The organism is Rhizobium sp. BK176, from assembly GCF_024808055.1.
This window is the reverse complement of sequence record NZ_JANUBV010000016.1, coordinates 1-56,300: the sequence shown is the minus strand read 5'-3', so window position 1 is coordinate 56,300 and position 56,300 is coordinate 1. Positions and strand designations below refer to the sequence as shown.

The window sequence follows — 56,300 nt, the reverse complement described above, 5'->3', positions numbered from 1 at the left end:
CGAAACTCAGCCGGATGATGGCCGAGCGTTCCTCGGGCGTTGCGTCGTCGAACTGCCGGCTCTGCAGCTTCTGCAGCAGCGCCTGGTAGGTCGGGATGTCATCTGCCGTCATGAAGGTCAGCTGCTGGAAGAACGGGTGGTCTGGCGGCAGGTCGTGGAAGAGCTCGACCGCGTTCTCCGCAATCTCCAGGCCCATTTCCCACAGATCGTTGCTCAGCCCGGTCTCCCGGAACAGCGTCTGGAAATAGGGATGCGCCGCTAGCCTGCGGTTGTTCATCAGCGGCCGCTTCATCGATCCGAACAGAAGGTTTTCGCCGACCGTCGCCTGGGGATTGTAGGCATCGAAATCAAAGGGCACGACGATGTTGCCATTCTCGGACTCCCGCATGCGCTGGCGCAGCGTCTCCCTGAGTTCAACGATGTGCTCGGCAAGCGCGACATGGACCGTGGTGTCGACGGTCGAGCGCAACGCAAGGTCGAGAATTTCCTGCGAAATCAGAACGGCGTCGAGCACCGGGCGGATTGCCGTCAGAATGTCGTTCGGACCCGTCGCACCGGCGGCGTGGTAATCTACCCAGTCGCTGTTGATGTCCATCGTCGGATTGCCGGCCTTGATGGCCTCCTCGGCATGCCACTTCGCCTCCTGGGCGGCCTTGCCATCGTAGTCAGGCTGCTTGAGCGGCGCGTGCTTCAGGCCGTAGAGCAGGTTGTCGCGCAGTGTTCCGTGGAAAAAATAGGCATCGGCGGACGCGTAGGAAATCCGTCGGCCGGTTACGGCCTCCGGCAGGTCGAGGAGATCCTTGCCGTCGATCGTGACGCGGCCTGAATCGGGCCACACCAGTCGACCGAGCGCTTCTGCGAAGGCCTCCGCCCCGCTGGAGTTCGGGCCGACCACGGCAACCGTCTCGTTCGGCTTGATCTCGACCGAAACGTGGTCGACCAGTCGCGCGCCACTGTCGTCGCTGACGGTCAAATTGGTGACGACGAGTGGCGCCGTCAAAGCGCCAACCGCCTCCGGCGATAGGTCCTGGATCCTGCCCTCGATCAGAGGCTCGACATTGAACTGCTCGTAGACCTGCTGGTACTTGACCTGCACGTCCTGGCGCATCTGGTCCCAGTCGATCAGTTCCTTGAGCGGACCCGGCAGGTCCTTGTAGGCGCTGATGACGGCGACGAGCTGGCCGATATCGAGCCGGCCCTGCAAGGCAAGATAACCGCCGATGGCGTAAAACAGGAAGGGTGTTACCTGGGCAAGAAAGTTGTTCAGGAACTTGACCAGGAACTTCCACTGGTAGAGGTCGTAGCGGATCGAGAAGATCAGGCCTAGGCGGGCGGCGATATCGGCGCGCTCGTAGTTCGACGTGTCGTTGCCATGGATCGTTCCGATGCCATCTACGATCTCGCCGACACGACCCGACAGTTCACGCGCCGTCAGCTGACGCTGGCGACCAAGCTCGAGCAGCCGCTTTCTCATGCGCGGGATTACGACCGCCTGGACGCCGACAATGGCAGCCGCAATCATGCCCAGCCAGAAGTTCTGGACGATGATGAAGGCAAGCGCAGTCACAGCCTGACCGCCAAGCAGGGCCGGCGCGACGAAGGCGTCACCGGTGAAGCCGCCCATCGGTTCGACCTCGTCCTTGATCATCGTCGCGATCTCGGCCGACTTGACCCGCTTGAAATGCGATGGCGGGAATCGCAGGACCCGGTCGATCAGCTCAAAGCGAATACGCCGCAGCATGCGCTCGCCAAGCCTGCCCTTGTAGGTGTTGATGTAGAATTTGAAAAGCCCGTTCAGAACCACAAGCGCCAGAAAGACGAGGCTCAGCCCCATCAGCATCTGCAGACGGTCAAGTTGAACGCCCTTGAAGAATTCCACCTCGCCGAAGAAGGGCAAGGTATAGGCGATCCGCATGAAGGTCTGCGTCGCGCCCTCGCCCTCGAAGCCCGCCCCCTGAATAGGACCGTTGACGATCTGTTTCGGCAAGTCAAAAGACAGGAAGTACGGGATCATGGAAATCGCGACAACCGCCAGGATCCAGAGCTGCTGCAGCCGCGTGTTCGACCAGATGTAACGCGCGAGGCTTTTTTCCATTGCTAACCGTCAATTGCCTGGGAAATCTGGGGGGCAATGGACCTGCGGCAGAACGATGAGGAATGCCGAATAGGGACCATGCAACCGGACCGCCGGATTTCAATATGAAAACAAGGCGAATCGACGTGCCGTCGTCATGTCGATTCTCGCCGGGATGTTTTTTATATCACATGACTTTCGAAAAGTGCGAGGGTTTCAGCCAGCCAGTGAACGAATGATTGCCGCCGTCTTTTCTGCTCCGGCAAGGTCGAGAGCCATAGGACCGCTCCGGAGCGCCGACAACGCGGTCTCGACGGCCTCGGCAACGATCCCCGGCGTCAACCCGGCCTCCGGCAGGATATCGGCAAGTCCAAGCGCCCTCAGCCGCTCGGCGCGCACCGTCTGCTCTGTCTCGCCGCCGGCAACAAAGGGGACGAGGATTGCCCGGCAGTCCGCCTGCAGGAGATCGCCGACCGTGTTGTAGCCCGCCTGCGAGATCGAGACACGCGCGCCCCGCAGAAGTGACGGAAAGTCCTTGCGGAAGCGCTGGAGCGTGACATTCTGAGGCGCAGCAGAGGCAAGCTCTGCAAAATCACGCTCCGGAAGATTGGGACCGCTGATCAACAGCCAGCGCAACGTTTCCGGAAGCCTTTCCGCCGCCCCGCTTGCCGCCCGAAGCAGGTCGATGCCGACAGCACCACCACCGGCTGACGCGATCACATCGAAGACCTCGGCCGGTTCTGCGGCCCGGGGGGCTGTCACCATGCCGGTGTAGTGCACTTTCGCGGCAATGTCGGCAGCCAGCGGAAATGTCTCTTCCAGCCGCACGAAGCCGGGGTCGCCGTGCACCAGCACACCATCGAAATGATCCCGCACGAGGGCTGCAGTCTCCTCGTTGCGTCCTGGCTTGCGGTTTTCCTGCAGGATATCGCGAACCGAACTCAACAGCTTCGGCCTTGGATGCGACTGCTCGATCGCCCCGATGAGCGGCAGAAGCTCGAAGCGCATCTGGCGCCTGCCGAAGGGAAACGCCTCGACGATGACGATATCGGGCTTCGCGCGATCGTAGGCCGAGAGCAGCATATCCCGACGCCGGCCAAGAAACGCCTCGTCCGCTGCAACCCCGTTTTCATCCGCAAGTCCGGTAAAACCCGCATTGCTCGCCACGACTGGCGGCAGTTCCACCGTGGTGACGCCTTCACCCGGAAAGCCCGGGACCGGCAGGCCGCCGGTGACGACGGTGACGTCGAAGCCGTCGCGAACAAGGGCGGACGCAATGCGGCTTGCCCGGGCAATATGCCCGATGCCAAGCAGGTGCTGGACGTAGAAGAAGACGCTTTGTCTGGTCATGAGGCTTTTCGCCACTCCTCCTCGAAGAGCTGTCCAAGCTGGTCGATGCTTGCCTGGTGATCGAAATGCTCGCGCACGCGCCGCTCTGCGGCATCGCCAAGCTGCATGCGCCTTGTAGGATCGCCAATCAGCGCAGCAAGCGCCGCCGCAAATGCCGCTGGATCCTCCGGCGGCACGACCATGCCGTTGACGCCGTCAATCAGAAGCTCCGGAACTCCCGATACCGATGTCGACACGCAGGGCAGGCGCTGGCTCGACGCCTCCACCAGCACGTTCGGCAGGCCGTCGCGGTCGCCGTCTGAGGCAATGCGACAGGCAAGCGCGAAGACATCGGCCCGCCGGTAATGCTCGAGCACATCTTCCTGGGCAAGCGCCCCTTTCCAGGTGACCCGATCGCCTACACCGAGTTCTCTCGCAAGCGCCTGCAATCTTGAAAGCTTGTCTCCCCCGCCAATATGCTCGAAGCGCCAATTGAGATCAGGGGGCAGCAGGGCAAGCGCTCTCAGGAGCGTTTCGTAGCCCTTCTTCTCCACCGCGCGCCCGACGCTCAAGAGAAGCACGGGATCAGCCGGGTCGCCGCCGTCGCGCCTCGATCGCGCGCCAGCGAAATGGCCGAAGCGTGCGAGATCGAGGCCATGGTAGCTCAGATGCACCGCATCCTTGCGCGGCGTCAGGGTGCGCATGTGGTCATATCCGCTGCGCGTGCAGGTCACCGTCCAGCGGGCGCTGCCGAGTTTTTCGTGCAGGTCCCAGTCAGGCGAGGTCCAGATATCCTTGGCATGCGCCGAGCAGGTCCAGGGAACGCCGGTCAGGATGCTCGCATATTCGGTGACCGAGGCCGGCGTGTGGATGAAATGCGCATGCAGCCAGCCGCCGTTGTCAGGCCATTCACGGCCAAGGACGAAGGCCTGCCCAAGCCGGCGGAAGCGATTGCGCGACACATCGCGTCCGAGGTCCTTCAGGAACCGCTTCCAAAGCGCCTTTATCCCCGGCTTGCCAAAGCTCGCAATAAGGCCCTTCAGGACGCGCAACGGCTCCTCGTGGAGGTACTCCGGAAGGTAGATGACGCGGGCCTTGATCTCGTCATGGACCGGATGACGCTTCTTGTCCGTGGGCCGACGCATCGAGATCAGCGTCAGGTCGAAGCCGGCCTTCTCCAGGCCGAGCAGTTCCTGCGCGATAAAGGTTTCCGAGAGGCGCGGATAGCCTTTCAGAACGACGAGAATCTTGCGGCGTTGCATCAGGATCCTGGACTTTACTCGGCCCCGACGACCGACAGGTGGCGGCCGCGGCCATCCAGCCAGCGACCGACGGTCTCAGAGATGTGATCAAGGCCCTGGAGCTGCAGGGTACAGCCGCTTTCTGAAGGCGGTGCGCGATTTGGAAGGCGCTTGAGCGCTTCGGACATCACGGCCGGATCCGCGGACTGGTCCGGCAGAAGCATGTCGATGAGACCAAGTTCGCTCGCCCGCTGGGCGCGCAGCAACTGCTCCTCGCGCGGCTTCACGCGGGGCACGATCAGAGCAGGCTTGTCGAAGGACAGGATCTCGCAATAGGTATTGTAGCCACCCATGGCGACGACACCGGTGGCACCGACGATCAGCTCTTCCATGTGATTGTCGAACTCGATGACCTCGATATAGGGAATGCGCGAACCCTTGGCGACGAGCTTGGAACGTTCGGCCGCCGGCATGTACGGCCCGAGGACAACGAGCGCCTTCAACTGTAGGCTGGCGTCCTGCTCGTAGGCGTTCATGACATCGTGAACCAGATCCGATCCGTCGCCGCCCCCGCCTGTCGTGACCAGGATGTAGTTGTCGGAGCGCGCATTGATCGACGTCTTGCTCGACGAGACGCTGCGCTGGAGGAAGCCGACGAAATCCATTTTCCGGCGCACACTCGCGGGCACGTCGAGCCCAATCAGCGGATCGTAGAAATCCGGCGGGCCGTAGACCCAGACGGAATCATAGTACTGGTCGATCTTCTGCATGATGCCGTTGCGCTTCCACTCGGCATCGAGCAGGTGCGAGGCATCCATGATCTCGCGCAGGCCAAGCACCAGTACTGTGCCGCGGGCCTTGAGATAGGCAAGCGTTTCCTCGACTTCACCCTTCAGTCCCATCGGCTCCTTGTCGACGATGAAGATGTCGGGCTGGAAGGTTTCCGCAGTATGGCGAATGCTCGATTCGCGCATCTTGAGCGTTTCGTGCAGGTCAATATGGCTCGCCATCGACGTATATTCGCCGTTGCGAAGCTTGATGACGCTCGGAATTTTCACGAAGTCAACGCGTGCACGGTAATCAAACGCACCCGCAATCGTCGCCCCTGAAATGATAAGAATGTTGAGACCGCGATAATCCTCGACCAGGGCATGCGCGATGGCCCGGCACCGACGCAGGTGACCGAGCCCGAACGTGTCGTGGCTGTACATGAGGATACGGGCATCTTCCAGGCGCCGGGCCATGGGCGCTCCTTCTGCGCTTGATGTCATACTAGCACCGCCGGTTTCCGCTCGCAGTCAGCAGACAGAGCGGTGCTCCGCCGGGCTGGCCGCTATTTGTAGGGATCTGCCGCATCACGCAAGCCGTCTCCCAGAAAGTTGAACGCCAAAATTACCAGAACGACCGGTATAATCGGAAATAACAACCATGGATAGAACGCGATGACACTTACGCTCTTCGCCTCGGTCAGGAGAATACCCCAGCTGGTGATCGGCGGGCGCAGACCCAGTCCAAGGAAACTCAGTGCCGTCTCGCCGAGAATCATGCCCGGGATCGAAATCGTCGCCGAGGCGATCAGATGGGACATGAAGCCGGGAACCAGGTGCCTGCCGATGATGCGGGGCGTGCTCGCTCCCATCAGCTGGGCAGCCTGGACATAGTCTTCCTCGCGCAGCGCCAGAAGTTTCGAGCGCACGGCACGCGCCAGTCCCGTCCAGTCGATGATCCCGAGAATCACGGTGATCCCGAAATAGATGACGATCGGGCTCCAGGTCACCGGCATGATTGCCGCAAGCGCCATCCAGAGCGGCAGGCTCGGCAGCGACTGCAGCACCTCGATCAGGCGCTGGACGATCAGGTCGAAGATGCCGCCCCAGTAGCCGGCAAGTCCGCCGATGATGATCCCGAGGCAGAAACTGATGGCAATGCCGATCAGGCCGATCGTCAGCGAAATCCGAGCCCCGTACAAAATGCGTGAGAGCACGTCGCGACCGAGGCGATCGGTGCCAAGCAGAAACATCTGCCCGCCGACCGCCGGGCAGACCAGATGCCGGTCCATGCTCACCAGTCCCCAGAACTTGTAGCCGTCACCGCGGCAGAAGAAACGGATCGGCTGCACATCGTCAGGCTTGTCGGTGTAGATCCGATGGAGCGTGTCGAGGTCGAGCGACATGCTGCGGCCATAGACGAACGGGCCGACGAAATTCCCGTTGTGGAAGAAATGCACCCGCTGTGGCGGCGCATGGATGAAGTCGACATTCTTGGTGTGCAGCCCGTAGGGCGCAATGAATTCGACGATGATGATCATCAGATAGGTGCAAAGCAGGAAGACGCCCGAGGCGAGCGCCAGCCGGTGCTGCTTGAACTTCCACCACATCAGATGCTTTTGCGAGGCGAGATGGATGCGCGACTGCGCAGCCCCCATTCCCTCCGTCGCGGTGGGATCGAAGGGCGCCGTGGAGACGTAGTGTGGCATGGGTGCGCCGGGCGGTGGCAAGGGCGACATCTATTTGGTGCTCCTGCCTTGCAGGCGAATACGCGGATCGAGGAAGCCGAGTGCGATGTCGGAGACGAGAACCCCGATCACGTTGAGGAAGGCGAGGAACATCAGGAACGAGCCTGCAAGATACATGTCCTGGCTCTGCAATGCCTTGATGAGCATCGGGCCTGTCGTTTCGAGAGACAGGACGATCGCGACGATTTCCGCGCCGGAAATAATCGATGGCAAAATCGACCCGATGTCGGCAACGAAGAAGTTGAGCGCCATGCGAAGCGGATATTTCACCAGCGCCCGCAACGGGTGGAGACCCTTGGCACGGGCGGTGACGACATACTGTTTCTGCATCTCGTCGAGCAGGTTGGCCCTGAGGCGCCGGATCATGCCGGCTGTCCCTGCCGTGCCGACGATGATCACGGGTATCCACAGATGCGACAGGATCGATCGCGCCTTTTCCCAGCTCATCGGCTCGTTCAGGAACTTCTGGTCCATCAGGTGCCCGATCGAGACGCCGAACCAGATGTTGGCGAAGTACATCAGGATCAGCGCCAGCATGAAGTTCGGGATGGCGATGCCGAGAAGGCCGAGGAATGTCAGGCCGTAATCACCCCAGCTATACTGGTGGGTTGCCGAATAGATGCCGATCGGGAAGGCGATCAGCCAGGTAAGCAGGATCGTCGAAAAGGACACCAGCATCGTCAGCCATAGGCGATCGCCGACCACCTCCGAGACGGGCAGCTGGTATTCGAAGGAGTAGCCAAAGTCGCCGTGCAGCATGCCGCCGACCCAGTAGAAGTAGCGCAGGATCTCGGGCTTGTCGAAACCGTACTGCTTGCGGAGCTCCTCGATTTCCTGAAGGTTTGCGCTTTCCCCCTGCGCCCGCAGTTCGGCGATCTGGCTTTCGAAGAAGTCGCCTGGCGGCAGCTCGATGATGGTAAAGACGAGTGCCGAGATGATGAACAGCGTCGGCACCATCGCGGCAATGCGCCAGAGGATATATTTCAGCATTCCTCAGGCCTCCTTGAACCAGAAGGAATCCGGCATGTAGAGGCCGAGATAGGAGGTCGGATCGAAGCCATAGAGCGCCTCCGTCGGCACGTTCTGGAGCTTTGCCGAGCTCAGGATCGGCTGCAGGGTGCTATTGATCAGGCCGATCGAGAAGACCTGCTGGGTATAGAGCGACAGCATCTGGTGCCAGATCACCTCGCGCTCCTCGAACCGCATGGTATCGCCCCAATGCTTCAGGAGATCGACGAGCTGCTGGACCTCGGGCAGGTCCGGCGGACTGCCTTCCTGTCCGGCCGAGAGGTAATGCATTCCCCAGAGTGGCCATTGCAGCTGGTCGTCCATGGTCGGCGCGAGCTGGCCCGGGGACATGTCGGCGGTTGCGACACCGTTTTCGATGCCGTACCAGATCGACATCATGATCGTGCCGCTCATGGCGCGGCTGCGGAACACATCGCGCTGCGAAGTGCGGGTGTAAAGCGCGATGCCCACCTCGCGCCAATGATCGCGCACCAGCTCCAGGACATCGGTATCGAGGTTGCTCTCGCCAGCCGTCTCGACGGTGATCTCGGCGCGGCGGCCATCCGGCAGGAGACGGATCCCCTCGTCGTCCCGGTCCTTCAGCCCGACCTCGTCAAGGAGCTTGTTTGCCTGATCCTTGTCATGCGCGATGAACGCATCCGCATATTCCTGCCGGAAGAGCGGGCTGTCGGGCAGTACGGTGTCGGCGCTTGCCTTGCCGAGACCGTAGAAGGCTACCATGTTGATCTCGTGCCGGTCGATCGCGAGCGACAGGGCGCGCCTTACGCGAGTTTCGCGGAAGAGCTTGCGCCAGACATCGTCGGCACAGTTTAGGTTCGGCAGCAGCGCCACGCGCGACCCACGCACCTGCTTCCAAAGGTTGACCTTTACGGGGAACCGCTTTTCTGCATCCTTCAGGAAGGTGTAGTCGTTGAAGTCGACGCCGGTGGCCTGCAGGTCGGATTCACCGGCACCCGCCTTTGCCGCGATGATCGAGGACGAGCTGACGTTCAGGATGAACTTGTCGATATAGGGAAGCTGTACTCCGTTCTCGTCAACCCGGTGGAAGAAGGGATTGCGCACGAACACGAACTGTTCCGAGGGCAGGGGGGTGGTGTTCTGCCATGGATCGAGCGTCGGCAGCTCGGGATTCTCGGGGCGCGATGCCCGCGACATCTTGATGTGCAGGTCCGCCCACTTCTTGACCCGGTTCTGCTTCATCAGCGCCGAGAGACGAAAATCGTCCTGGTACTTCTTGTGAAACTGCTTGAGGTAGTGGCCAGGCCCGAAAATCACGAGAGGCAGCGGGCCGGCGAGGGCCGGCATGAACATCGGGTTCGGCCGCTCCCAGCTGTATCGTACCGTCAGGTTATCGACGACCTCGAATTTCGGCAGGTTGCCATGCGGCCTGAGCTCGAGCGCGCCACCGCCCGGTGTCAGGTTCTTGTCGAGGATCACGTCCTCCCACCAGTATTGGAAATCGTCGACCGTGAACGGGTGGCCGTCGGACCAGCGATGTCCCTCGCGCAGGTGGAAGGTGAAGACCGTATCGTCGGTCGATTCAAAACCAAGCAGGATATCGGGCTGGAACACCAGGTGCTTGTCGTAACCGACCAGGCGGGAATAGCCATAGACGGTCATGTAGCGGATGTCCTTCTGGCTGCCGATGATCGTGCGCACCGTGCCGCCATAAACGCCGGGTTGCCGCCCCGCCGCCCTCATGTTGACGATCCGCGGATGTGCCGGCAGCCGGTCCGCCATGGGAGGAATGCGACCGGCCCGTAGCCAGTCCCGCAAAAACTCCGGCTCTATGTCACGGTCTTCCGAGGCCGCCTTCACGGCAGCGGGAAGGACGGTCGAGCCAATCAGGCCAGTCAGAAATGTGCGTCGCGTTACCATGAGCGGAGCTCCTTTGCGTCCGCACCCTTGCGGGCCCTGACAAGGTGACCGTTGCCGAGATCGGCGTAGTCGAGCTCGGAAGCGTCGTCGTGTTCAGCCGTAAAGGTGACACCCCAGTTCTGCTTGTCGGCGGCGCCGTTCCTTCGCAGCGCCTCGAAGTCGAGTGGCCGGTCGAGGTCGGGGAAGGGAACGGCTGCCAGAAGCGACTTCGTGTAGGGATGGACAGGATCGCGCAGAATGATCGAGCGGGGCGCGATCTCGACAATGCGTCCCTTGCACATGACGGCGATCCGGTCGGCCATGTAATCGACGACCGCAAGGTTGTGCGAAATGAAAAGGTAGGTGAGCCCGAGTTCCTTCTGCAGGTCCTTGAGCAGGTTCAGGATCTGCGCCTGGACCGAGACGTCGAGCGCCGACACAGGCTCGTCGAGGATGATGAGCTTCGGCCCGAGCGCCAGTGCGCGGGCAATGCCGATGCGCTGGCGCTGGCCTCCGGAGAAGCTGTGCGGATAGCGGTTCAGGTAGCGCCGGTCCAGTCCGATCGCCCCCATCAGCGCCTCGACGCGCTGCTTGCGCTCGTCGCTGTTGCCGCGGTCATGGATCTCCAGCGGCTCGCTGAGGATGTTCCGGACCGTCATGCGCGGCGACAGCGAGGACACCGGGTCCTGAAACACCATCTGGACCTTCGTACGCAACTCCTGCAGGTCGTCGCCGTTGACAGAGAGAACATCGATGACGTCCTTGCCGTCGTTGAAGATCACCGAACCGCTATCGGGTGTCACGGCCCGCATCAGGATCTTGCTGACGGTCGTCTTGCCGCATCCGGATTCGCCGACGAGCCCGAGGCATTCACCCCTGCGGATGTCGAAGCTGACATCATCGACCGCGCGGACGACAGCAGCTTGGCGGGTTCCGAACAGGCCGCGATTGCGCGTCTTGAAGCTCTTCGAGAGATTGTTGACCGAGAGCAGCAATTCCGGTCCCTCGGCCTTCACCTTCTTCTTGCCGATCAGGGATTCCAGATTTACGGGAACATCCCTGAGCGCCTTGAGGCGCTCGCCTTCCCGCATGTCGAAATGCGGCACTGCAGCCATGAGCCCTTTGAGATAGGGATGCTGCGGGTTGCGGAAGATCGGACCGACCGGTCCCGCTTCCATGATCTCGCCGTGGTAGATCACCACGACCTCGTCGGCCATGTTGGCGACGACGCCGAGGTCGTGGGTAATCAGAAGCATTGCCATGCCGAGCTTGTGCTGCAGGTCGCGCAACAGCTCGAGGATCTGCGCCTGGATTGTCACGTCGAGCGCCGTCGTCGGCTCGTCGGCAATCAGAAGCGCCGGGTTGCAGATCAGGGCCATCGCGATCATCGCGCGCTGCCGCATGCCGCCCGAAAGCTCGAAGGGATACATGTCGAAGGTTCGCTTCGGATCGGCAAAGCCAACGAGGCCGAGCATTTCCTCGGTCTTCTCGCGAGCCTCCTTCTTGTCGGCTTCCGTATGGATCAGAAGTGCTTCACTGATCTGGTTGCCGACCGTGTGCAATGGCGACAGCGATGTCATGGGCTCCTGAAAGATCGTCGCCATGCGTCGACCGCGCAGGTCACGAATTTCCTCGCTGTCGCGCGAATACCTCAGGATGTCGGTGGTCTTGCCGTTCAGGGGGTCGGTAAACAGGATACGGCCTTCAGCCGTCGCGGCATTCGGGAGGATGCCCATGACGGCCTGGCTGATGACGGATTTTCCAGAGCCGGATTCTCCGACCAGGGCCGTCACCTTGCCTGGCAATATGCGAAGATTGGCGTTTCTTACGACGCGCAGTCGATCGCCGAAAACCGAGAATGAAATGTCGAGGTTCTCGATGCGCAACAGATCCGAGGCGGACGCCATACCAATGATATTCCCCAGTTTTTCTTTGTTCCCGTGCAGGCACACTACCGTACCGCAATGAGGGTGTCCAGTTGATGACGGACACGCAAAAAATGGGGCGTTTCAAGGGATTGAAAAGGCCGGCGACCGGCCCTTTACCGCGCGTCGGGACCCTGCTGGACGAACGTCTCGACAGCAGGCTTCACGGCCTGCCGGCGTGCGTCGCGATGAAGCATGATGACCTGCTCGGCTTCCGAAAGCGCTGCCGGCGCCACCTCGTGAAAGCCTTCCTCGACATGGATCGCCGGTGCCGCAATGCGGGGCTGCAGGACGGTAACCTTCTGGCGGACCCCGCGCAGCTTTTCCTCGCCGAGCGTATGCCATTCGCCGCCGCAGTAGCCGGCAAAAGCCTGGCTCGCCACGACCTCGCTCGAATATTTCTTTGTCAGCGACTGCAGGCGCTGCACTTCGTTGACCGCGGAGCCGAAGGCCGAGAAGGTCAGCCGGTCCTTGAGACCGACATTCCCGAACATCACGTTGCCGACGTGCAGGCCGATGCCGTAGGAAACCTTGCTGAGGCCCTGCTCGAGACGCTCCCTGTTCAGCTCGGCGACACGCGCCTGCGCCTGGTGAACAGCCGTCAACGCCGCCTGGCAGGCAATCTTGGAGGGGTCCTTGTGCCGGCCACAGGGATAGACCGCCAGGAACCCGTCTCCGAGGAAGCTCAGGATTTCGCCACCATTGCGGTTGAAGGGCGCGGCGATTGCGTCGAAGAACTGGTTCAGCGTGTCGATATAGGCCTGCCGGCCCTCCTTCTCGGCATAGACCGTCGATTGCCGCATGTCGCCCATGACGAGCGCGGCGCGGATCGTCTCGCCGTCGCCGCGCCGGATCTGGCCGTTCAGCACCCGCTTGCCGGCATCGCCGCCCAGGTAAGTGGTCAGCATGTTATTGGCGAGCTTGCCGAGGACGGCCATCTTCGCTGCGACGGCCAGGTGGTTCTGCATGCGCAGGAGCGCCTCGATCATGTCGTCGGAAAAGCCTACATGGCTGTCCGTCGACCATGACCCCATCATCCCCTGCACCGACCCGTCGCCGAACGGCTGGACGAAGGCGAGGTAGTCGGTGATCCCCTCCTGCCTAAGGTCGATGAACACCGGAAATTCCGCCGGACCCTCGGCCGGGATGCGGCGTCTTATGTGCTGCAGGTTGTTGTCGAGGAGATAATAATACGGGCTCTGCAGAAAGCGGTCCGGTTTCTGGCCGACGGTGTGGCGATAGCCTTCGATCGTGACGCCGCTCGCACGCCGCCAGGTAAAGCTCAAGGCATCGTAGAGCGGGTGCAGCATCGAGAAGGTCAGGTGCACACGCGCGATCGGCAGGCCAGCGGAGGCGATCCGCTCACAAAATCCGCGAACGATGGTCTCGAGATCATCGCCGGCAAGGGAGGAATTGGTTAGCCATTCGGCAACCCGGTCCAATAAAATAGACGAGACGCTGGATTCGATCGTGCCCATTCTCGGTAATATCCTCATAGAGCACGTCCAACCCAAAAAAACGCCAGAAACCCTGCCTGCAGCATCTTTTGCGCAAGAGGGGGAGGAGGATGGACGAGCGGTAATATAGTGTCAACGATCTGCCGGGAGCACGGCAGTGGCACCTGTCAACCCGTTGATGTGATGGGCAGGGCAGGCAATCCTTTCTCGTTTCGTTACTCCACGTAAATAGGCAGCGCGCAGGTTTCGAACAATGGTCTTGGCGCAGTTTTTGAGGCCCGACCGAATCTCCCGGGACGGGCTGAGTCATTTTTGTCACACTCACCGCAGGCGACAGGATCATCTCGCCGCCCCGGCGCAAGGCCTGTCAGAGTGGCTCTGTCAAAGCCGGTTTCCGGCATCGAACCATGTCGATTGAAGGCGGGTTTCAATTGCCACGGTCTTCCATTAGATCAGGAGAACCTTCAGCATTCACGCGAGATCTTCCTTGCCACGTTCCCCCGCCTATGACGCCCTTTCACGCAAGATTGAAGCACGCACCGCCCGGGCTGGTGTCATCGGGCTCGGCTATGTCGGCCTGCCGCTGGCGATCGCCATTGCCCGTAGCGGCTTTGCCGTCACCGGTTTCGACATCGACCCCGCCAAAGTCGTCTCGCTCGACGCGAAACGCTCCTATATCGATGCCGTCACAAGCGGCGACCTTGCGCTCGCGATCGACGAGAAGCGCTTTTCGCCCACCATAGATTTTGGAGAGCTTGCCGGCTGCGACGTCATCATCATCTGCGTTCCGACACCGCTCACCCGCCACCGCGATCCTGATCTTTCCTTCGTCGAGGCAACGGCCCGGTCGATCGCAGTGCATCTGAGAAGCGGCCAGCTCGTGGTGCTGGAATCGACGACCTATCCCGGCACGACCGACGATGTCGTCAAGGTGATCCTGGAGACCACCGGCCTCAAATCGGGCACCGACTTCTTCGTTGGTTTCTCGCCGGAACGCGAGGATCCGGGCAATCAGCACTTCAACACAGCGACCATCCCGAAGATCGTCGCCGGCGACGGCGCGGATGCCCTCTCGCTGATGGTTGGGTTCTACAGCGCCGCGGTCAAGACCGTCGTTCCGGTCTCGTCCAACGCAACGGCCGAGGCGGTCAAGCTGACGGAGAACATCTTCCGCTCCGTCAACATTGCCCTTGTCAACGAATTGAAGACGGTCTACGCCGCCATGGGGATCGATGTCTGGGAGGTCATCGACGCGGCCAAGACCAAGCCGTTCGGCTACATGCCATTCTATCCCGGCCCCGGCCTCGGCGGGCATTGCATCCCGATCGACCCCTTCTACCTGACCTGGAAGTCGCGCGAATACGAACTGCCGACCCGCTTCATCGAACTTGCCGGCGAGATCAACTCGGCCATGCCGCGCTACGTGGTCGCCAAGCTCGCCGAGGCGCTCGACATGCGTGCCGGCAAGGCGCTCAGCCGCTCGCGGGTGCTGGTTCTTGGTCTCGCCTACAAGAAGAACGTCGCCGACATCCGCGAAAGCCCGTCGCTGCGCTTGATCGAGGTCATCGAGGAGCGTGGCGGGAAGGCTGACTATCACGATCCGCTGGTCGGCGAGATTCCCTCGACACGCGAATATCAGCATCTGAAGGGCCGCGCGTCGGTCGACCTCACCCCCGAAACCATCGCGTCCTATGACGCAATCCTCGTCGCGACGGATCATGACCAGCTCGACTATGCAGCGATCACCCGCAACGCGCCGCTGATCGTCGATACGCGCAACGTCTTTGCGCGGCTCGGCCTTGCCGGAGACCACATCATCAAGGCGTAATGTCGGCGGGGGAAAGCGTCTTGCCTGAGATCTGGCTTGCGGCGACAGCGTAGCCGCCGCTGGCCCCATCGATGAAATGCACGTGGTCGTGCGACATCGGCGTCGGCACGAAGCAGGTCATCAAGGCGGAGGACTGGCGATGCAGCCCATAGCGGGCCACGCCCTTTGCCTCTCCCTCCTCGAGCAGCGCCTCGATCCGGGCAAGGTGCGAAGCATCGACGTCGATCGTCATTTTCAGGCCGTCGTCGAACTTGCGGAAATCGGAATTGCCGGACACCTCCTCGGTATAGCGGCGGGCGTCGAAACGGCCAAGCTTCAGGCCGAACGTGTGCAGCAGGACGATCATGATACTCTGGAACAGGATGAAGAGCTTCGTCCAGAGCCGCTTTCCAGGCGCTGCCAGGGCACGTGCCTCGCGATCGAAACCCTTGAACGAAAAGGAAAACTCGGGGCCACCTGATGGAACCGGGTGGCCGCCGCGCCCCTGTTCTGCCGCCAGCGCAATCACCTCCGTCACGAGCTTGCGGAATTCCGGGCTCGGCCTGCCATCTTCTGCCGGTATGGCTATGATCGAGACGATCTCGCCGTTGTGGGCCTTGATCGGATTCCACCGGCAGGACAAGCCGGTCAGATCGGGCCGAGCCCCTGATGGCGCCGGCTCGATGCCATAAAGACCGTTCTTCATCTGCCGCTCGGCCCAGGACGCGCCGCCGCCGGCAAACATCGCATAGGCGACGTTTTCGCTCGCCGCATGGCGCGCCACACGCACGTCGAGACCCTCCTTGCGAATATCCGCAAGCGGCACGATCGCGATTCGCAGCGCAAGGTCGAGTTCTTCATCCACCCATCGCTGCGTTGCCGCCAACGCGGCGCGCGCTGCCGTCTCGAACTCCTGTGGGAGTGCGACAACGGCACCGTCGCCGCCGAACACATAGGGATAGTCGCCCCTGTCCACCGCGTTCAGGACCGCGGAAATGACGCTGGCGCCGGCCATGTTCACGTCCTTGTAGCGGCCAGCGCCGATGGCCTTGGTCGATCCGACAATGTCGGCAACCGCCAGGAACCAGCCCTCCGGCAGCGGCCGGTAATTGCTCGTGTCGGTCACCCGCTCGAAGTCGGCAAAGACTGGCACGTCGGCGTAGAATCGATCGTTGGAGAGGTCGCTCATCTTCAAAAACCTAGCACAGACCCATGCTCTCACCGCAATGCGATTTTGCATCTACGGCAATCGACGGCCTGGGGTTTCATATGATAGCACCAGACCGAAAATTTAAGTGAATGGACAAGGGCATAGATGAGCCGCCTGGACAGTTTCATCCGCCGCCTGACGGCTCAGCGCGACATTTTGAATGCCGTGGTCGACCTGGTGAACGGGGCACAGGGCCCTGTGCTGGAATTCGGCCTCGGCAACGGACGGACCTATGATCACCTGCGCGAGCTTTTCCCCGACCGGCGCATCATCGCCTTTGACCGCGAGGTCCGCTCCTATTCCTCCTCGACACCACCGGAAGAAAATATGGTGACGGGCGATATCCGGGAGTCCGGCCAGGCCTTTCTCGGCATCGGCGCAGCACTGGCGCATGCCGACATCGGCACCGGGCATGACGAGATCGATGCCGTCACACTGACATGGCTGCCGCAGCTGATGGTGGGCGTGCTTGTCAAAGGCGGGATCGCTGTGAGCGGCCTTCCGCTTGACCGGCCAGAACTCGAGCCCATCGCACTGCCGACTGGTGTCAAAGAGGGGCGCTACTACCTTTACCGACGGATCTAATTAGCGCTGCTGGTTTGAAACTGTCGAGACGCCGCCGGATCTTTGCCATATCTGATGCCCGCCGAAGGTGTTCGGCGAACTCGCAAAGTGCAGCCGCGAGGGTATTACTCAAGTTCCAGCGTGGCAGCACGATGCCACTTACAATCAAGATGAGTTTGCAGGATAGTTCGCAACATCCACAATCGCCCCGGCACCGGTCTTAACCAAACGCACCGGGAGCGTCGATCGCTCGTCCTGGATCAGGGAAGGAAGAGTACGTCGTACTGCTCGACGCCGCCGGGGAGATCGACGACACGCATCTCGCGGGGCAGTTGCTCGTCGTCGAAGAAGACGAGGCAGGTCTCGTAGTAGCCTGCGAGCATCTCTACGAATTCTCCAGTCTGCTGCGGGCCGTAAAAGAGCGGCGTGAACTCCATGTAGAATGGCACGCGCCGGGACAGGAGAGGTGTCATGGACCGGCAGGCGACAGGTTCGTAGCCTTCAATGTCCATCCAGACGAGACCGACATCGGCAGGATTGATCAAAAGCTCCTGGAGAACCTCAGTCACCGGCCTCACCGGGACACTGATTTTTCGGTCGCTGGGGCTTTTCCTGAAGGCACTGCTCTTGCCGTGGTTGTTTTCGTTCATGAAGAAGTCGATCCGGCCCGTGGTCGCTCCCGCGGCACAGTTGACGACCGTCACCGTCCCATCGAGGCCGTTCTGGTCGATATTCTTCCGAAGCAATTCGACGTTGCGCGGGTCGGGCTCCATGCTGACGATGCGCCGGTAAGCCCCGCTGAGCGCGAAGTAGACGGTCTGCGTGCCGATGTTGCCACCGATCTCAAGCAGACAGCTTGGCTGGTGCGAAAGTCCGCGTTCCCGCAGCACCGCCAGCAGCCGGTCGACATGCTGGCGCTCGAAATGTCCCTTGCGAAACACCTTCCGCCCGATGTAGTCGGCCGGCGAAAACGTCATCAGATGATCGCCAGCATCAACCGTCATCGACACCACTCGCGGGCCGATGTTCTCGATCAGCAGCCGCCGTCCGGTGCGGGTGTCGAAAAGCCTGGTCAGGACAGCATTGCGCGCCTTGCGAAGGCGCCTGCTCCAGAATTTCGCCGTCAGCCAGACGCGGCCGCTCATCTGTCTTTTCCTTCGATGAGGTTGACGGCCTTGTCGCTCGAAATGACGTAGACTTTCAAGGGCAGGGCGCGGCCGCGGACGCTGATTTCGCGGCTTTCCGCATGGGTGGTGTCGGCACCCGCAAGGCTTGCGACCGCATCGGAAATGACGATCGCAGCGTTGAACTCCTTGGCAGCAGTCTCCAGGCGGCTTGCGACATTGACCGTATCGCCGATGGCCGTGACGCTGCGCGTTCGGCCATAGCCAAGGGTTCCGACAACGGCGGGCCCGGTATGAATGCCGATAGCAATGTGAAGTGGCATGATGAGCTCGTCTCTCAGCTCCGCATCGAGCTTTGCGATGTCACGGACGATCGTGGCAGCCGCTTCGATCGCCTGGCGACACGCGTCCTCGGCCGAGTTGCCGATGCCGAAAAGCGCCATGGCGCCATCACCAATGAACTTGTCGATGCGCCCGCCAGCCTTTTCGACGGCATTGCCGACCAGCGCGAAATACCGGTTGAGCAGAAAGACGATATCGAAGGGAAGCCGTGTCTCGGTGAGCGAGGTGAAGTGGCGGATGTCGCAGAAGAGCACGGTGATCTCACGCTCACGCCCCGGGCTCGTCTCCTGGGTGTTGGGCGGTAATGTGTTTTCCGGCGCGGCCACCAGCAACGGCGCGACGGTGATGTCGTGTGTGGGCCGCAACTGGCAGGCAAGACGCACGTCAGAGGCCGCCTTGATCCTCTTGAGGGTCGACTGCTCCAGCTTATCGGGAGGCGGCAGGTCGTTGTCGTCGCTGAGGATCTGGACGCGGCAGGTCGAGCATTGCCCCTTGCCGCCGCAGACAGAGTAGTGCGGAACTCCGCCAAGACGGCTTGCCTCCAGAACCGTGAAGCCGCGCGGGACGCTTATCGCCTCGCCATCTGGATAGCGCACGGTGATCTGGTCGACGCGCTCGCGCCACCGTCTCAAGGTCCTGGCACCGACAACGATCAGGAGCGCTGCGGAAAACGAGCCATAGAGACCGGCCCGGATCATGGCGATCGTCTGCTGCGCCTCGGGGTTGGAGTAGTAGCGCGTGTTGAGGTTGTCGCGATAGCGATCGGTATTGACCATGCCCTCGTAGGCCGGCTCGGCGATCGTTCGACCCATTTCGATAAAGCCGAGAATGGCGAGTACCGGCAGCAGGATCGCGACGGCTAGGAGCATCGCGGCGACACGGTCATACCAGGGCCGGTAGCGCAGCCAGAAATGCAGGCCGATGCATCCGTGGGTCCAGACGAAAAGAAGGGCGACGACCTGTCGCCAGCCGGCGCCCGGAGAGGTGACCCAGAGCAGGCGAACGATCGTCTCGTAGTCATCGCGGTAGTGGAAGAGGGTATGGGCGATCCGGGTACCGATCACATGGTCCATCAACAGCAGCGGAATGGCGAGCCCGAGCACCATCTGCGCCATCTCCGCTGCCGGCATGACCAGGCTGCGGCGCTTGTAAACGGAGCGAAGGACAAGGCAGATATGGACGAACACCGCAGTGTAGAACACGAAGGTGCCCACGGGGTTGCGCCAGATCGCCAGGAAGATGCGTCGCCCGTCGTCTGCGGCCGACACTGAAATCAGTCCGAGCGCGTGGTTGGATAGATGCAGCAGGACGAACAGGAACATGACAAGCCCGGAGCCAAGCCGGGCCCTTCTGATCGAGCGCTCTGAAAAAATACCGGTGGCAGCGACTGTCGCCATTCATTCCCGTTCTTGAATACCAGGTGCCAAATACAATAGAGATGACGGAATTGAGGTTGAATTGCCGCCGCTGCGATTGCGAACGCCTTTCACTCTATCAGCAGAAAGCAGGCATGCTGACAATAACGTATTTTCCGGCGGCAGGCCCGGGCATCTGTTGTAAACAGTGTGTCTCGGCGGAGACATGGTGATGCGGGTTGCATTCTACGCGCCGCTGAAGTCCCCGAACCATCCCGTGCCTTCAGGCGATCGCCTCATGGCACGCCTCCTTGTGCAGGCTCTCGCGCTCCGCGGCCATTCCGTCGAGGTCATCTCCGAATTTCGGAGTTTTTGCGCGACCCCGGAAGAGACCGTCAAGCGTCAGGCTGCCGCGCGCCAGGAGCTGGCGCGATTGCGCAATGTCCTGTCTGGCGGCCTTCGGCCCGATCTCTGGTTCTGCTACCATCCCTATTACAAATCGCCGGATCTTTTCGGACCAGTCCTTTGCCGGGAGTTCTCGATCCCCTATGTCACGGCCGAGGCGTCTTATTCGAAAAAGCGCGACGAGGATGCATGGGCCTCGTTTCAAAGGCTGGTTATCGATGGTCTCGGACAGGCTTCCGTCAACATCTCGCTGACCGAGCGTGACAGGAGGGGCCTGTCGGAGGCTTTGCCCTCCGGTTCGTTTGCCATTCTGAGGCCCTTCATCGATACCGCACTTTTCCAGGGATCGCCGCATGCCCGGGAGCCTGGGCGTCTGATTGCCGTTGCGATGATGAGGAGCGGGGACAAGATGCGCAGCTATGTCATGCTTGCGCAGGCACTGGCCGGTCTGCAGGACCGTCCCTGGACACTGGCGATCGCCGGCGACGGGCCGATGCGCAGCGAGGTCGAGCAGCTGTTTTCCGGCTTCGGTGAGCGCATTGAATGGCTGGGACAGCTTGGAGCCGAGGAAGTTGCCCGCGAACTGTGCCGCTCCGGTCTCTACATATGGCCGGGCGCAGGGGAGGCCTATGGCCTTGCCTATCTCGAGGCGCAAGCAGCCGGCCTTCCCGTGGTCGCCCAGAAGACGGCGGGTGTTCCCGAGGTGGTCGTCGACGGCGAGACGGGCCTGCTGACAGCGGACGGCGACATCGAGGCGGTTTCTGCAGCGATCGCAAGGCTGCTCGACGAGCCCGACAGGCAACAGGCGATGGGCGCAAATGCCCGCCGCTTCGTTCTTGAAGAGCGGTCGCTCGAGATTGCGGCGCAAATGCTTGACCAGATCCTGCAGACCTGTTTGACACGACAGTCATGAGCGATGACCAAACCTTTGCGGCCTTGCGCCAGGAACTCGACCGCTGGCGGTCCGCCGGCCGGACAGCGCGCCTGTGGCTGCGGGACGACGATGCCGTCGAGGTTACGGGCGCGCTGGAACAGTTGCTCGATACCACCAGGCAGGCCACCGTTCCGCTGACCCTTGCCGTCATTCCGGCCTTCACAGGCGAGGCGCTGGTGGCACGGCTTGCACGGGAAGATCATGTGCTTGTTGCCGTTCACGGCTGGTCGCATGAAAATCATGCGGGTCCAGACGAAAAGAAGCAGGAACTCGGAAGCCATCGGCACGCCGACGTCGTGTTGGCACAGCTCCGCAACGGTCTGGACAGGCTCCGGCTCCTTCACGGTCCGAAGCTTGTTCCCATGCTGGTGCCGCCATGGAACAGGATCAGCGCGGAGCTTGTCCCGCGCCTTGAAGAGCAAGGCTTCGAGGTGCTGTCTGTGTTCGGCAGAATGAGGGACAATAGCCCGATCCGGCTCCTGAACACGCATGTCGACGTCGTCAATGCCCGGGGCCAGCGGGGCGACCGACCGCATGCGGATCTCGTCAGGGAACTGGTTGGCGAATTGCGGACCCGTTTTGCCGGCGGAGAGGACCCTTGCGCGCGGGAGCGGCCCGCCCCGGTTGACGAGCCGATCGGCATCCTCACCCACCATCTTGTCCATGGCGCCTCAGAGCGGGCGTTCCTTGCCCGTCTATTCGAAGAGACGGTGGATCATTCGGCCGTGTCCTGGATGTCCGCGACGGATCTGGTCGGCGGGCTGGGCCTTCCACAAGGGCGGGTAGAGTGAAGGGGAAGCCACGCCCATATCGGCCTTTCTGTCGATGTGCCTTCGGGCATGGGGTAACTATCCGGTCAGGACCGCAGCAGCCTGGGCACTTTGCCGTGCCTTTTTTGACACCGGCTCCCGCGGAGTCGGGTCGCAAATGCCACGTGTGTTGCGAACAATCTGCTGAAGGGATCCCGCATTGGGTGAACAGGATTATGTGCTCGCTGAGCTCGGAGGCCGGATAGTCGTCATATGCACAGAAGCAGCCGTCTTCAGAAAACATCTCAATCAAACATTCCCGCAAAAAGCCTTCGTCCTCATTGAGCATCGCTGCAACGTATTTCAGGGTAGGCTCCAGTCGCGGTAGTTCATGCTGCCCTGCTCCTTGAGATTTGATCAGTGCTGCCGGTTTTTGCTCTTCGCGAAACCAGCTTTTCCAAGCGTCCGACGGCGAGCGAGTTTGCCGATTTGATCCTGAACGCGATCAATGCTGATGTCTTTGGGGTCAAAGTCGCCTCCGTACCAGCGCTTCAATCGTCGGTGCTCCGGATGCCTTGGCTTCGCCATCACCTTCAGGAACTCCTCGAACCCTGATGTGCTGCCGACATCCTCGGGTGGCGCTCTGCGCTCTCCATTTATGAAGCGCGGATATTCGAGCAATGGATCAACCTCCTCAACGGCTTCGACCGTGATTGTGTGTTCCCAGTTGTCACCGAAATCATATGTGTAACGAAAGGTCGAAATCCCGCGCTCGATCAGCGCGGCGATCCGGGCGTTACTGGCGGCGTAAGTCTTGCGCCCATAGAACTCTTCCGGATCCGGCACATCGTAATACCGCCCACCAGCCTCGAACTCGAAGAGATGATAGCCTTCGAACAGCATTACCGCTTGAATGACATCATGCAAGGCTTTGAGGCTGCTTGTCAGAGGGACTTCGACCCTTCGCCATATTGGAGGTTCGAGATCGTTCAGCTGAATATGCAGCCTGGCAATTCGATCGGCGCTCATGGTGTCATGGCCGCTTTCTGGCGCAGTTCGTCGCCACGTTGGCGGTCGAGACAAGCCGCCGCAGGTCTTTGCCTACCCCAAGGTTCGTTCGGCAGTTCCGACTCCATCACTTAACTCGTTCCGGTCTTCAGTGCAGGGTACATCGATCGAGTTGACCAGAGAAGACTGGAGCAGAGGGTTGCTAGGCGGATTTGAGCGCACGCTGCATTTGAAGAGGTGAATCTGGTGAAGCGGTGCATCTGGTCTGTTCGCCTGGGCGGCCGCGCAGGTACCGGCTCGCGCCTCGCCGGAAAGTGCGACGCCCACAACCCAGAACGGACGGATTCGGCTGTCCCTTAAGCTTATCCGCATTCACGTTCCAAACGCTCGCTTGCCGCGCGAGTTCAATTAAATAGCAAAGTGATATTCCCGCAGCTCCGCTACTGTTTTAGGAAGCCCCTGGCGCTCGAGGGTTTCCAAATACTCTACTGCAGTCCTCGGTGGATTTTTTAGCCGGGCGCGACAGCGTTGCGCTGCGATTATTACACCAGCATTGTTCAGGCCGAATTGGTGAAAGATAAAATCGTCGGGGTGAAGGACTTCGATACCGTACTTGGAGGCGGCCTTCTTAGGAAAATCAGAGAGATTGAACGTTACGATGGCGTCGCTCGACGAGACTATTGCTGCGGCTAGAATGTGCCGATCGTCGGCGTCGGGAAGCGAGAGAGCGGGTACAAGGTCACCATAACCCTCAACGACACTGTCCGGCACCGCTGAGTTCATAAGTTCCTTTGTGCGGTTGAGCTGTTCGAGCGTTAAATCCTCGCGGTTCTTAAGAACATTGCGGATCCATTCATCATGGATCTGCTCTGACCACTTCGCTCGGAACAGCCCTGCCGCCGCGAGCTCCATGAGGAAATCTCGCAGCGGCGCTGGATAAAGGACGCAAGCGTCCAGGACGACGGTGTAGCTAGACTTCTTAATAGCCCATCCCCAAATCTTGGGCCTGGCTCGTCAGCTCGTCCATGAGCCGCTTTCTTTCGTCTTCGGTCTTTCGACGGTAATCGTCGAGGTCGCTGAATTTAATACGGCGATGGCTTCCGACCATATGGAAAGGGATTTTTCCTTCTTCCAAAAGCTTGATTAGGTAAGGGCGCGACACGTTGAGGTGATCTGCTGTCTCCTGAGTTGTCAGCTCAGCATGTACCGGTATCAAAGTTACAGCATTGCCCTGAGCCATTTCGGTCAGGAGGTGATACAGCAACTCACTGACAGCTTTGGGGAGCTTTAGGAGCTCTCCGCCGTCAACTTGGACTCGAAGTTCGGCACCTTCGTGCTTCGCGCGCGAAATGTAGCGACTAGCCTCAGCGGCCAATTCAGTATCGTCAGCCGACGGCAATATTGGGCGTTCTAGTAGTTGCGACATTGGTGACATCCTTCTTTTAATTTTTAGGAGGATATAGCAGTGTGAATCACTATTCGCAATATCCGCAACGACTGCAATATTCGCAACAAGTAAACTTTTTACGATGATGTTGGTTCCGCGAGCATCACGGCGGCTTTGGCTCCAAACGCGACGTAACGAAACATTAAACTGTCCGGGCCGGAACAGGTCTGGGGTTGCGCACGGCCGGAGAGCGAATCTCGCCCACGCTTCGCCGGTGCTTCCCCGAGAAGATGGGGACCTGACGCCAAGCGGGATCGAACCACTGGCCTCTTGCATGCCATGCAATGGGCCATCGTTTCCGGGTGTTTCCGTATGCCGTCGCACGTTGCCGTAACACCATCCATTTCAATGAAAATCTAGCACCATGCCTCCGTACGTTTCCGCTGGTTCCGATTTCGTGCTGTCGGCGGGATTATGGCTGAGATAGCCAGTTTCGTTCAGTCGTCATAAACCTTGCCCCGAAGTCGGTTGCCATCCACGTCGCTGATCTCGACAAGGTGGCCTCATGAACTCGCACATCCGAGTCCTTCAATTCAGCCGCAAGGCGGTAGAGGCTAAGATTGAGGAACTTATCGCGGCTCCTCGATCAACTCGACGGCGATGTGGATCTTGAACACGGCGCCGACAATGAACCATCTGTCGGCTCTGCATGGGTAGGAAATCGAGTGGTAGACGACATTGAGTTCGACGAGGCGGAGCGAGGCATCGCTGATAAGGACGCGCTTGAACTTTTCCAGAGTGATGGTGGGTTCGGGGAAGGGTTCCACTTCGACGGTTCCGGGCAGGCGATAGCGCGTCAGATGCTTGCAGGTAATCGTTAGCATCGACCTTGACGCCCCTTCCTTTCAGTGTCAGTTCGCTCTGGCGGCACTGAGAGGAACGAATGTCCAAAGACCAGAAGCCGCCGCATATCCACCTTGCCGTCGAAAATGACCGACTTGAACTGAATCGGCGTAATGCTGAGTTTGATCTACGCTGGCCTCTCAAGAGGTTGGCCGCCAACGTCCTTCGGATTGTGCGAGGCGCTGGCCGCCCGGAAGAGCTTGGGCGCCAGTGTGCTGAGGTAGTGAAAGCCTATCGCGACTATCATGATGCCCTGGGCGAATGGCCCAGTTCCTTCCTGATCTCTGACATTCTCCCCCTTCGCCATCGGGAGTATCACGCGCAGACCGACCGAGCGTGGGAATGGGAGGATGGGGTTCGGCAAATGGTCGCCGGGGTCTGCAGATTGCTGCGTCGCAACTGCTGGCTCAGAATACCCAGGAGCGCGCTGGGGAGAGTGAGATGTTTGATAGGCTGCGTATTATCGAAAAGCAGCGAAGTGAGAACGCCGCCGCTCGTACTCCCAAGCTGAGGAAGCCCGCAAAGCTCAAAGCGAAGCCGCAGGAGGGCCGCGGCTCCTAGAAGACCACAGATCGACTAATCCTAGGTTCCTGAAAGTTAAAGGTATCGGCACTCAGAAACGCGTCCAGATCAGCAACTAGGGACAGAATGGGTGCGCTTTCTGCGTGGTGTTAGCCTGTGGCCTCGTTCAGAGAAGCTGCTATGTCCTTAGTCGGCAGAATGAGACGCCGCTCCATGTTCTTCGTCTCCTGAAAGCCGAATTTTTTATAGAAAGTGACGGCCTCATCATCGAGAGCGTGGATTATCACGGCGCGAAAAGCGACTACTTGCGCGGCGGACACCACACTCATGAGCGCGTTTCTGAGGAGCGCTTTTCCAAGGCCATTACCTTGATATTCGGCATCGACCGCAAGTCGGGCTAGAACTGCAATCGGAATTTCGGTGGGAGCTTTTGACCCCTTCACCGATCGGGAAACATCGCTTCGGTGTATCATGCCCGCACAAACCGAATGGTAACCTACGACTTTGAAGTTTTCGTCCGCAATTACAAATGTACGGGTGTATCCCTGCTCCTGATTATGTAAGGCCATTTCCTTTAGCCACGAATCCAAGGAGGGCTTCCCCGACGAGAAGCCCTCAATGATGTGCTGATTTGCAATAGGGCAAGGTTTCCGATACGGCAAACGTCAGTCCATCCAATCTACTTTGATCTGAAAAAGCTTGACCAAGTTGTCTCTGGCGACGCCTGGAGCAGCAAGCTGCTCACTTACAGCTTCAAACACGTCAGCGGAAACGCCTATGAATCGTTGATCTAGCAACTCTTCTTGCGCGGCATACACAGAGGCTTCGGTCATGAACGCAGTTATGCTCTTTCCACAAACCTCAGCAGCACGTGCAATTAGATCATGCGTTTCCGGTTCAATCCGAAGATTGACGGTTTTGGTTTTCCTAAGAGCGGACATCATACTTCTCCATCAATCGCACAGTTGATTTTGATTTGTGCGACGTACTTGATGAACGTTCGAATACGATCATGTGTAGTCAATGTACATACGTTTCTATAATTTTCAATTACTGAAAAGCTTGCATTTCCGCTAATGCGCTGAATCCATTTCTGGATTTTTGTCATTCCGTAGCTTCGCGCGCCGACTATATGAGCACAGAGGAGGATACTGATTTCAGACATCAGCGCTTGTACTTCCCTGGTGCTTCCCCGGAACGAAGTCAATTTTTCGTCACGACCCAAGCCAATCCATATGGAATTGATTTTACAGGCAAGAATTTGGTGGAGCTAAGCGGGATCGAACCACTGGCCTCTTGCATGCCATGCAAGCGCTCCCCATCGATACCGACCAGCGAACGGGTCCCGAGATGCGCCGCGCGCTTTGATTAGCTCAGATCTCGACGAGCTGATTGTCATGCGCCGCAAAGGCGCCCGAAAATTCCGCCCTGGCATCGCATTCCATCTGATCCAGCTGTGTGTCCGTGCGCGAGGGCGCATGATGGAAAAGCGCGAACTTCTTGGCGCCCGCCATCTTCGCGAGTTCGACGCCGTGTTCCCAGGTGGAATGGCCGAAACCCTTGAAACGCTGCATCTCGTCTTCGTTGTAGGTGCAATCGTAGACGACGAGGTCGGCGTCCTTCATCATCTCCAGCGCAACCGGATCATGAACGCCCGGGATATGCTCGATGTCGTAAATCAGTGCGACCGAGCGACCGTTCCACTCGACGCGGTAACCGATCGCCCCACCCGGATGGTTCAGTGTGTAGGTCTTGATCTTGACGCCGGGACGCGGTTCCAGCGTCTGGCCGGCATGAAAATCGCGGAAGTTCATCGTCGCCTGGCAGATGTCGGTCTTCACAGGGAACCATGGCGGGCTGATGAACTGCTCGATCATCTCGCGCGTGCTCATCTTGCCGTCCAGGTGCCCCGACCAGATCGTCAGATCGATGGTCGGGTAGTAGATCGCCTTGAAGAACGGCAGGCCAATGATGTGGTCGTAGTGGCAGTGGCTGAAGAACAGGTCGACGTTGTGGACGTCCTCGCTGAGCATGGCAAGGCCGGCTTCGCGTACGCCCGATCCGGCGTCGAAGATCATCCGGTATTCACCGCAGCGGATTTCGATGCACGAGGTGTTGCCACCGTAGCGGACGAATTCGGGACCCGAGACCGGGATGCTGCCGCGAACGCCCCAAAACTTTACCTGAAACTGATCTTTACTCATCGCGTTTTCAAAATGGGCCGACCTAACAACGCTATCGTAATCCTATCACGATTAGCAAGCGACGCGTTGTTTTCCATGGACTTCCCTGTGTCGTTGGTACCGTTTCTAACCCTATCCGGTGAAGTGGTAGATTTTCCTAAGCAATCTGTTTTCGTTCCGGAAAGCAACTGCCTATGGTTTGTATTCGGTAAACGGACCCTGATGCCCGGCAAGGGACGCGGCAGGGTTCCGCAGCCTTCCTGCATTAAATGGTTGCTCGGCCCTGAAAATACAAATCCCGGCTCCTTACCCATTCGTCTTACCGGATCACGGCAGTATCGATCTTCGCCGGATGCCGCCGTCGTCTCAGTGCAACCCGCCGACACCTAGAAGACGCTCAACTGCATCCTGATCCTCAAGCAACGTTTGCGGCGCACCGGTAAACGCCAGGCGGCCGCGTTCGAGGACGATCACATGGTCGGCAAAGTCAAGCGCGCTCTGGATCCGCTGCTCGACAAGCAGGATTGTCATGTCGCCCGTGCGTGCCAGCTCGGCGAAGGCCGTCATCAGCTCCTCGCAGATGACGGGCGCCAGCCCCTCAAGCGGCTCGTCGAGCAGAAGCACCGACGGCCGGCCGAGAATGCTGCGTGCCGTCGATAGCATCTGCTGTTCGCCGCCCGAGAGCTGACCGCCGAGGTTGCGGCGCCGCTCCTTCAGGCGTGGGAACATCCCGTAGGCTTCCTCCAGTGCGCTTCTCGGGCGCCCCTTCAATCCGACGAAAAGGTTTTCCTCCACGGTCAATGTCGGGAAGATGCATCGTGCCTGCGGCACGTAGCCCAGTCCGGTGTGGGCGCGTGCTGCACTCGCCATTGCGGTCACATCGGTAGCACCGATGCGGATCGTGCCCGCGTAGCGCCTGGTCTGGCCGGCAAGTGTGGCAAGCAGCGTCGTCTTTCCCATGCCGTTTCGACCGAGGATCGCAAGGCGTGCGCCGGCCGGAACCTTGAACGAAACGTTTTCGAGGACGCGGGTCGGCCCATAGCCGGCCGACAGGTTCTCGACGTCAAGCGGCGTGGCTGGCATTGGCATAGCTCCCGAGATAGGCCTCGCGAACGCAGGCATCCTTGGTGACGTCAGCGGGCGACCCGTCGAAGATGATCGCGCCTGCAGCGAGGACGACGACGCGTTTGGCGAAGCGGAAGACGAGGTCCATGTCGTGCTCGATCATCAGGACGGCGAGATCGGCGGGCAGGTCGGCGAGCGCCTGCTCGATCCGTCCGGTATCGCTTTGGGGAACGCCGGCCGCCGGCTCGTCGAGGAGCAGTACCTTCGGCCTGAGAGCCATGGCAACGGCGATTTCGAGAAGCCGTTGCTGGCCATAGGCGATCTCGTTCACCCTGCGGTGCATCAGATGCGCAATGCCGAGTGTGGAAAGAAGGTCATTCACCTCGTCCATCACATCAGGCATGGAAAGGAAATTCCCGAACATGCGACCAGAACGTCTGCGGCGCTGGAGGATGGCAAGGGCAACGTGCTCGGCGGGCGTCATCTCCAGGAACAGCCGGGTGACCTGGAAGGATCTAACCAGGCCACGCTGGACGCGGCCGTTGGCGCCAACCCTGGTGACGATTTCGCCAGCAAGCCGGACATCTCCGGAATCGGGCTTCAGATTGCCCGTCACCAGATTGACGAAAGTGGTCTTTCCCGCGCCGTTTGGTCCGATCAGCGCCACCCGGTCGCCTGGCTCCATCGACAGGGAGACGTCGTTCGTCACAGCAAGCCCGCCGAAGGACTTCCTGAGGTTGATGACTTCGAAGACGGCGCTCATTCTCCCGCCTCCCTTCTGCGGCCGAGCAGGGCTGCAACGGAACCGTAAAGCCCCTTCGGCGCAAACAGGACCACCGCGATCAAAAGCACGCCCACCATGGTCAGCCAGTGAAACGGGTTTGCCGCCGAGACATAGTCCTCAAACAGCATGAAGATGACGGTTCCCGAAAGCGCGCCGAACAGCGAGCCCGTTCCACCGAGGACAAGCATGACCAGCGATTCGGCCGACAGCGTGAAGGAGAGACTGTCCAGACCAACCACCTGCGTGGTGATGGCGTTCAATGCCCCTCCGACGCCCGCAACGGCGCCGGAGACGACGTACATCTTCAACAGCGCTGCCTTCGGCGAGGCACCCATGGCGCGGATGCGCACCGGATCCTCCTTGATCCCGCGACACAACATGCCGAAGGGCGAGCGTACGAGAAGGCGCAGAAGCACGAAGACGAGAACAAGCAGGACGATCGCGAAAACATAGGCGGTGTGGCCGTAGAGATCGAATTCGAACGTACCGAAGATCGGGTCAGCGGAAATGCCGGACAGGCCATCACTGCCGCCGGTCCAGCTTGATGTCTTGTTGGCGAATTCGTGGAAGAGATGGATGAGGGCGATAGACAGCACCAGTTGGGGAAGGCCATGGCCACGCAGGATGACCACGCCGCTGACGAGCCCGGCGAGCGCGCCGCCGAGGACGCCTGCCAGCGTCATCAGCAGGGGATCATTGATGCCGTAGTGCGCCGACAGGATGCCGGCCGCATATGCGCCCGATCCGAAGAGGGCTGCATGGCCGAGCGTCGCGATGCCACAATAGCCGGTGACGAGGTCAAGCGACAGGACAAGCAGGGCGACTGCGACGATGCGGGTGAGCAGGGCCAGATTGTCTGGGAAAAGCAGGTAGCCGATGACGGCAGCAATGGTAATGACGGCAACGCCCGCCAGATCCCGTCCCGCCTGACGGCGCGGGCGGGCTTGAGCAAGCAGGGCTCTTTCGGTGTTCATGACGGCAGCCAATCTATTTCATCCTCCCCGCAAGGCCACGCGGAAAGATGCAGATGATGGCGATGACCGCGAGGTAGAAGAAGAATTCGCCGAATTCCGGCATGAGGTAACGCCCGGTCGTGTCGACAGCACCGAGAAGCAGGCAGGCAATGAGTGCGCCGGGGATCGAGCCCGCGCCGCCGACCGAGACGACGACAAGGAAGGTCACCATGTACCTCAGGGCATAGTAGGGTTCGACGGGCAGCAGTTCCGCGCCGACCACGCCGCCGAAGGCGGCAAGGCCGACGGCAACGGCAAAACTTAAGGCATAGATGATTTCGGTGCGCACCCCGAGTGCAGCCGCCATGGCGGCATTGTCGACGGAGGCGCGCAGCTTGACCCCGAAGCTGGTTCTTTCAATCGCATACCAGAGACCGGCGGCGACAGCGAGCCCGCAGAAAATCGCGAAGAGTCGGTGAACGGGAATTGTCCGGAACCCGAGATCGGCCGAGCCCTGAAGATCTTGCGGCAGGGGGATCGTCTTCAGCGTCGGGCCGAACACATAGTTGGCAATGCCTATGATGCAGAAGGTGATGCCGATGGTCATCAGCACCTGCGTCAGCTCAGGCGCTCCGTAGATGCGCCGGTACAGAAAGCGTTCGATAGGAACCGCGATAATGACGGTGCCGACAACCGCCAGAAGGACAGCGATGCCGTAGCCAAGCCCGAGGTCGCGCGCAGCATAGGAGGCAATGTAGCCGCCGATCATGGCGAATGCGCCGTGCGCGAGATTGACGACCCGCATCAACCCCATCGTCACCGACAGACCGATCGAGATGACGAACAGTACCATGCCATAGGCGAGCGCATCGACGGCTATGCTGAAGACAGTTTGCATGAGGCTATCCCGATGCTGTTTGGGCGCGGCAGGCAAGCCCGCCTGCAGCTTTTGCGCTGCAGACTTTCCTCTCCGGCCGCAGGATCAAAGGCCTTTACTTGGCGGCCGCAAGGCCAGGGTCGCCCTGCTTTTCGAACGTCTGGATCTCCTTGTTGTAATAGGTGCCATCGTCGGCCTTCGTCACCTCGCGCAGGTAGATGTTCTGTGTGATATGGCGGCTCTCGGGATCGATCGTTACCGGACCGCGCGGGCTGACCCAGGTCAGGCCTTTGACCGCTTCGACGGCCTTGGCCGCATCCTGCTTGCCGCCGGTTGCCTCGATCATCTTGTAGATGACATTCATGCCGTCATAAGCACCGACGGCTGGAAAGGAGAGTTCCGCCTTGTTGCCGATCGCCTTTGCCGCAGCCTCGACGAAGGCCTTGTTCTCGGGCGAGTCGTGCGAGACGGCATAATGGAAGGTCGTCTTGATGCCGAGAGCGGCATCGCCGAGGGCCGGAAGGTCGGATTCCTGCGTCAGGTCGCCAGGAGCAAAGAACTTGATGCCGGCAGCCTTGAGGCCGTTCTCGTTGTAGGCCTTGACGAAGCCGAGCGTAGTCGGGCCTGAGGGCAGGAACGCAAACACCCCTTGGGCGCCCGAGTCCTTGATCCGCTGCATGATAGGACTGAAATCATTGGTCGAGAGCGGCATGCGGATCGCCTCGACGACCTTGCCGCCTTCCTTCTCGAAGGCAGCCTTGAAGGCGTTCTCGGCATCGACGCCCGGACCATAATCGCTGACCACCGAAATAACTTTGCTGACGCCGTCGTCATGGGCAACCTTGGCGATCGGTGTCGAGGTCTGCCACGTGGTGAACGACGTGCGCACCACCAGTGGGCTCTTCGTGACGATGGCCGATGTTGCCGCATTCATGATCACGAGCGGCGTGTTCGCCTGCTTCAGGATCGGTGCCACGGCCATGGCGTCGGGCGTGAAATAGAAGCCAGCGAGGTACTGCACCTTCTCCTTGACCACCAGTTCCTGCGCCAGGGCCTTCGACTGCGCGGGATCGGCGGCCGGCAGGTCGCGATAGATCACCTCGACGGTGTTGTCTGCGACCTTGGCGCCGTTGATCGCCATATAGGCGTCAATGCCGGCCTTGAAATTCTTACCCTGCAGGGCAAACGGACCCGAGAACGGACCGACCACGCCAACCTTGATGGTCTCTGCATAGGCCCCCGTGCTCATGACAATCGCCGCGACGGCAGCCAGGACAAACCGTTTCATAAAATCCTCCCAATAACGATGGCGCACTCCCACGCCGGATTAGCAAAGAGCCAAAACCGTGGCGATAGTGTCTCACCCAAAACGGTGATGTAAAATGAAATAAAAGCCGCAAATCATAGTTCAGGGGTTATGGTTTCGCGCCGATCCTTTCGATAGTTCCTGCCAGTTGAAGGCCGAGCCGAAGGGATGCGGCCGATGCCATAACCATTTGCGGCAGGATCAACCATTCCAGCATCCAGGCAGCACCCGAGCGCTCCTGTTCGTGCACCAGCGACTGGTGGCATCCAGACAGCAGGGTTGCATTGAACCGCGCAAGCGCCACCAATGCTTCCGCAGCCACCGGGTTCTGCTTGTGCGCCATGGCGGAGGAGCCGCCTCCGCCCGAAAGCTCGATCTCGTCGCCCGCCTGCGCAAGCAGCGCGACATCCTGGCCGAACTTACCGAGGCTGCCCGAGATCAGCGACAGCAGACCCGCATAGTCGGCAATGACAGCGCGCTGGCTTTGCCATTGCGGGATGTCGGAAAGGCCGATTTCCCTGGCAAGGGTCGCGCGGATCGCATCTGCCCTGTCATCCAGCCTGTCCAGCGTGCCCGCGGCACCCCCGAACTGCAAGGGCAGACGCTGCTCGGTCAACCTGTCGCGATAGCAGTCGATGGGTGCCCGCCAGGCGCAAATGCGATCCGAAACGATAATCTTTATCGCCGCCTGCATGCGCGTCCGCCCCATCAGCGGATTGTGTCCAAAGGACCTGTCGAGATTGTCAAACGCGGTCGACAGGTCAGAGAGCCGGTTGGATAGCAGGAAGGCGACAGCCTTCAGGCGGACCATGAGGCTGGTGTCGATGACGTCCTGGCTGGTGGCGCCGAGATGCACGAACTCGGAATAGGGATCGCCAACGACCTTCCGGAGCTGTTTGACGAGATCGGCAACGACCACGCCGTCGCGGGCTGTCGCGACCCTCAGCTCCAGAAAATCCGGCCTGAAGGTCTTGCAGGCGTCGCCGATGTGGTGGGCAGCTTCATGCGGAATGAGGCCCTCGGCCGCTTCGGCCTTTGCCAATGCAGCCTCGAAGGCAAGCATGGTGCTGATATCGGTCTCTACCGAAAAATAGTGGCCAATTTCTTCGTCGCCGAGAAGCCCGGACAGTAAAGGGTGGTCAAAGGCTGAGACGGTCATCTGTGGTTCCCTTCCTCAAATATCGAGGAACACGGTCTCCCGCTCGCCCTGGAGACGGATATCGAAGGTCAATGTCGACCCCTCCCTCGTCGCGATCAGTGTATCGACACGGTCCCGGTGCTCGATGCGCAAGAGCAGCGGGTCTGCCTGGTTCGCCTCGACCTCCTCGGGAAAATACATGCGCGTGTGCAGGCCGATGTTGATGCCGCGAGCGACAATCCAGACGGTTAGGTGCGGTGCCATCTTTCGTCCGTCCTTGAACGGGACGACACCTGGCTTGACGGTTTCGAAGGTGAAGACGCCATCCTCCGCGCGGGTTGCGCACCGGCCCCAACCGGTAAAGTTCGGATCGGCAGTGCCGCGCATTTCCGAGGGGCTGTTGTAGAGGCCGGCGCTGTCGGCCTGCCAGATTTCGATGACGGCATCGCGCACCAGCGCGCCCGCACCGTCGAACACGCGGCCTGTCACCGTGATGCGCTCGCCGAGCGTCTTGTCGTTGACCATGACCGTGCCGAGGTCGGTGTCGTAGACCCCTTCGATCGCACAGAAGTTGGGGGTGAGCCCGATGTGAACGTAAGGGCCCGCCGTCTGCGACGGCGTTTCCTTGAGGTAGCCGAGTTCCTGTACCATCAGTTTCCCTCCGGGCGGTTTTCGAACATCGTCGAGCGGCGTCCGCGCAGCACGATGTCGAACTTGTAGGCGCGAGCGTCCATCGGGATCGTGTTGCCCCAGTCGAGCGGCGCAATCAACTGCTCGATGGCGCGCTTGTCGGGGATGGTGCCCACGATCGGACATTTCCAGATCATCGGATCCCCCTCGAAATACATCTGGGTGATCAGGCGCTGGGCAAAGCCGTGGCCGAAGATCGAGAAATGGATATGGGCCGGCCGCCAGTCATTGACCCCATTCGGCCACGGATAGGCGCCGGGGCGAACGGTCCTGAAGGCATAGCGCCCCTCGTCGTCCGTTACACAGCGCCCGCAACCGCCAAAGTTCGGGTCGATCGCGGCAAGGTAGGTTTCCTTCTTGTGTCGGTAACGGCCGCCGGCGTTGGCCTGCCAGAACTCGACGAGGGCACCCGGTACCGGGCGCGCGCGCTCATCGAGGACACGGCCGTGGACGACGATACGCTCGCCGATCGCACTTTCACCCGGCCGGGCATAGTTGTGGATCAGATCGTTGTCGAGCTCGCCGATCATCGATTGCCCGAAGACCGGGCCAGTTATCTCGGAGATCGTTCCTTCGAGCGACAGGAGCGCGCGCTGCGGCGAGCGCAGGACGGAGGTCTTGTAGCCCGGCGTGAGGGCTGGTGCATGCCAAGCCCGGTCACGGGCAAAGAAGGCGCCTGTTTCCGGCTTGCGATTGGTGAGGTCGGACATCCCTTAAGCCTTTCGGACTGCCGTTCCGGCGTCCATCTGTTCGAACACGTGCTTGGCAATCTTGATCGCGTGATTGGCGGCCGGGACACCGGCGTAGATCGCCACATGCAGCAGCGCCTCGCAAATATCGTCGCGCGATGCGCCGGTGTTTTCGGTGGCACGCACATGCATCGCCACCTCGTCGTCCTGACCGAGTGCTGCAAGCAGAGCGATGGTGACGATCGACCGCTCGCGACGCGACAAGGTCGTGCGCGACCAGACATGTCCCCAGGCAGCTTCCGTGATCAGGTCCTGGAACGGCTTGTCGAATGGAGTAGCGTTTGCCTCGGCCCGGTCGACATGGGCATCACCGAGGACGGCGCGGCGCGTGGCCATCCCCTGCTCAAACCGTTCTGAGGGCTGGTGGGGTTCGTTCATGGGCTCGTTTCTCCATGCAATGCGCTATCGATGAATGCCCGGATCAAGACCGCCAGGGCCTCGGGCTGCTCTACACAGGGGATATGACCGGCGTCGTGAATGACCTCGAAGCGCGCGCCAGGAATGAGTTTTGCAGTCGACTTCACCAGATCAGGCGGAGTTGACCCGTCCTCTTCCCCGACGACACAGAGCGTCGGCACCGTGATCTTTGCCGCAGCATCGGTGTAGTCGGCATCGCGGATGGCCTCGCAGGTGGCGATGTATCCCTCGACGGGCTGGCGAACGAGCATGTTGTGGTAGCCGCGGTAGGCGGTGTTCTCCGGCCGCCTGAAGGCCGGGGTGAACCAGAGCTTCATGACGCCGTCGACGATGCTTTCGATGCCCTTGCTTTTGACCGTCGCAATCCTTGCGTTCCAGCTCTCGGCCGTGCCGATCTTGTGCGCGGTATCGCAAAGGATCAGTCCCTGCACGAGGTCCGGCCGCGTGCTGTAGAGCGCCTGCGCGATCAGTCCGCCGACGGAAAGTCCGCAGATGATCGCCTTCCTGACCGATAGAAGCTCGAGCAGGCCAGCAAGGTCAGAGGCATGGTCTTCGATCGAATAGGGAACCTGGCCAACGTCAGAAAGTCCGTGCCCACGCTTGTCGTAGACAATGATCCCGTAGTCACCGGCCAGGCGCACGATCACATCCCGCCAGATGCGGAAATCGGTGCCGAGCGAATTGGAAAAGACGATGACCGGCTTGTCGGCGGGGCCGCCGATCAGCTGGTAGTGGATCGCGATGTCGTTGATGCGGGCAAACTGCACGGCTTTCTCCTCCCTACGGCAATCCCGGGCAAGCCGCGGGTCGACTTGATGGAGGATCTGCGCGGGCCCGGGATCAAATTGGATGTTTAATCTGGTTAGGTAAAATGATATTTCATGGCATTCCGATAACCCACAAGTTATGAGAACCATGATCGACAACCGGGTCAAGTTTCGTCATCTGCAGACATTTGTCGAGGTCGCGCGCCAGAAAAGCGTCATGAAGGCGGCTGATCTCCTGAATGTCAGCCAACCCGCTGTGACGAAGACGATCCGCGAACTGGAAGAGGTGCTGGGCGTTGCCGTTTTCGAGCGCGATGGTCGCGGCATCAGGATCACCCGTTACGGCGATGTGTTTCTCAGGCATGCGGGCGCAGCACTGACCGCGCTTCGCCAGGGTCTCGATTCGGTCAGTCAGGAACGCTTCGGGGAAGCGCCGCCAATCCGCATTGGGGCACTGCCAACAGTGTCGACGCGCATCATGCCGCGAGCGATGGAGCTGTTTCTCAAGGAAAACACCTGGAGCCGCATCAAGATCGTCACGGGCGAGAATGCGGTTCTTCTCGAGCAGCTGCGCGTGGGCGACCTTGACCTTGTCGTCGGCCGGCTTGCCGGGGCCGAGAAAATGGCCGGGTTTTCCTTCGAGCATCTCTATTCGGAAAAGGTGGTATTCGCCGTTCGGGCGGGTCATCCGCTGCTGAAGACCAGACAATCGCTGTTTTCGAGCCTCAGCGAGTACACGGTGCTGATGCCGACGCGGGCATCAATCATCCGCCCCTTCGTCGAAAGCTTCCTGATCGCCAACGGAGTCGCCAGCCTGCCGAACCAGATCGAAACGGTTTCGGATTCCTTCGGGCGCGCCTTCGTGCGCACGAGCGATGCCATCTGGATCATTTCGACGGGCGTCGTTGCCACCGACATTGCCGATGGCCTGCTTTCGGTCCTGCCGATCGATACGAGCGAGACGCAAGGGCCGGTCGGACTGACAATGCGTACCGATGAAATCCCCTCACTGCCGCTGTCGATCCTGATGCATACCATCCGTGAAGCGGCAACCGAGGCAACCGCAGCCTAGCCGGCCTATTCCCTGGAATGACCGCGTGTTATCGTGACACGCGTGCAACTGCGCCGGGGAGCCAGACGATGGGAAGTGCAGCCGCATTACATGGGACATGGCGAATGATTTCCTGGACGCGTCGGGCCGTCGCGACTGGAATGGTCACGAATGCGATGGGACCGGATCCGGTCGGCTATCTCTCCTACCATCCGGATGGGAGGGTGATGGCTGTCGTGGTTAGCCGCGAGCGGCCGGCGATCAAGGGAGAGGTGCCTACTGACGCGGAAAAGGTTGCGCTGTTCGATTCCATGCTCGCCTACGCCGGCACCTACACCTTCGAGAACGGACGCGTCGTGCACCATGTCGATGCAAGCTGGAACCCCGCCTGGGGCGTTAGCGACCTGATCCGTCCGTTTTCCATCGACGGCAACAGGCTGAAGATCAGCGGCGCCCCCGGGGTCGATCCGAAGACTGGCGAGGAAGTTGTCTACGAACTTGAGTTCCGCAAGGTATGATCTCGGATCCGAATGAAGTTCATCTTCAGAACTGAACACCATTCGCGCTCAGACGCTGCGATGGATAAACTGCTGTTTGCGCAGAAGAAGGCTGATGACATCCTTGGCATGATCCAGGCCGGGGCAGCACTCGTTCCGCTTTCAATGCAATAAGACCGATCCCGCTGTCGTACTATCGGCACAGCCCGTGGAACACCGACTCCAATGGCTAAGGACCCGCGACGGGAAAGAGAGACGCTTCCCAAACGGCACTCAGTTGATCCTGGTTGAAATTTTGTTTTCCTAAAGCAACTGCGCAGTGCAGGGCATCGCCGACCGCTCATTCAGTCGCGCATCTGGCCCTGTTACCGGGGCGAGCAGCGGTGGGACGCATTTACCACCGCCGCTCTCCATGCACCCTTCCGTGGATGTCGGAAGGGATCTAGTAGGGAAGGCCGACGTAGTTTTCCGCAAGCGCAGTCGCTGCTGCTCTCGAATGCGTCAGATAGTCGAGTTCGGCTTCCTGAATCCTTTGGTCGAAGTTACCGGCGTCGGGAAACCGGTGCATCATTGTTGTCATCCACCAGGAGAACCGTACCGCCTTCCACACCCGAGCAAGCGCTCGCTGGGAATAGGCGTCGATGCCTGCGTTCGAACGATCCTGGTAGTGTTCGAGGAGGCCCGAGAAGAGATAATGCACGTCGCTCGCGGCGAGATTGAGACCTTTTGCACCGGTCGGCGGAACGATGTGGGCGGCATCGCCGACCAGGAACATTCGGCCGAAACGCATCGGCTCGGCAACGAAGGAACGCAGCGGCGCGATCGACTTTTCGAATGAGGGCGCCGTCTGAAGTGCCTCTGCATGGTGTACTGGGAGCCGACGACGAAGCTCGTCCCAGAACCTGTCATCGCTCCAGTCTTCAATCCTCTCGGTCAGCGCACACTGGATGTAATAGCGGCTGCGGTGCGTTGAGCGCATCGAACAAAGCGCAAAGCCTCTGGCATGGTTGGCGTAGATCAGTTCGTGGCTGACGGGGGCAACCTCGGCCAGTATTCCAAGCCAGCCGAAGGGATAGACCTTCTCGACCGTGCGCAGCGATCGCTCCGGCGCCGCCTTGCGGCTGACGCCGTGGAAGCCATCGCAGCCGGCGATGAAATCGCAGTCGATCCGATGAGAACTGCCGTCCTTCTCGTAGGTCAGGTAAGGGCTGGCGCCATCGAAATCATGCAGGAGGACATTCGCTGTCTCGTAGATTGTCACAGCCCCACTTGCCTCGCGTCGCTCCATCAGGTCGCGGGTCAGTTCGGTCTGACCGTAGACCATGACCTTCTTGCCGCCGGTCAGGGCAGATAGATCGATGCGGTGATCGCGTCCGTCGAAGGCAAGGGAGAATCCTTCATGCGGAAGGCCTTCAGCGTGGATGCGGGCGCCGGCCTTCGCCTGGTCGATCAGGCCGACGGTTCCTTCTTCCAATACCCCGGCGCGAACGCGGCCCAGAATGTAGTCTTTTCCGACGCGGTCCACGATGACGTTGTCGATGCCGGCCTCGGTCAAAAGCTGCCCGAGAAGAAGGCCAGACGGGCCCGAGCCGATGATGGCGACCTTCGTGCGCATGCTCTCCTCCCGCACTTGCCTTTGGTCAAATTTTGACGATGCAAGGCGCGGTCAGCAATGGACAATTCCATCATCAGATTGCACAGTTCGAACATGCTGAGGGAGGCGGCCGGGATGGTGCGGAATATTCCGACATATGAGCTGTACGGCGAAATGGCCGCCGGAAAGCCGGATTTCTGGCTGCATTGCGAGACCATCGTCTCTCGCAGCAGTCTGCATCACTTTGAAATTCGACCGCATCGCCACGACAGTTTCTTTCAGATCCTGTACATTGCCGGCGGTACGGGAGAAGCGATGTTCCAGAGCCTCTGGCACCCGATCAGGCCGCGATCGGTCATCACGGTTCCCCCTGGCGTCGATCATGGCTTCCGGTTCTCAAGGGATATCGACGGTTTCGTCATCACGGTTTTGAACTCGCATCTGAAGGCGATCCCGGGCGACCGCAGCCGGCTCGGTGCATGGATGGCATTGCCGCATCTGACTTCGCTTGATCCGGATGACGAGGATGCCGGGCATATCGCCGCCTGCCTGATGCGGCTCGGGCATGAATTCCCGCATCGGCGGGCCGGGCGCAACGATCTCCTGGAATCCTATCTGACATCGGCCCTGCTTCTGACGGCACGACTTTCTTCCAAAGTCCGGGAAGACGATACTGCTGCCAGCGAGAACGAGCGACGTATCGAGGCGCTTCAAGACCTCATCCACCGGCATTTTCGATCGCATGAACCGGCTGCCTTCTATGCCAGGGCAATCGGAATTTCGCCGACGCACCTGAACCGCATCGTGCGCGCTGCGACCGGCCTTGGCCCTCACGAACTGATCGCGCGCAAGCTTCTCGATGAGGCGAAGCGCGAACTCGTCTTCACCTCGGGCAACGTGCAGGAGATCGCCTATCGGCTTGGCTTCTCCGATCCTGCCTATTTCTCGCGGTTCTTTCTGAAGGAGACCGGCAGGACCCCGCGCGCCTGGCGCATAGCGGAACGCGCAAGGCTCGGGGTCTAGCGCAGCACCAGGCGCAGCGCCTGTTGGGTCTCCTTCAGCAGCGGCAGATACAGTGCCGGCATGTCGGCGGCCGGCACGTGGGCGGCCGGAGCTCCGATATTGATGGCGGCGACGGTCTGGCCCCCGTTATTCTCGACAGGCACCGCAATCGAGCAAAGTCCGATCTCCAGCTCCTGGTCGATCACGGCGTAGCCCTGTTCGCGTACGCGCCGGAACTCGGCAACCAACTCCTCGATATCGGTCTTGGTATTCTTCGTATTCGCCTTGAGCTCGGTGCGGGAAAGGATTGCCCTTGCCTCCGTCTCCGGCAGTGCCGCAAGCAGGACCCGGCCCATCGACGCACAGTAGGCGGGCAGGCGGCTGCCGGGGGTCAGGTTGATCGACATGACACGACGCTGGGAAGCGCGCGCGATATAGACAACCTCGGTATTTTCGAGGACGGATGCAGAGGCGCTCTGGCCTGCCTTTTCGGACAATTGGTCAAGATGCGGCTGGATCAGAACGGGCAAGGGAGTCGCCGAAAGATACGCATGCCCGAGCCTCAATATCTTTGGCGTCAGAGCAAAGAACTTGCCGTCATAGTCCGCATAGCCGAGTTGGGCGAGCGTCAGCAATGACCGCCTCACCGTGGCGCGGTCGAACCCGGTCAGCTTTGAGGCCTCCGCAATCGACAGGCGCTGGCGCGTCTCCTCAAAGGCCTCGATCACCTTTAGTCCCCGTGCGAACCCGCTGACAAAGTCGGTCTCTCTCATGGCGTCCTCCGTTCACTTCAATTTGTGCGATATACGAACAAATGTCAAATAGCGCACAAAAACATTTGACGGTTGCCGTCGCAGGGCGCTTATTGACCCGCATTCAAGAGCTCACTGCGGGAGGCCATATGGCGAAGATCGTATCGTTGAAGGAAGCTGTCGCCGACAATGTCAGGGATGGCGACACCGTCGCCATGGAGGGCTTCACCCACCTTATTCCCTACGCGGCCGGCCACGAAGTAATCCGTCAGGGCAAGAAGGATCTCTTCCTGATCCGGATGACACCCGATATCATTTATGACCAGCTAATCGGTGTAGGTGCTGCGCGCGGCATGAAATTTTCCTGGGGCGGCAACCCCGGCGTCGGCTCCCTGCACCGCTTTCGCGATGCGGTGGAGAACCAGTGGCCCCGGCCGCTTGAAATCGAAGAGCATAGTCATGCCGCGATGGCCAACGCCTATGAGGCTGGTGCCGCAAACCTTCCGTTTGCGACGTTCCGTGGCTACCTCGGCGCCGATCTTCCGAAAGTCAATCCCAACATCAGGTCCGTGACATGCCCCTTCACGGGCGAGGTGCTTGCCGCCGTTCCAGCCATTCGGCCCGATGTCACGATCATCCATGCGCTTCGCGCCGATCGTAAGGGCAATGTCCTCCTGGAAGGCATCGTCGGCGTCCAGAAGGAAGCAGTCCTTGCCGCCCGACGCTCGATCGTGACGGTCGAGGAAATCGTCGACGAGCTCGACCCGCCGTCGCCGAACTCCGTCGTGCTGCCTAGCTGGGCTGTCACGTCAGTTGCCCATGTGCCGGGGGGAGCATTTCCGTCCTATGCGCAAGGCTACTACGCCCGCTCGAATGCTTTCTACATCGCATGGGACGCGATCGCGCGTGAACGCGATGCCTTCCTGACATGGATTGATGAAAATGTCCTGCGGGCAAGTCCTGACGATTTTGCCAAGCATGCGACGAAGGTTGCGTAAGGAGACCCGGGATGAGTGACTTTACCCCCACTGAGATGATGACCATTGCCGCAGCCCGCGCGCTCACAAACGACGACGTATGCTTTGTAGGCATCGGCGCGCCGTCCGCCGCCTGCAATGTCGCCCGCCTGACGCATGCCCCTGACATCACCTTGATCTACGAGAGCGGCACGGTTGGCACCAAGCCCGACGTTTTGCCGCTTTCGATCGGCGATGGCGAGCTCTGCGACACCGCGCTGTTTACCGTCTCCGTGCCGGAGATGTTTCGCTACTGGCTGCAGGGCGGCCGCATCACGACAGGCTTTCTCGGCGGCGCGCAGATCGACAGGTTCGCCAATCTGAACACCACTGTTGTCGGTCCCTACGATCATCCGAAGGTCCGGTTGCCAGGCGGCGGTGGCGCACCCGAAATTGCCAGCAATTGCGGGCAGATATTCATCACCATGGCGCTTTCCAAGCGTGGTTTCGTCGAGAAGCTCCCCTTCATCACCTCCATGGGCCATGGCGAGGGCGGCAATCACCGCGAGCGTCTGGGGATGAAGACAAAAGGACCGACCCGGGTCATTACCGATCTCTGCATCCTCGAGCCGGATCCGGTGACGAGGGAGCTCACCGTCGTCTCTATCCATCACGGCGTCACTCGCGAACAGATCACCGACAATTGCGGCTGGGCAATCCGCTTCGCAGATCAGGTAATCGAAACGCCTGTGCCGACAGAGACGGAACTCGCAACGCTCCGCGACATCAATACACGTACCAAGAAGGCCCACCAGGGCAACAAGGAGGCCGCATAAATGGCTGACGCTTTCATTTGTGACTACATCAGGACGCCAATCGGCCGCTTCGGCGGCTCCCTGTCATCGGTTCGCGCCGACGATCTCGGGGCGGCGCCACTGAAGGCACTCACCGAGCGCAACCGGGACGTCGACTGGGAAGCGGTTGACGACGTGATTTTCGGGTGTGCCAACCAGGCGGGTGAGGACAACCGCAATGTCGCCCGCATGTCGATATTGCTCTCAGGCCTTCCCATGTCCGTGTCAGGGACCACCATCAACCGGCTCTGCGGCTCGGGCATGGACGCTGTAATCGCCGCCGCCCGGGCGATCCGCGCCGGCGAGGCAGACCTCATGATTGCTGGAGGCGTCGAAAGCATGTCGCGCGCGCCGTTCGTCATGCCGAAGGCTGAGACGGCTTTCTCACGCAACGCCGAGATCTATGACACGACGATTGGCTGGCGTTTCGTCAATCCGCTGATGAAACAGCAATATGGCGTCGATTCCATGCCGGAGACCGGCGAGAATGTCGCTGCCGACTACAAAGTCTCGCGCGAAGACCAGGACACCTTCGCTGTCCGCAGCCAGGCCAAGGCCGCCGCCGCACAGGCCAGCGGTCGGCTCGCAACAGAAATCACCTCCTTGACCATCCCGCAGCGCAAGGGCGATCCCATTGTCGTCGGCAAGGACGAGCATCCGCGGGCAACCACGATGGAGGCACTCGCGAAACTCTCCACGCCCTTCAGAAAGGAAGGCGGAACGGTCACTGCAGGAAACAGCTCCGGCGTTAATGACGGCGCCGCCGCTCTCTTGATCGCCAGCGAGGCTGCCGCGAAAAGATACGGACTGAGACCGATCGCACGAATTCTCGGGGGAGCCGCCGCCGGCGTCCCACCGCGCATCATGGGCATTGGTCCTGTGCCTGCATCCCAGAAGTTGATGGCCCGTCTTCACATGAAGCAGGACCAGTTCGACGTCATCGAACTCAACGAAGCCTTCGCGTCGCAAGGCCTTGCCGTGCTCCGGGAACTGGGGATTGCCGATGATGATCCTCGTGTGAACCGCAATGGCGGGGCGATCGCTCTCGGCCATCCGCTCGGCATGACCGGTGCGCGCATTACCGGCACTGCCGCGCTGGAACTCAAGGAAACCGGCGGACGCTACTCGCTGTCCACAATGTGCATCGGCGTCGGCCAAGGCATTGCGATCGCTCTCGAGCGCGTCTAAGCCCATCGAAACCGGGAACCGGCGTCGAACAGGCGCCGGTCACCAAATCCTCAGTGCCGCATCAAGGCATCAGCTGGCCACCGTTGACCTCGATGATCTGGCCCGTCACGTAGCCTGACAGTGTTGGCGATGCGAGGAAGAGGTAAGCGCCGACGCAGTCCTCCGGCGCCCCAACGAAGCCCATCGGTATCGACTTCCGCTGCAACTCCATCTGTTCGTCATTGGTGTATCGCTCGTGAAAGGGGGTAGCGATAACCCCAGGAGCGACGGCATTGACGCGAATGCGATCCGGGACGAATTCCTTGGCCTGTCCGCGGGTAATGGTCGAAACGAAGCCCTTTGATGCGGCATAGAGCACCGCGCCATTGCCACCGCCGTTGCGTGCCGCGATCGAAGTCGTGTTGATAATGAAGCCACCCTGCTTCTTCAGCCACGGGTGGGCCGCGCGTGTCGCGGCGAGAACCGAACGGGCATTCAGATCCATGACTTTCTCATAGTGTTCGTCGGTATACTCGGAGGTTGGTTTGCGGCCGAGCATACCGCCGGCATTGTTCACCAGCCCATCGAGATGGCCGAAGGTCCTCGCGGTCTCCTCGACAACGCGCTCCGTTTCGCCCTCTTTCGACACGTCGCCGTGCACGAGGTGCACCGTGCCGCCAGTCGCCCGGATTTCCTCCGCGAGCGCTTCGGCCGGTTCCCGGCTTGCGTTGTAATGAATGCCAACCTTCATCTCCTGGGCGGCAAAGGCGCGCGAAAGCGCAGCACCTATGCCGGTCGACGCACCGGTGATCAGCACGGCCCTGCCGGCGAGGTCCGGGATCTTGATGGATGCAAGCAATTGAGCAAGGTTTGCCATGGCAGCGATAGCCTCCGAACATGAAGGGATTGATTTGGCGAGTGGGGACGAGCTTAACAGCCGGAGGCTGACCGGAGCAATGCCGATCCTGTTACGGTGTCGTGTCGAGCTCAGGGTAGTGCCGGAAGATCCCATCCTCATTGAAGGCAAGCCTTCGCTTTGAGCCCAGGTAGGCGGCAATCTTGGGGCGGACGGCGACGGCGTCGTGCAAGGCAATCAGGCCGGGATAGTCACCGTCTTGAGCCTTCATCGCCTTTGGGAAGGCATAGCGAAGACCCTCGATCACCTGGAACAGAGACAGGTCGACATAACTCAATGCATCGCCAACAATGTAGCGCGATCCCCCGGGATTCTGTTGCAGCACCTGTTCGAAATACCCGAGGAACTTTGGAATCCGTTCGCCGATGAAGGCTTTCGTGCGGGCTTTTGCCGCATCCTTCTGATCTTCATAATAGAGTGAGGTCGCGATCGGGTGGTGGGTATCATGCACTTCCGCCACGAGATCGGTGATCGTGAGCTGCAGGCCGTTCACAATGTAACGCAACGTTTCATTGTCAGGGACAAGGCCAAGCTTCGGGCCGAGATAGAAGAGAATGTTGGCGACATGCGAGACGATCAGGTCGCCATCCCTTAGGAACGGGGGCGCGAACGGAATGTGCGGCTCGCTCTTGCTCTTCATCAGTTCCAGCATGGCGCCTGTGCCCATGCCCCGGCCGGACTGGCGTGCAACATCGACATAATCGACGCCGGCTTCTTCCAGCGCCAGGCGAACGAACTCGCCCCGTCCTTGAATTCCGTCCCAGTAGTAAAGTTCATAGGCCATCGATCCCCTCCCGGTAGCCATTCCAGTCTGGATCAATCAGTGATGCGAATGGTGCTCGTTGCGCTTGCGCGTTGCGGCTGCCTTTTTCGCGGATGCGGAGCGCTCAGCTGCCGACCGCGATGCGGAGGCGGCGCCCCCCTTGCGTCCACCCTTCTCGGATGACTCGTGGGTATCCTTCTTGCCGCGACCGGATCCCGATTTGTTGCCGCCACCGCTTTCCTTGTTAACAGTCGCCCAGGCCCGACGTTCGGCTTCCTTGGTGGAGACGCCGCGGTCCTCGTAGCCTTCCTCGATATGCTCGGCCTTGCGCTTTTGCTTGTCCGTGTAAGCGGATTTGTCGCCTTGTGGCATGATTGCCTCCATGTCTTGAACGAACAGGCAACTTGCTGGCACACGAAAAGTTCCAGTCATTTGCTGGGGTCGTCAAACCGACGCCCCTTCCCGGGGTAGCAGGCTACTTGCGATAATATTTGCGGGAAACAGCGATCATCTTGCTGAGGGTGATGAGCCCGAATGGAGCGGAACGCGTCGCGGGGAAGAACAGCGCGACCATGTTGTCGATCGCATAAACAAGGACAAGAGCCAACGCGAGATAGGCGATAGTTGCCACGATGAGTGCGGTCATCTCGGCCTCACATGGGCGCCACGAGGAGGTAGCAACTCGCTACGGCGAGGGAAAGGAGGATAACGTCGAAATAGCTTCTGCTCATGGCGAATACTCCAGTTGCCGCTATGAACAGCGGAACTGGATTTTGGTTCCATCGCGGAAGGCTGCCTCAGCAGATTTTTTGCGAGGTCGGAACAGTACGCACTCATCTGTGGTCTTTCCCTCAAAAGGCGCTGCGCGCGCCTCCCCGAAAAATCAATAGAGCAGAAGCAATGCAATCATGTGACGAAGGCGTCACGCATGACGCCTTCTCTATCTGAAGTCAAAGGGTTAGGCCGATTTACCGTTGGCAGCCTTTTTCGTTGTCGCGGGCTTTGTGACACTGCGGGTGGCTGGAGCCGTTTTTGGGGGGGAGACCGTGCGCTTGCGCGTCTTGACCTCCTTGCCGTCGACCGAAGCCGCCGATCCTTCGAGCGAAAGCCGCTCTGACCGGGCCTGTTCCCAATGAGCGACTTCTCGCCCCGCGGGGTGCCCTTCCTCTTCCCAAAGCGCATAGGCGCGCTTTCTGATCCACTCGTCCCGAGTTTCCGTCATCGCCGATCTCCAGTCAGGGTAAAGCCCGTTGCGTAACTAGATCCTAATATTCAAAGTTCCAGACCACGACGAATGTTTCAAGCTTTTTTTGACACACTGCAAAAAGAAATTGCGCATTGCAGCATCAGGCCGGCTATTTGACCATGCTGTAACCGGATCCACCAACATTTGGTCGCCGCCCCGAGCCGTAAATCTCCCCATTGGCGCCGGATTGAACGTTGCCGCTTAAGCGTTATAGTTCAGCTCAATGTTTTATCTCATATCGACCTACTGGCCTCATATTCTATTCATTGTTTCGCTGGCCATGGGTGCAGCGGCAGCGATCCATGCCGCAATGACCAAGGAGGAGGTCAGGGCCGCAATCGGCTGGGTCGGCGTCATCATCCTTTCGCCAATCGTTGGCGCTGTTCTCTACGCCATCGCCGGTATTAACCGGATCCGACGGGCGTCGCTCAGCCTCCGGCGTGATGCGCTCATCCCGGAAGCGGACCTCGACGAACTGGAGAGCTTCGACGCCGATACCGAGATCGTCATCAGCGGCTTCGGGCGTCGTTTTGCTGCCCTGCAGACGCTCGGCGACAGGGTTGCCCGTATTCCACTCGCGACTGGCAACACGATCGACATGCTCGAGACGGGCGACGATTGCTATGCAGCCATGAAAACCGCGATGGAGGCTGCGGAGCGAAGCATTCTTCTGGAGACCTATATTTTTGATCGCGACCCGATCGGATTGAGGATTGCCGACGCGCTCATCGCCGCCGTCAGGCGCGGCGTGGAGGTCCGCGTCCTGATCGATGCCGTAGGCGCCCGCTATTCCGTGCCAAGCATCCTCGGCTACCTTGCCGATGGCGGCGTGACCGTCTCGGTATTCAATGGCAACGTGATCATGGGCTTGCGCCTGCCCTATGCGAACCTGCGCACTCACCGCAAGATCCTGATCGTCGATGGGCGTATCGCCTTGACAGGGGGCATGAACATACGGGCCGGGTTCACCCGCGAAATGACGGGGGACGATTTCGCCCGCGACACCCATTTCAGCGTAACCGGACCTGTTGTCGCCGATCTCTTCAACGTCGCAGCCGAAGACTGGCGCTTCACGACGGGCGAAATCCTTGAGGGGCAAGCGTGGCGCACCGCAATGCCTGAGAGAAACCCGGGCGACCCGGTCTTCATGCGGGTGGTGGCATCGGGTCCTGACAGAAGCGTCGAGACGAACCACAAGATGCTGATGGGCGCCTTCTCGATCGCCCGAAAATCGATCCGCATCATGTCTCCCTACTTCCTGCCAGACCGGGAACTGATCAGCGCGCTGGCGACTGCGGCGCGGCGCGGCGTGGAGGTCGACATCGTGGTTCCCTCGGTCAACAACCTCGTCCTTGTCGACCGGGCAATGACGGCACAGTTCGACCAGATCCTCAGCAGCTATTGCCGGATCTGGCGCTCGAGCGGAGCATTCAGCCACTCCAAGCTTCTGTCGATCGACGGGGTCTGGTCCTATGTCGGATCCTCGAACCTCGACCCGAGATCGCTGCGATTGAATTTCGAGATCGACCTCGAGGTGCTGAACGAAGGCTTTGCCAACGAGATCGATGAGCACATCGATGAGGCCATCAAATCGGCGTCTCCAGTGACGCTGGAGGGACTGCGATCACGCCCGTTCCTGGTCCGGCTGCTTGAGAAGGTGCTTTGGCTGGGCTCGCCATATTTGTAGCAAATTTCTGGGGTGAAAACGGTGGCAACTTGAGGTGCCGGGCCTATAATCCCGACAGAGTCCTTCGATCAACGGAGCCCATGCGAAACTCCGATGCATGCCAGAAACGACAGTCTGCCCGCCAATATTCTTGCCTCGATCCGCAATCGAAAAAAGCGGCTCGATGCAGCGCATCTGGAGCAGAAACCCCGGTCCGATGGCACGCTGATTGCCTCCTACAACGTCCACAAGTGCATCGGAAACGACCGTCGTTTCGACCCCGAGCGCACCAGCCGCGTGATCCACGAAATCGATGCCGACGTCATCGCGTTGCAAGAAGCAGATACCCGGTTTGGTGAGAGGACAGGTATCCTGGATCTTGGCCGGCTTGAGCGGGAAACAGGACTGATACCGGTCCCCATCAGCGGTATGGCCAAGGCTCACGGCTGGCATGGCAACGTCGTTCTCTTCAAGAGGGGATTGGTGCGGGATGTCCACCAGATCAACCTGCCGGGGCTGGAGCCGCGCGGTGCCCTTGTTGCCGAACTCGATCTGGAAAACGGCGGAGCCTTGCGGATCATCGCGGCGCATTTCGGCCTGCTACGCCACTCGCGGGCCCAGCAGGCCAAGACGCTTGTCCAGCTGATGGCCGACAAAAGAGAGGTCCCAACCATCCTGCTCGGCGATCTCAACGAATGGCGGCTTGGCGACCGATCGTCGCTGCACACATTTCAGTCGGCCTTCGGACCACAGCCGACGGCCGTGCCGAGCTTTCCCGCGCGACTTCCGGTCCTGGCACTTGATCGGATCATGGCAAACCGAAGGGGTGTTGTGACAGCCGTCGAGGCGCATGATACGCCGCTTGCTCGGGTCGCTTCAGATCATCTGCCCATCAAGGCCGTGGTCAATCTCAAACGTGTTGAGGAGCTCACCGCGAAAGGTTGAGCACCTTCCTGAGCCCGTTCGCAAACTCGTCGTGCCGGAACGAGCCATCCCCTTTACCTCTGCGATGACTTGACACTGCCTGATGCCGTGGCAGGCTCTGCCCATCTCGAGATAGCTTTGATAGGGAGCTGGATGGTGCTGCAATTGGCCGGGGGTTCGCAGGACAAAGACGCCTCGAGGCGCTTGGCACCGATTTCAAAAATTACCTTGATGACGTGGCTAGCCGCATGTCTGATCGTCGGGATCTCATCAAGCGCAGCGATGGCCGCGGGTCCAACTCCACAGACTGAGGGATCCAAGGAACAGGTCCGCAAGCTCGTCGACACCATCAAGAAATACTACGCTGACGCCGACAGTCTTCGCGACCGCCGTCGGGCCTTCGAAGATCTCATGGAATCCACCCCCGAGCCAACACGAGTGCAAATCAGATCGGTAGATGTCGGCGGTGTCGATGCACAGCTTATCTGGCCAGCAAGGCTGCATCATCCGCTCGGGCGGCGCGCCATCCTCTATCTTCACGGTGGCGGCTTCTATAGCGGTTCATTGCGCACACACCGTGCGATCGCTGGGTCGCTCGCGAAGGCGGCTTCAGCGGACGTTCTTCTGGTCGACTATCGCCTCGCGCCCGATAGCCCTTATCCCGCCCAGATCGACGACGCACTTAGTGCTTACAGATGGCTTCTCGATTCCGGCTATGAGAGCGGCAACATCGTCATCGTCGGCGATTCCGCCGGCGGAAATCTTGCGATCGAAGCCACGCTGCGGCAAATGCGGGTGAGCGGACAGCTACCCGCTGCAGTGGTTGCGATGAGCCCGATCACCGATCTCGTGGCCACAGCTGCGTCCTTGGCAGCAAACAATACCGATCCACTCATCGGCAAAGATCAACTTACATTGATCCGGAACGCCTATCTCGGCACCCGCTCACCCAGCGATCCCCTTATATCGCCGCTATATGCGGACATGACGGGATTTCCCCCACTTTTGTTGCAGGTTGGATCTGGTGACGCCCTTCTGGACGATACCTTGCGTCTAGCTGACAGAGCGAAGACGGCCGGCGTGGACGTCAGGACGGAGATCTGGCCAGGCATGGTTCATCAGTGGCAGTTATTCCCCTCCCTGCTCGATGACGCAAGGAAATCGAACCAACAGATCGCAGACTATGCGATCGAGCATTTCGCGGACAAGCCCAAGTAATAGGCAGCGGGCTCAGGCTTCTCGTAAACTCCATCAGTTTTTTCAAAAGTCCTACGCGGCCGATAGAATTCGCTCTCGCACGGGTACGCAGGCCGCTTCTATCTACACGCTGCGACCATGCGAATGCAGATGCATAAATCGGACGACTTTCACGCAGGTCGGCAAATAGCATCGTTTTTTAAGATCCTGCTTTCGAGACTAGCCTGGGCGTCCCCACGGGTTTTGAGTGCTGAACAATCGGGAAACAAATCCCCAAATCCATCTGACCGTCACCAATGAGCCCTGCAAACAGCCTTGCCTAAATTAGAGAGCGCCGTTGCGGCAACGAAGGAAGGCGCCAACGTGCCGCGGCAACTGTGAAAAACGCACTGCTCTGGCGACGGGCCGGACGGTCGCCGACCTCCTGAAAGAGCCAACTACACCTAAGCCACCATCGCGATTTGCATCGCTTTCCTCGCCCTGGCCGGGTGCGCCAACACCGCGTACGGCTTGAAACAAGATGGAGTCCAAACAAGCCACGCGCTCGACGACGCATCACACCAGGTGTTGTCGGCTGGCGCCAAGAGGTAACCGTCTTTCAATTAGGCGGCTGGAGCACCGAACCCGATATGCGACATGTCTACCGATTTTGATAGAGTCGGGTCCGAGTTTCGTTGCCGCGCCAGCGTGTCGTGCATCACCAAAGATACACGGCAGCTCTGGCAAAGCGTGTCCGGTGGCATCGCTAGCTTGGCGGGACAGCCGATATCGGCGGCCCCGATGGTCCAGCTTATTTCGGACCTGATCATTTCGGAGAGGGGATCGTGGCCGCCTCCAGCGCCAGCGACGTCAGGTTCCGTAAAATCACCGCCTCACACTTCGCAAGCGATCTTGCAGCATCATCGTTAGCCACCACGGCACTAGGATCAGACTAAAAAGAGTGACCGGTTGCCCGGTCACAGGTGGCGCGGGCCTGTGAGAACTCGACAGCGCGGGCACATGCCGCTGCGCATCATGGCTCTCGAGTAGCCGCCGTTAGCGCCACCGAGGTTCCTTCGATGTCTGACCGATCCGGGCGTTGAAAATTGCAGGGATCGATATCGCGTTACGCCATTGGTGGTAATAGGCCGGCTCTTCCGCCATGCGATCTATTTCATGACATCGCCGAGATTTTCTGTCGTTTGCGTTGTGCTTTCGAATGGTTCGTCTCGAATCGAGCTGGCCGCACCGCGTTTTCTTCCGCGATACACTCGTGAACGCCAGGTTCAGTCCAGTTGCCATCGACTTCAGCTGCTACGGTTTTCCGAGGCACCTCCTTCTCTTGGATAGCAGGATTACGTCACAAGGCCAGATCGATGGTCTGGAGTGAGGGTGATATAGTCAAACAATACTGCAGAAGAGGTCCGAACCATGTATTTCATGAAGCCAGTTCAACCCGTGTTCGCGGCGATCCTTCTCACGACAGTTCTTGCGTTTTCTGCCTCGGCGGGCAATGGGGACGGCAACAGTCAGGGTCAGAACCAACAGGGCGGTGGAGGAAAGACGTTCGGCGCTCCCGGACCGGTCGCCGGCGTCGGTTTGACGTCGCTTGCCCTGGCCGGTGGCTATCTTTGGTTCGCGCGGCGCGCACGGCAAAGCAGGGTGAAAAAGCAGCCGAAATGAGCCGCGCGGCTGTAGATATTCTGCTCAACGCCTCGGGCGCTCCCAATACACATCCACAGGCCTCTCGTGCACTGATTTCTAGGCAGTACTTCTTCGCCGCCCTTGTTTCGATCGGATTTCTGAACGGTATCAGCGAAAAGGCTTATCGGTCAGTGGCCGACAATGGGCTCGCTACGGCCGCGTCTCTGACGTTTGACATCAGCGTCATTCTTTGGGGAGCCTGCGCTGTTGCTTTGATAGCCCTTGTTCGCGCCCCTGGAAACCCACTCCGACGCGGCGACTACGCAATCGGTCTGCTGGCCGGTCTGACTTTCCTCTCGCCGGTCCCGGCAATGAGCTGGTTAGGCCTTTGCCTGATCGCTATCCAATTGCGTTCAACAGCGTCCGACATGATCATGCGTCGGTCAGCAGCATTGGTTTTTGCGCTTACGATTCCCTTGTTCTGGGCGCGTCTCATCTTTGCTGCGTTCAACGACACCATCCTCCACATTGATGCACAGCTTGTCGGCTGGCTGATCGGCACTGCGGCGACCGGCAACGTCGTTGCGTTTTCCGATGGTTCCGGTTCCATGTTCATTGCTCCCGGCTGCTCATCGATGGCCAACCTGTCGCTTGCCGCCGTGAGTGCAACGGTTTTCGTCAACCTTCGCAGTGGCGTGTGGTCAGCTTCCACGCTGGCCTGGACCGCAACGAGCTTGATTGCCGTTGTCGCAATCAACCTGACGCGCATTGGCCTGATCGGTATCTACCCTCAGCAATTCGATCTCTTACACGGTCCAGTCGGGGCGACGGTCGCTGGCTGTCTTACGCTGTTTGCCATCGTCTCCATCGGCTACCACAGGATCGGCCAAGATGCGCCTTATAACCGCTAGTATCGCTTTTCCCATGCTGCTTGCCGCAAGCCTTGGCGGCAAGGGTTTGAGCCTGAAACAAACAAACAGTGCTCCTCCCGGCGACGACGGGGTTATTTCCTATCTGGAAGAGCGTGGCCTGACCGTAAATTCCACGGATGCTCGTTCAGCCACAATTTGGACGTCGGCAACAAGTGGCGCATGCCAGGTGCGATTTACAACCGTCGCTCCGGAAGGCTGGTCCCAGACCATTGTCGCCGAGCAGACTAAGGGCACCGATGATCATCTCACATACGCCTATGATGGCCGGTTCTACGCTCAACAGCCGGTCCTGCGCACCAGATTTGAAAACTATCGCCGGCGGGTCGTACGCTATTTTGGGTTCGTTGAGCCCGATCTTCAAATTCGCGCAATCGCTGTCTCCTCCGCCTGTCCGCCCCAAGTGTTTGGTCCGGATGCCGCGCAACGGCTTTCGCGGTGAATGATCGGCCCTGTATCTGAACCCGACTGGCGAGCGTGAACTACCCTTTGAAATTCAGCTTCCGAGATTGAGCTTCGAGGCACACGAAGGCCGTCGATACGCGGATCCTCATCAGGAACTTGCGCCTTCTGTCAGCGTTGGGATTGGCAATGCAGTAGGAGGAACCATGATTTCCGCAGAGCAGGTTCGTGAACGCATAAAAGTCATACCTGCGGACGGCTCGCATGTCGGCACCGTCGAATATATGGACGGCCCATCCCGCATCACTGACGAAGGGCGCCCTACAGATGGAAACCATCACTTCATTCCCTTGGACCGGGCGACCGTATCGACGCCCTTGTTCATCTGTCGATGAACGCCAATGTCCGCAGCCATGGTCAACGATCAACTAAAGGGAGACGCGAGAGCCGCCTAAGCGGCTCTGCCGCCCGAGGGAATTCATATGAGCGGGAACCTCAAAAAAGGTGACACATCACCTGGAACAAGCCAGGGAAAGACAAAGGGAAAGGTCATCAAGAAGCAAACGTTGCCCACGACGATCAAGGATCACGACCTCAAGCCTTCGCCGTTAAATCCTGAATTCATCGTCGAGAGCCAAAAGTCCGGCAAGCGCGCAGCACATAAGCTCCGGCAGCTACACAAAGACGGCTGCACACCCGTCCATCTTCGGTCTCCATCATTTCTCAACAAACCGCCACGCGTCAGAAGGGCAGCCCCGCAGCCTTGGACAAAGTCACTTCGGTACGTCTCTCGTGTCAATGATATCTGCGCCGCGGACACTCCCGGTCAACTGCGTGGTGTCGCCCGACATGACAACCCCAAAGACGTAGAGCATCACTGCAAGTACTGCGACAAGAGCAAGTACCGAGGCATTCAAAATAGCCGGCGAAGGGAAGGCTTGATTTTTGTCACTCATGTCGCTCTTTCCGTTGCTACGGAAACTCAACGTGCGTTCTCATGGAGCGTTCCCGCCCTAGGACTTAGGTCCGTCTCCAATCTGACTTCAGTTGTACTGATGAGTTGTCGATTCTTGCCAGCCCCTCGGTTCCTTGTTCACCGCTATATTTGAACTGTCCGATAGATCACGGGCCGTTTTCGGCGATTGTCAGTGTTTCGCGACTAGCAGCGCGATCAGCGTCGAAGCGTTAGGGTCGTACACTACGGCTTCTGCCACGACGATCACGTCCGATCCCGTGGCCGCAGAATTGCACCATCAGCGCGCCGAACAAAAACCCCTCGCGATGTGCCGAGTCACCCAACTGGAGAGGAGTGAGCGAGACCAATGTCTGATATCTTCGGCGCGAAGGCGATCAATCGCGTCGATAGCTTCTTCGGCAGACCACCCGGCGCGCACCGCTGCGGCAACGTCTGAAACTCTGGCAGTCAAAGGCACGGCGGAATCCTTTCCTTGACGATTCTTGCAGATTTTCGACGTGAGGAGGCGGTGCCTCGATAGGCATTACGCTGTCAGAAATTGTTTGTTCCAGTCATTTGATAGACTTGCGCACTGTCTTCAGTGACCGGTCAACAGCAGTTCATCTGGTGAGACCCAAAGCTTGAGCGTGCCAAACCTGTCGCCTCCTGGCAATCAGGGCTGAATGCAGGCATGCATCGTCCTTCCGCTCTGACAGCCGCAGGCAAATCCCTCGTCTTCGGATTACGGTCCGGCGATAGCGATGCTCCCGCCGTCCTCTCGAATGCGCTGCTGTCAGTCTGCCGTTCCTGAGGGTCGGCCTTCGTGAGGCCCTTCCTGTACCTCTCCTCCGGTCATGGCCGCGCCTCGCGTCCTGCCCCGGCTGTTGGTCCTGCCAGGCCCCGCGCAGTCCCGCAACAGCTTTGCCGTCCTCCACCTTCGTTTCGGCCCTTCGGGTGCGGATCAGCGCTTGCGAGCCCGGCTGTCGGACCTCCGTAGCAGGTCGCGATGGTCGCGACTTCAAACGGAGGCTCCAACATGAGCAGACAGCCCATTCACCAACGATCCGATCTATACAGCCGCATCACCGACAAGATCATCGCCGAGCTCGAACAGGGCGTGCGACCCTGGATCCAGCCCTG

57 protein-coding genes and 1 pseudogene (1 of these 58 running past the window's edge) are annotated in these 56,300 nt (G+C 60.0%); 21 read left to right on the top strand and 37 right to left on the bottom strand.

Annotated features, from left to right (window positions below; genetic code table 11):
• From FHT76_RS31325 to FHT76_RS31285, 9 genes are all read right to left on the bottom strand, one after another.
• Positions 1-2,095, bottom strand: the 5' portion of a protein-coding gene (locus tag FHT76_RS31325) for an ABC transporter ATP-binding protein (protein WP_183757340.1). It extends 620 nt beyond the left edge of the window; only the first 2,095 of its 2,715 coding nucleotides appear in the window; its start codon is at positions 2,093-2,095; its stop codon lies off the left edge, out of view.
• Positions 2,096-2,290: 195 nt separating this feature from the next.
• The gene (locus tag FHT76_RS31320; RefSeq protein ID WP_183757339.1) at positions 2,291-3,424 is read right to left on the bottom strand and encodes a glycosyltransferase family protein; all 1,134 of its coding nucleotides are present in this window, start codon (positions 3,422-3,424) and stop codon (positions 2,291-2,293) included.
• Positions 3,421-4,668 (bottom strand): glycosyltransferase, encoded by a 1,248-nt coding sequence (locus FHT76_RS31315; RefSeq protein WP_183757401.1) that lies wholly within the window; start codon positions 4,666-4,668, stop codon positions 3,421-3,423. Before FHT76_RS31315 ends, FHT76_RS31320 begins: the two co-directional genes overlap by 4 nt.
• A gap of 11 nt (positions 4,669-4,679) precedes the next feature.
• Complete coding sequence (locus FHT76_RS31310) at positions 4,680-5,888, bottom strand: glycosyltransferase family protein (RefSeq protein WP_183757338.1); 1,209 nt, start codon at positions 5,886-5,888, stop codon at positions 4,680-4,682.
• 89 nt (positions 5,889-5,977) lie between these two features.
• Positions 5,978-7,150 carry an ABC transporter permease gene (locus FHT76_RS31305; RefSeq protein WP_183757337.1) on the bottom strand — a complete coding sequence of 391 codons (1,173 nt, stop codon included), beginning with the start codon at positions 7,148-7,150 and terminating at the stop codon, positions 5,978-5,980.
• Complete coding sequence (locus FHT76_RS31300; RefSeq protein WP_016557565.1) at positions 7,151-8,149, bottom strand: ABC transporter permease; 999 nt, start codon at positions 8,147-8,149, stop codon at positions 7,151-7,153.
• A gap of 3 nt (positions 8,150-8,152) precedes the next feature.
• Positions 8,153-10,066, bottom strand: coding sequence for an ABC transporter substrate-binding protein (locus tag FHT76_RS31295; RefSeq protein WP_183757336.1), 1,914 nt, complete (start codon positions 10,064-10,066; stop codon positions 8,153-8,155).
• Complete coding sequence (locus tag FHT76_RS31290; protein ID WP_183757335.1) at positions 10,060-11,952, bottom strand: ABC transporter ATP-binding protein; 1,893 nt, start codon at positions 11,950-11,952, stop codon at positions 10,060-10,062. Before FHT76_RS31290 ends, FHT76_RS31295 begins: the two co-directional genes overlap by 7 nt.
• A gap of 134 nt (positions 11,953-12,086) precedes the next feature.
• On the bottom strand, positions 12,087-13,448 hold the full coding sequence (locus FHT76_RS31285; protein WP_183757334.1) for an adenylate/guanylate cyclase domain-containing protein: 1,362 nt from the start codon (positions 13,446-13,448) through the stop codon (positions 12,087-12,089).
• A gap of 466 nt (positions 13,449-13,914) precedes the next feature.
• Here FHT76_RS31285 and FHT76_RS31280 point away from each other — a divergent pair, with 466 nt between their 5' ends.
• Complete coding sequence (locus FHT76_RS31280) at positions 13,915-15,255, top strand: nucleotide sugar dehydrogenase (protein ID WP_183757333.1); 1,341 nt, start codon at positions 13,915-13,917, stop codon at positions 15,253-15,255.
• Here FHT76_RS31280 and FHT76_RS31275 read toward each other — a convergent pair.
• The gene (locus FHT76_RS31275) at positions 15,245-16,423 is read right to left on the bottom strand and encodes a DUF3095 domain-containing protein (RefSeq protein ID WP_183757332.1); all 1,179 of its coding nucleotides are present in this window, start codon (positions 16,421-16,423) and stop codon (positions 15,245-15,247) included. The two genes, FHT76_RS31280 and FHT76_RS31275, sit on opposite strands and share 11 nt — an antisense overlap.
• A gap of 126 nt (positions 16,424-16,549) precedes the next feature.
• On the opposite strand from FHT76_RS31275, the gene FHT76_RS31270 reads away from it, so the two are divergent.
• Positions 16,550-17,029 carry a class I SAM-dependent methyltransferase gene (locus tag FHT76_RS31270; RefSeq protein ID WP_183757331.1) on the top strand — a complete coding sequence of 160 codons (480 nt, stop codon included), beginning with the start codon at positions 16,550-16,552 and terminating at the stop codon, positions 17,027-17,029.
• Positions 17,030-17,268: 239 nt separating this feature from the next.
• On the opposite strand, the gene FHT76_RS31265 is transcribed toward FHT76_RS31270, so the two are convergent.
• Positions 17,269-18,153 (bottom strand): FkbM family methyltransferase, encoded by an 885-nt coding sequence (locus FHT76_RS31265; RefSeq protein WP_183757330.1) that lies wholly within the window; start codon positions 18,151-18,153, stop codon positions 17,269-17,271.
• Positions 18,150-19,871 carry an adenylate/guanylate cyclase domain-containing protein gene (locus FHT76_RS31260; protein WP_183757329.1) on the bottom strand — a complete coding sequence of 574 codons (1,722 nt, stop codon included), beginning with the start codon at positions 19,869-19,871 and terminating at the stop codon, positions 18,150-18,152. The genes FHT76_RS31265 and FHT76_RS31260 overlap by 4 nt, the downstream gene beginning before the upstream one ends.
• Positions 19,872-20,061: 190 nt before the next feature.
• On the opposite strand from FHT76_RS31260, the gene FHT76_RS31255 reads away from it, so the two are divergent.
• Positions 20,062-21,147 (top strand): glycosyltransferase family 4 protein, encoded by a 1,086-nt coding sequence (locus tag FHT76_RS31255; protein ID WP_259186196.1) that lies wholly within the window; start codon positions 20,062-20,064, stop codon positions 21,145-21,147.
• Positions 21,144-21,959 (top strand): polysaccharide deacetylase family protein, encoded by an 816-nt coding sequence (locus FHT76_RS31250; RefSeq protein WP_183757327.1) that lies wholly within the window; start codon positions 21,144-21,146, stop codon positions 21,957-21,959. Before FHT76_RS31255 ends, FHT76_RS31250 begins: the two co-directional genes overlap by 4 nt.
• Before the next feature lie 375 nt (positions 21,960-22,334).
• Here FHT76_RS31250 and FHT76_RS31245 read toward each other — a convergent pair whose 3' ends face one another.
• The 17 genes from FHT76_RS31245 to pcaD all read right to left on the bottom strand — a co-directional run bounded on the left by FHT76_RS31245 (position 22,335) and on the right by pcaD (position 36,666).
• Positions 22,335-22,946 carry a plasmid pRiA4b ORF-3 family protein gene (locus FHT76_RS31245; RefSeq protein ID WP_183757326.1) on the bottom strand — a complete coding sequence of 204 codons (612 nt, stop codon included), beginning with the start codon at positions 22,944-22,946 and terminating at the stop codon, positions 22,335-22,337.
• A gap of 387 nt (positions 22,947-23,333) precedes the next feature.
• Positions 23,334-23,882 carry a PIN domain-containing protein gene (locus FHT76_RS31240; protein WP_210281015.1) on the bottom strand — a complete coding sequence of 183 codons (549 nt, stop codon included), beginning with the start codon at positions 23,880-23,882 and terminating at the stop codon, positions 23,334-23,336.
• Between the two features lie 22 nt (positions 23,883-23,904).
• On the bottom strand, positions 23,905-24,351 hold the full coding sequence (locus tag FHT76_RS31235; protein ID WP_183757325.1) for a helix-turn-helix domain-containing protein: 447 nt from the start codon (positions 24,349-24,351) through the stop codon (positions 23,905-23,907).
• Between the two features lie 590 nt (positions 24,352-24,941).
• Positions 24,942-25,196, bottom strand: coding sequence for a hypothetical protein (locus FHT76_RS31230; RefSeq protein ID WP_183757324.1), 255 nt, complete (start codon positions 25,194-25,196; stop codon positions 24,942-24,944).
• Between the two features lie 690 nt (positions 25,197-25,886).
• Positions 25,887-26,327 carry a GNAT family N-acetyltransferase gene (locus FHT76_RS31225; protein WP_246712747.1) on the bottom strand — a complete coding sequence of 147 codons (441 nt, stop codon included), beginning with the start codon at positions 26,325-26,327 and terminating at the stop codon, positions 25,887-25,889.
• A 75-nt stretch (positions 26,328-26,402) separates the two neighbouring features.
• Positions 26,403-26,681: a DUF1778 domain-containing protein gene (locus FHT76_RS31220; protein ID WP_183770363.1), complete on the bottom strand. Its 279-nt coding sequence runs from the start codon at positions 26,679-26,681 to the stop codon at positions 26,403-26,405.
• A gap of 429 nt (positions 26,682-27,110) precedes the next feature.
• The gene (locus FHT76_RS31215; RefSeq protein ID WP_183757322.1) at positions 27,111-27,941 is read right to left on the bottom strand and encodes an MBL fold metallo-hydrolase; all 831 of its coding nucleotides are present in this window, start codon (positions 27,939-27,941) and stop codon (positions 27,111-27,113) included.
• Between the two features lie 345 nt (positions 27,942-28,286).
• Positions 28,287-29,003 carry an ABC transporter ATP-binding protein gene (locus FHT76_RS31210; protein WP_183757321.1) on the bottom strand — a complete coding sequence of 239 codons (717 nt, stop codon included), beginning with the start codon at positions 29,001-29,003 and terminating at the stop codon, positions 28,287-28,289.
• Entirely contained in the window at positions 28,984-29,748 is a 765-nt protein-coding gene (locus FHT76_RS31205) for an ABC transporter ATP-binding protein (RefSeq protein WP_183757320.1), read from the bottom strand. Before FHT76_RS31205 ends, FHT76_RS31210 begins: the two co-directional genes overlap by 20 nt.
• A complete protein-coding gene (locus FHT76_RS31200) occupies positions 29,745-30,755 on the bottom strand; it encodes a branched-chain amino acid ABC transporter permease (protein WP_405049318.1) in 1,011 nt (336 codons plus the stop codon). The genes FHT76_RS31205 and FHT76_RS31200 overlap by 4 nt, the downstream gene beginning before the upstream one ends.
• A gap of 1 nt (position 30,756) precedes the next feature.
• A complete protein-coding gene (locus FHT76_RS31195; protein WP_183757318.1) occupies positions 30,757-31,620 on the bottom strand; it encodes a branched-chain amino acid ABC transporter permease in 864 nt (287 codons plus the stop codon).
• A 94-nt stretch (positions 31,621-31,714) separates the two neighbouring features.
• On the bottom strand, positions 31,715-32,887 hold the full coding sequence (locus FHT76_RS31190) for an ABC transporter substrate-binding protein (RefSeq protein WP_183757317.1): 1,173 nt from the start codon (positions 32,885-32,887) through the stop codon (positions 31,715-31,717).
• Positions 32,888-33,014: 127 nt separating this feature from the next.
• On the bottom strand, positions 33,015-34,064 hold the full coding sequence (locus FHT76_RS31185) for a 3-carboxy-cis,cis-muconate cycloisomerase (RefSeq protein ID WP_183757316.1): 1,050 nt from the start codon (positions 34,062-34,064) through the stop codon (positions 33,015-33,017).
• Between the two features lie 15 nt (positions 34,065-34,079).
• Positions 34,080-34,694, bottom strand: a complete 615-nt coding sequence (gene pcaG, locus FHT76_RS31180; protein ID WP_183757315.1) for a protocatechuate 3,4-dioxygenase subunit alpha — start codon at positions 34,692-34,694, stop codon at positions 34,080-34,082.
• Positions 34,694-35,443: a protocatechuate 3,4-dioxygenase subunit beta gene (gene pcaH / locus FHT76_RS31175; RefSeq protein ID WP_183757314.1), complete on the bottom strand. Its 750-nt coding sequence runs from the start codon at positions 35,441-35,443 to the stop codon at positions 34,694-34,696. Before pcaH ends, pcaG begins: the two co-directional genes overlap by 1 nt.
• Positions 35,444-35,446: 3 nt before the next feature.
• Complete coding sequence (gene pcaC, locus FHT76_RS31170; protein ID WP_183757313.1) at positions 35,447-35,860, bottom strand: 4-carboxymuconolactone decarboxylase; 414 nt, start codon at positions 35,858-35,860, stop codon at positions 35,447-35,449.
• Positions 35,857-36,666 carry a 3-oxoadipate enol-lactonase gene (pcaD, locus tag FHT76_RS31165; protein WP_183757312.1) on the bottom strand — a complete coding sequence of 270 codons (810 nt, stop codon included), beginning with the start codon at positions 36,664-36,666 and terminating at the stop codon, positions 35,857-35,859. The genes pcaC and pcaD overlap by 4 nt, the downstream gene beginning before the upstream one ends.
• Positions 36,667-36,814: 148 nt before the next feature.
• Here pcaD and pcaQ point away from each other — a divergent pair, with 148 nt between their 5' ends.
• The 3 genes from pcaQ (at position 36,815) to FHT76_RS31150 (ending at position 38,388) form a co-directional block, all read left to right on the top strand.
• On the top strand, positions 36,815-37,738 hold the full coding sequence (pcaQ, locus tag FHT76_RS31160) for a pca operon transcription factor PcaQ (protein ID WP_183757311.1): 924 nt from the start codon (positions 36,815-36,817) through the stop codon (positions 37,736-37,738).
• A gap of 68 nt (positions 37,739-37,806) precedes the next feature.
• On the top strand, positions 37,807-38,235 hold the full coding sequence (locus tag FHT76_RS31155; protein WP_183757310.1) for a lipocalin-like domain-containing protein: 429 nt from the start codon (positions 37,807-37,809) through the stop codon (positions 38,233-38,235).
• Between the two features lie 12 nt (positions 38,236-38,247).
• Positions 38,248-38,388, top strand: a complete 141-nt coding sequence (locus tag FHT76_RS31150) for a hypothetical protein (protein WP_183757309.1) — start codon at positions 38,248-38,250, stop codon at positions 38,386-38,388.
• Positions 38,389-38,656: 268 nt separating this feature from the next.
• On the opposite strand, the gene pobA is transcribed toward FHT76_RS31150, so the two are convergent.
• The gene (gene pobA, locus FHT76_RS31145; RefSeq protein ID WP_183757308.1) at positions 38,657-39,829 is read right to left on the bottom strand and encodes a 4-hydroxybenzoate 3-monooxygenase; all 1,173 of its coding nucleotides are present in this window, start codon (positions 39,827-39,829) and stop codon (positions 38,657-38,659) included.
• 114 nt (positions 39,830-39,943) lie between these two features.
• Between pobA and FHT76_RS31140 the strand changes: the two genes are divergently transcribed.
• Positions 39,944-40,831 carry a helix-turn-helix domain-containing protein gene (locus FHT76_RS31140; protein WP_183757398.1) on the top strand — a complete coding sequence of 296 codons (888 nt, stop codon included), beginning with the start codon at positions 39,944-39,946 and terminating at the stop codon, positions 40,829-40,831.
• Here FHT76_RS31140 and FHT76_RS31135 read toward each other — a convergent pair.
• On the bottom strand, positions 40,828-41,583 hold the full coding sequence (locus tag FHT76_RS31135; RefSeq protein WP_183757307.1) for an IclR family transcriptional regulator C-terminal domain-containing protein: 756 nt from the start codon (positions 41,581-41,583) through the stop codon (positions 40,828-40,830). The genes FHT76_RS31140 and FHT76_RS31135 overlap by 4 nt on opposite strands.
• A 128-nt stretch (positions 41,584-41,711) precedes the next feature.
• On the opposite strand from FHT76_RS31135, the gene FHT76_RS31130 reads away from it, so the two are divergent.
• The 3 genes from FHT76_RS31130 to pcaF are packed head-to-tail and all read left to right on the top strand — an operon-like array spanning position 41,712 to position 44,560.
• Positions 41,712-42,560 (top strand): CoA transferase subunit A, encoded by an 849-nt coding sequence (locus tag FHT76_RS31130; RefSeq protein WP_183757306.1) that lies wholly within the window; start codon positions 41,712-41,714, stop codon positions 42,558-42,560.
• Positions 42,561-42,571: 11 nt separating this feature from the next.
• Entirely contained in the window at positions 42,572-43,354 is a 783-nt protein-coding gene (locus FHT76_RS31125; protein ID WP_183757305.1) for a CoA-transferase subunit beta, read from the top strand.
• Positions 43,355-44,560 (top strand): 3-oxoadipyl-CoA thiolase, encoded by a 1,206-nt coding sequence (gene pcaF, locus FHT76_RS31120; protein ID WP_183757304.1) that lies wholly within the window; start codon positions 43,355-43,357, stop codon positions 44,558-44,560.
• 61 nt (positions 44,561-44,621) lie between these two features.
• On the opposite strand, the gene FHT76_RS31115 is transcribed toward pcaF, so the two are convergent.
• The 5 genes from FHT76_RS31115 to FHT76_RS31095 all read right to left on the bottom strand — a co-directional run bounded on the left by FHT76_RS31115 (position 44,622) and on the right by FHT76_RS31095 (position 47,440).
• The gene (locus FHT76_RS31115) at positions 44,622-45,416 is read right to left on the bottom strand and encodes an SDR family NAD(P)-dependent oxidoreductase (RefSeq protein ID WP_259186191.1); all 795 of its coding nucleotides are present in this window, start codon (positions 45,414-45,416) and stop codon (positions 44,622-44,624) included.
• Between the two features lie 91 nt (positions 45,417-45,507).
• Positions 45,508-46,239 (bottom strand): glutathione S-transferase, encoded by a 732-nt coding sequence (locus FHT76_RS31110; RefSeq protein WP_183757302.1) that lies wholly within the window; start codon positions 46,237-46,239, stop codon positions 45,508-45,510.
• A gap of 36 nt (positions 46,240-46,275) precedes the next feature.
• Positions 46,276-46,590, bottom strand: a complete 315-nt coding sequence (locus FHT76_RS31105; protein ID WP_183864436.1) for a plasmid stabilization protein — start codon at positions 46,588-46,590, stop codon at positions 46,276-46,278.
• A 103-nt stretch (positions 46,591-46,693) separates the two neighbouring features.
• On the bottom strand, positions 46,694-46,864 hold the full coding sequence (locus FHT76_RS31100; RefSeq protein ID WP_183757300.1) for a hypothetical protein: 171 nt from the start codon (positions 46,862-46,864) through the stop codon (positions 46,694-46,696).
• Between the two features lie 312 nt (positions 46,865-47,176).
• Complete coding sequence (locus tag FHT76_RS31095) at positions 47,177-47,440, bottom strand: DUF2934 domain-containing protein (protein ID WP_183757299.1); 264 nt, start codon at positions 47,438-47,440, stop codon at positions 47,177-47,179.
• 247 nt (positions 47,441-47,687) lie between these two features.
• Here FHT76_RS31095 and FHT76_RS31090 point away from each other — a divergent pair, with 247 nt between their 5' ends.
• From FHT76_RS31090 to FHT76_RS31050, 9 genes and pseudogenes are all read left to right on the top strand, one after another.
• Entirely contained in the window at positions 47,688-49,151 is a 1,464-nt protein-coding gene (locus tag FHT76_RS31090; RefSeq protein ID WP_259130966.1) for a phosphatidylserine/phosphatidylglycerophosphate/cardiolipin synthase family protein, read from the top strand.
• 93 nt (positions 49,152-49,244) lie between these two features.
• Entirely contained in the window at positions 49,245-50,075 is an 831-nt protein-coding gene (locus FHT76_RS31085) for an endonuclease/exonuclease/phosphatase family protein (RefSeq protein WP_183757297.1), read from the top strand.
• Between the two features lie 210 nt (positions 50,076-50,285).
• Complete coding sequence (locus tag FHT76_RS31080) at positions 50,286-51,272, top strand: alpha/beta hydrolase (protein WP_246712745.1); 987 nt, start codon at positions 50,286-50,288, stop codon at positions 51,270-51,272.
• A 432-nt stretch (positions 51,273-51,704) separates the two neighbouring features.
• Entirely contained in the window at positions 51,705-51,842 is a 138-nt protein-coding gene (locus FHT76_RS31075) for an entericidin (RefSeq protein ID WP_259186208.1), read from the top strand.
• Between the two features lie 819 nt (positions 51,843-52,661).
• Positions 52,662-52,913, top strand: coding sequence for a hypothetical protein (locus tag FHT76_RS31070; protein ID WP_259186188.1), 252 nt, complete (start codon positions 52,662-52,664; stop codon positions 52,911-52,913).
• On the top strand, positions 52,910-53,785 hold the full coding sequence (locus tag FHT76_RS31065; RefSeq protein WP_259186186.1) for a hypothetical protein: 876 nt from the start codon (positions 52,910-52,912) through the stop codon (positions 53,783-53,785). The genes FHT76_RS31070 and FHT76_RS31065 overlap by 4 nt, the downstream gene beginning before the upstream one ends.
• A 13-nt stretch (positions 53,786-53,798) precedes the next feature.
• Positions 53,799-54,245, top strand: coding sequence for a hypothetical protein (locus FHT76_RS31060; RefSeq protein WP_259186185.1), 447 nt, complete (start codon positions 53,799-53,801; stop codon positions 54,243-54,245).
• A gap of 166 nt (positions 54,246-54,411) precedes the next feature.
• Complete coding sequence (locus tag FHT76_RS31055) at positions 54,412-54,600, top strand: DUF2171 domain-containing protein (RefSeq protein ID WP_259186184.1); 189 nt, start codon at positions 54,412-54,414, stop codon at positions 54,598-54,600.
• An 87-nt stretch (positions 54,601-54,687) separates the two neighbouring features.
• A pseudogene (locus FHT76_RS31050) lies at positions 54,688-54,888 on the top strand (DUF2945 domain-containing protein); the annotation flags it as partial.
• 90 nt (positions 54,889-54,978) lie between these two features.
• Here the strand turns inward: FHT76_RS31050 and FHT76_RS31045 are convergent.
• On the bottom strand, positions 54,979-55,161 hold the full coding sequence (locus tag FHT76_RS31045; RefSeq protein ID WP_183757294.1) for a hypothetical protein: 183 nt from the start codon (positions 55,159-55,161) through the stop codon (positions 54,979-54,981).
• Between the two features lie 1,035 nt (positions 55,162-56,196).
• Here FHT76_RS31045 and FHT76_RS31040 point away from each other — a divergent pair.
• Positions 56,197-56,300: ArdC-like ssDNA-binding domain-containing protein (locus FHT76_RS31040; RefSeq protein ID WP_183864432.1), on the top strand; the 104-nt coding region annotated here is incomplete at its 3' end.

Coding starts and splice junctions, on each gene's coding strand:
- FHT76_RS31195 (WP_183757318.1), bottom strand. CDS start 31,620: ATGCAAACTGTCTTCAGCATAGCCGTCGATGCGCTCGCCTATGGCATG.
- FHT76_RS31270 (WP_183757331.1), top strand. CDS start 16,550: ATGAGCCGCCTGGACAGTTTCATCCGCCGCCTGACGGCTCAGCGCGAC.
- FHT76_RS31115 (WP_259186191.1), bottom strand. CDS start 45,416: ATGGCAAACCTTGCTCAATTGCTTGCATCCATCAAGATCCCGGACCTC.
- FHT76_RS31295 (WP_183757336.1), bottom strand. CDS start 10,066: ATGGTAACGCGACGCACATTTCTGACTGGCCTGATTGGCTCGACCGTC.
- FHT76_RS31210 (WP_183757321.1), bottom strand. CDS start 29,003: ATGCCAGCCACGCCGCTTGACGTCGAGAACCTGTCGGCCGGCTATGGG.
- FHT76_RS31290 (WP_183757335.1), bottom strand. CDS start 11,952: ATGGCGTCCGCCTCGGATCTGTTGCGCATCGAGAACCTCGACATTTCA.
- FHT76_RS31055 (WP_259186184.1), top strand. CDS start 54,412: ATGATTTCCGCAGAGCAGGTTCGTGAACGCATAAAAGTCATACCTGCG.
- FHT76_RS31135 (WP_183757307.1), bottom strand. CDS start 41,583: ATGAGAGAGACCGACTTTGTCAGCGGGTTCGCACGGGGACTAAAGGTG.
- FHT76_RS31265 (WP_183757330.1), bottom strand. CDS start 18,153: ATGAGCGGCCGCGTCTGGCTGACGGCGAAATTCTGGAGCAGGCGCCTT.
- FHT76_RS31105 (WP_183864436.1), bottom strand. CDS start 46,590: ATGCCACAAGGCGACAAATCCGCTTACACGGACAAGCAAAAGCGCAAG.
- FHT76_RS31155 (WP_183757310.1), top strand. CDS start 37,807: ATGGGAAGTGCAGCCGCATTACATGGGACATGGCGAATGATTTCCTGG.
- FHT76_RS31190 (WP_183757317.1), bottom strand. CDS start 32,887: ATGAAACGGTTTGTCCTGGCTGCCGTCGCGGCGATTGTCATGAGCACG.
- pobA (WP_183757308.1), bottom strand. CDS start 39,829: ATGCGCACGAAGGTCGCCATCATCGGCTCGGGCCCGTCTGGCCTTCTT.
- FHT76_RS31140 (WP_183757398.1), top strand. CDS start 39,944: ATGGTGCGGAATATTCCGACATATGAGCTGTACGGCGAAATGGCCGCC.
- FHT76_RS31310 (WP_183757338.1), bottom strand. CDS start 5,888: ATGGCCCGGCGCCTGGAAGATGCCCGTATCCTCATGTACAGCCACGAC.
- FHT76_RS31070 (WP_259186188.1), top strand. CDS start 52,662: ATGTATTTCATGAAGCCAGTTCAACCCGTGTTCGCGGCGATCCTTCTC.
- FHT76_RS31060 (WP_259186185.1), top strand. CDS start 53,799: ATGCTGCTTGCCGCAAGCCTTGGCGGCAAGGGTTTGAGCCTGAAACAA.
- FHT76_RS31085 (WP_183757297.1), top strand. CDS start 49,245: ATGCATGCCAGAAACGACAGTCTGCCCGCCAATATTCTTGCCTCGATC.
- FHT76_RS31250 (WP_183757327.1), top strand. CDS start 21,144: ATGAGCGATGACCAAACCTTTGCGGCCTTGCGCCAGGAACTCGACCGC.
- pcaC (WP_183757313.1), bottom strand. CDS start 35,860: ATGAACGAACCCCACCAGCCCTCAGAACGGTTTGAGCAGGGGATGGCC.
- FHT76_RS31045 (WP_183757294.1), bottom strand. CDS start 55,161: ATGAGTGACAAAAATCAAGCCTTCCCTTCGCCGGCTATTTTGAATGCC.
- FHT76_RS31305 (WP_183757337.1), bottom strand. CDS start 7,150: ATGTCGCCCTTGCCACCGCCCGGCGCACCCATGCCACACTACGTCTCC.
- FHT76_RS31220 (WP_183770363.1), bottom strand. CDS start 26,681: ATGATGTCCGCTCTTAGGAAAACCAAAACCGTCAATCTTCGGATTGAA.
- FHT76_RS31095 (WP_183757299.1), bottom strand. CDS start 47,440: ATGACGGAAACTCGGGACGAGTGGATCAGAAAGCGCGCCTATGCGCTT.
- FHT76_RS31125 (WP_183757305.1), top strand. CDS start 42,572: ATGAGTGACTTTACCCCCACTGAGATGATGACCATTGCCGCAGCCCGC.
- FHT76_RS31100 (WP_183757300.1), bottom strand. CDS start 46,864: ATGACCGCACTCATCGTGGCAACTATCGCCTATCTCGCGTTGGCTCTT.
- FHT76_RS31080 (WP_246712745.1), top strand. CDS start 50,286: ATGACGTGGCTAGCCGCATGTCTGATCGTCGGGATCTCATCAAGCGCA.
- FHT76_RS31230 (WP_183757324.1), bottom strand. CDS start 25,196: ATGCTAACGATTACCTGCAAGCATCTGACGCGCTATCGCCTGCCCGGA.
- FHT76_RS31130 (WP_183757306.1), top strand. CDS start 41,712: ATGGCGAAGATCGTATCGTTGAAGGAAGCTGTCGCCGACAATGTCAGG.
- FHT76_RS31285 (WP_183757334.1), bottom strand. CDS start 13,448: ATGGGCACGATCGAATCCAGCGTCTCGTCTATTTTATTGGACCGGGTT.
- FHT76_RS31255 (WP_259186196.1), top strand. CDS start 20,062: ATGCGGGTTGCATTCTACGCGCCGCTGAAGTCCCCGAACCATCCCGTG.
- FHT76_RS31245 (WP_183757326.1), bottom strand. CDS start 22,946: ATGAGCGCCGATCGAATTGCCAGGCTGCATATTCAGCTGAACGATCTC.
- FHT76_RS31090 (WP_259130966.1), top strand. CDS start 47,688: ATGTTTTATCTCATATCGACCTACTGGCCTCATATTCTATTCATTGTT.
- FHT76_RS31300 (WP_016557565.1), bottom strand. CDS start 8,149: ATGCTGAAATATATCCTCTGGCGCATTGCCGCGATGGTGCCGACGCTG.
- FHT76_RS31275 (WP_183757332.1), bottom strand. CDS start 16,423: ATGAGCGACCTCTCCAACGATCGATTCTACGCCGACGTGCCAGTCTTT.
- FHT76_RS31185 (WP_183757316.1), bottom strand. CDS start 34,064: ATGACCGTCTCAGCCTTTGACCACCCTTTACTGTCCGGGCTTCTCGGC.
- pcaH (WP_183757314.1), bottom strand. CDS start 35,443: ATGTCCGACCTCACCAATCGCAAGCCGGAAACAGGCGCCTTCTTTGCC.
- FHT76_RS31150 (WP_183757309.1), top strand. CDS start 38,248: ATGAAGTTCATCTTCAGAACTGAACACCATTCGCGCTCAGACGCTGCG.
- FHT76_RS31215 (WP_183757322.1), bottom strand. CDS start 27,941: ATGAGTAAAGATCAGTTTCAGGTAAAGTTTTGGGGCGTTCGCGGCAGC.
- FHT76_RS31320 (WP_183757339.1), bottom strand. CDS start 3,424: ATGACCAGACAAAGCGTCTTCTTCTACGTCCAGCACCTGCTTGGCATC.
- FHT76_RS31065 (WP_259186186.1), top strand. CDS start 52,910: ATGAGCCGCGCGGCTGTAGATATTCTGCTCAACGCCTCGGGCGCTCCC.
- FHT76_RS31205 (WP_183757320.1), bottom strand. CDS start 29,748: ATGAGCGCCGTCTTCGAAGTCATCAACCTCAGGAAGTCCTTCGGCGGG.
- FHT76_RS31110 (WP_183757302.1), bottom strand. CDS start 46,239: ATGGCCTATGAACTTTACTACTGGGACGGAATTCAAGGACGGGGCGAG.
- pcaQ (WP_183757311.1), top strand. CDS start 36,815: ATGATCGACAACCGGGTCAAGTTTCGTCATCTGCAGACATTTGTCGAG.
- pcaG (WP_183757315.1), bottom strand. CDS start 34,694: ATGGTACAGGAACTCGGCTACCTCAAGGAAACGCCGTCGCAGACGGCG.
- FHT76_RS31235 (WP_183757325.1), bottom strand. CDS start 24,351: ATGTCGCAACTACTAGAACGCCCAATATTGCCGTCGGCTGACGATACT.
- pcaF (WP_183757304.1), top strand. CDS start 43,355: ATGGCTGACGCTTTCATTTGTGACTACATCAGGACGCCAATCGGCCGC.
- FHT76_RS31260 (WP_183757329.1), bottom strand. CDS start 19,871: ATGGCGACAGTCGCTGCCACCGGTATTTTTTCAGAGCGCTCGATCAGA.